The sequence below is a fragment of the Stutzerimonas stutzeri genome, from assembly GCF_024448715.1.
GTDB classification, from domain to species: domain Bacteria; phylum Pseudomonadota; class Gammaproteobacteria; order Pseudomonadales; family Pseudomonadaceae; genus Stutzerimonas; species Stutzerimonas stutzeri_AR.
In genome coordinates, this window is record NZ_JAMOHZ010000006.1 from 113359 (window position 1) to 169869 (window position 56511).

Annotated in this window: 56 protein-coding genes (2 of these 56 cut by a window edge); 34 read left to right on the forward strand and 22 right to left on the reverse strand. The window is 59.1% G+C overall.

The window, feature by feature from the left end; translation table 11 throughout:
- Window positions 1–1313, reverse strand: the 5' portion of a protein-coding gene (locus tag NAV33_RS14630; RefSeq protein ID WP_255981279.1) for a fumarate hydratase. It extends 211 nt beyond the left edge of the window; the window shows 1313 of its 1524 coding nt (coding positions 1–1313); it begins with the start codon at window positions 1311–1313; its stop codon lies beyond the left edge, outside the window.
- Window positions 1314–1677: 364 nt separating this feature from the next.
- Here NAV33_RS14630 and NAV33_RS14635 point away from each other — a divergent pair, with 364 nt between their 5' ends.
- Window positions 1678–2808 carry a GGDEF domain-containing protein gene (locus NAV33_RS14635; RefSeq protein ID WP_255981281.1) on the forward strand — a complete coding sequence of 377 codons (1131 nt, stop codon included), beginning with the start codon at window positions 1678–1680 and terminating at the stop codon, window positions 2806–2808.
- On the forward strand, window positions 2801–3736 hold the full coding sequence (locus tag NAV33_RS14640) for an iron-sulfur-binding ferredoxin reductase (RefSeq protein WP_255981283.1): 936 nt from the start codon (window positions 2801–2803) through the stop codon (window positions 3734–3736). Before NAV33_RS14635 ends, NAV33_RS14640 begins: the two co-directional genes overlap by 8 nt.
- Before the next feature lie 144 nt (window positions 3737–3880).
- Here NAV33_RS14640 and pyk read toward each other — a convergent pair whose 3' ends face one another.
- Complete coding sequence (gene pyk, locus NAV33_RS14645; RefSeq protein ID WP_255981285.1) at window positions 3881–5335, reverse strand: pyruvate kinase; 1455 nt, start codon at window positions 5333–5335, stop codon at window positions 3881–3883.
- 179 nt (window positions 5336–5514) lie between these two features.
- Here pyk and NAV33_RS14650 point away from each other — a divergent pair, with 179 nt between their 5' ends.
- From NAV33_RS14650 to NAV33_RS14660, 3 genes are read left to right on the forward strand one after another with little or no spacing between them, the layout of a single operon-like run.
- Window positions 5515–5892, forward strand: coding sequence for a tetratricopeptide repeat protein (locus NAV33_RS14650; protein WP_255981287.1), 378 nt, complete (start codon window positions 5515–5517; stop codon window positions 5890–5892).
- Between the two features lie 38 nt (window positions 5893–5930).
- A complete protein-coding gene (locus NAV33_RS14655) occupies window positions 5931–6359 on the forward strand; it encodes a DUF4124 domain-containing protein (protein ID WP_255981289.1) in 429 nt (142 codons plus the stop codon).
- 50 nt (window positions 6360–6409) lie between these two features.
- Entirely contained in the window at window positions 6410–6844 is a 435-nt protein-coding gene (locus NAV33_RS14660) for a PilZ domain-containing protein (RefSeq protein ID WP_255981291.1), read from the forward strand.
- Window positions 6845–6915: 71 nt separating this feature from the next.
- Here the strand turns inward: NAV33_RS14660 and NAV33_RS14665 are convergent, their stop codons facing one another.
- The 6 genes from NAV33_RS14665 to NAV33_RS14690 are packed head-to-tail and all read right to left on the reverse strand — an operon-like array spanning window position 6916 to window position 13685.
- Complete coding sequence (locus NAV33_RS14665) at window positions 6916–8244, reverse strand: DUF58 domain-containing protein (protein WP_255981294.1); 1329 nt, start codon at window positions 8242–8244, stop codon at window positions 6916–6918.
- Between the two features lie 25 nt (window positions 8245–8269).
- On the reverse strand, window positions 8270–9283 hold the full coding sequence (locus tag NAV33_RS14670) for an AAA family ATPase (protein WP_255981296.1): 1014 nt from the start codon (window positions 9281–9283) through the stop codon (window positions 8270–8272).
- Entirely contained in the window at window positions 9280–10452 is a 1173-nt protein-coding gene (locus tag NAV33_RS14675) for a DUF4350 domain-containing protein (protein WP_255981298.1), read from the reverse strand. The genes NAV33_RS14670 and NAV33_RS14675 overlap by 4 nt, the downstream gene beginning before the upstream one ends.
- Window positions 10449–12011: a DUF4129 domain-containing protein gene (locus NAV33_RS14680; protein WP_255981300.1), complete on the reverse strand. Its 1563-nt coding sequence runs from the start codon at window positions 12009–12011 to the stop codon at window positions 10449–10451. Before NAV33_RS14680 ends, NAV33_RS14675 begins: the two co-directional genes overlap by 4 nt.
- Entirely contained in the window at window positions 11998–12981 is a 984-nt protein-coding gene (locus tag NAV33_RS14685; protein ID WP_255981302.1) for a stage II sporulation protein M, read from the reverse strand. Before NAV33_RS14685 ends, NAV33_RS14680 begins: the two co-directional genes overlap by 14 nt.
- Entirely contained in the window at window positions 12978–13685 is a 708-nt protein-coding gene (locus NAV33_RS14690) for an RDD family protein (protein ID WP_255981304.1), read from the reverse strand. The genes NAV33_RS14685 and NAV33_RS14690 overlap by 4 nt, the downstream gene beginning before the upstream one ends.
- A gap of 281 nt (window positions 13686–13966) precedes the next feature.
- On the opposite strand from NAV33_RS14690, the gene sbcB reads away from it, so the two are divergent.
- Entirely contained in the window at window positions 13967–15394 is a 1428-nt protein-coding gene (gene sbcB / locus NAV33_RS14695; protein ID WP_255981306.1) for an exodeoxyribonuclease I, read from the forward strand.
- A gap of 91 nt (window positions 15395–15485) precedes the next feature.
- Here the strand turns inward: sbcB and mvaT are convergent, their stop codons facing one another.
- Window positions 15486–15863, reverse strand: a complete 378-nt coding sequence (gene mvaT, locus NAV33_RS14700) for a histone-like nucleoid-structuring protein MvaT (RefSeq protein WP_255981308.1) — start codon at window positions 15861–15863, stop codon at window positions 15486–15488.
- A 467-nt stretch (window positions 15864–16330) separates the two neighbouring features.
- Between mvaT and purU the strand changes: the two genes are divergently transcribed.
- From purU to NAV33_RS14715, 3 genes are all read left to right on the forward strand, one after another.
- Entirely contained in the window at window positions 16331–17182 is an 852-nt protein-coding gene (gene purU, locus NAV33_RS14705; RefSeq protein ID WP_255981310.1) for a formyltetrahydrofolate deformylase, read from the forward strand.
- Window positions 17183–17209: 27 nt separating this feature from the next.
- Entirely contained in the window at window positions 17210–17410 is a 201-nt protein-coding gene (locus NAV33_RS14710) for a hypothetical protein (protein ID WP_255981313.1), read from the forward strand.
- 71 nt (window positions 17411–17481) lie between these two features.
- Window positions 17482–18948, forward strand: coding sequence for a helicase HerA-like domain-containing protein (locus NAV33_RS14715; protein WP_255981315.1), 1467 nt, complete (start codon window positions 17482–17484; stop codon window positions 18946–18948).
- A gap of 64 nt (window positions 18949–19012) precedes the next feature.
- Here the strand turns inward: NAV33_RS14715 and NAV33_RS14720 are convergent, their stop codons facing one another.
- The 3 genes from NAV33_RS14720 to yaaA all read right to left on the reverse strand — a co-directional run bounded on the left by NAV33_RS14720 (window position 19013) and on the right by yaaA (window position 22588).
- Complete coding sequence (locus tag NAV33_RS14720) at window positions 19013–19234, reverse strand: hypothetical protein (RefSeq protein ID WP_255981317.1); 222 nt, start codon at window positions 19232–19234, stop codon at window positions 19013–19015.
- 423 nt (window positions 19235–19657) lie between these two features.
- Window positions 19658–21103 carry a mannose-1-phosphate guanylyltransferase/mannose-6-phosphate isomerase gene (locus tag NAV33_RS14725; RefSeq protein WP_255981319.1) on the reverse strand — a complete coding sequence of 482 codons (1446 nt, stop codon included), beginning with the start codon at window positions 21101–21103 and terminating at the stop codon, window positions 19658–19660.
- Window positions 21104–21817: 714 nt separating this feature from the next.
- Window positions 21818–22588 (reverse strand): peroxide stress protein YaaA, encoded by a 771-nt coding sequence (gene yaaA, locus NAV33_RS14730; RefSeq protein WP_255981321.1) that lies wholly within the window; start codon window positions 22586–22588, stop codon window positions 21818–21820.
- 133 nt (window positions 22589–22721) lie between these two features.
- Between yaaA and dmeF the strand changes: the two genes are divergently transcribed.
- From dmeF to moaE, 5 genes are all read left to right on the forward strand, one after another.
- On the forward strand, window positions 22722–23705 hold the full coding sequence (gene dmeF / locus NAV33_RS14735; RefSeq protein ID WP_255981323.1) for a CDF family Co(II)/Ni(II) efflux transporter DmeF: 984 nt from the start codon (window positions 22722–22724) through the stop codon (window positions 23703–23705).
- A 264-nt stretch (window positions 23706–23969) separates the two neighbouring features.
- The gene (locus NAV33_RS14740) at window positions 23970–25358 is read left to right on the forward strand and encodes a PhoH family protein (protein ID WP_255981325.1); all 1389 of its coding nucleotides are present in this window, start codon (window positions 23970–23972) and stop codon (window positions 25356–25358) included.
- Between the two features lie 96 nt (window positions 25359–25454).
- Window positions 25455–25925, forward strand: coding sequence for a cyclic pyranopterin monophosphate synthase MoaC (moaC, locus tag NAV33_RS14745; RefSeq protein ID WP_255981327.1), 471 nt, complete (start codon window positions 25455–25457; stop codon window positions 25923–25925).
- Window positions 25922–26170, forward strand: a complete 249-nt coding sequence (locus tag NAV33_RS14750; RefSeq protein WP_255981329.1) for a MoaD/ThiS family protein — start codon at window positions 25922–25924, stop codon at window positions 26168–26170. The genes moaC and NAV33_RS14750 overlap by 4 nt, the downstream gene beginning before the upstream one ends.
- A 2-nt stretch (window positions 26171–26172) precedes the next feature.
- Window positions 26173–26628 (forward strand): molybdopterin synthase catalytic subunit MoaE, encoded by a 456-nt coding sequence (gene moaE / locus NAV33_RS14755; protein ID WP_255981331.1) that lies wholly within the window; start codon window positions 26173–26175, stop codon window positions 26626–26628.
- A 221-nt stretch (window positions 26629–26849) separates the two neighbouring features.
- Here the strand turns inward: moaE and rhlB are convergent, their stop codons facing one another.
- The 3 genes from rhlB to NAV33_RS14770 all read right to left on the reverse strand — a co-directional run bounded on the left by rhlB (window position 26850) and on the right by NAV33_RS14770 (window position 30174).
- The gene (rhlB, locus tag NAV33_RS14760; RefSeq protein ID WP_255981333.1) at window positions 26850–28244 is read right to left on the reverse strand and encodes an ATP-dependent RNA helicase RhlB; all 1395 of its coding nucleotides are present in this window, start codon (window positions 28242–28244) and stop codon (window positions 26850–26852) included.
- A gap of 123 nt (window positions 28245–28367) precedes the next feature.
- Window positions 28368–29303 carry a GGDEF domain-containing protein gene (locus NAV33_RS14765; RefSeq protein ID WP_255981335.1) on the reverse strand — a complete coding sequence of 312 codons (936 nt, stop codon included), beginning with the start codon at window positions 29301–29303 and terminating at the stop codon, window positions 28368–28370.
- Window positions 29304–29517: 214 nt separating this feature from the next.
- The gene (locus tag NAV33_RS14770) at window positions 29518–30174 is read right to left on the reverse strand and encodes an alpha/beta hydrolase (protein ID WP_255981337.1); all 657 of its coding nucleotides are present in this window, start codon (window positions 30172–30174) and stop codon (window positions 29518–29520) included.
- A 347-nt stretch (window positions 30175–30521) separates the two neighbouring features.
- Here NAV33_RS14770 and NAV33_RS14775 point away from each other — a divergent pair, with 347 nt between their 5' ends.
- From NAV33_RS14775 to NAV33_RS14800, 6 genes are all read left to right on the forward strand, one after another.
- A complete protein-coding gene (locus tag NAV33_RS14775) occupies window positions 30522–31550 on the forward strand; it encodes an amino acid ABC transporter substrate-binding protein (RefSeq protein ID WP_255981339.1) in 1029 nt (342 codons plus the stop codon).
- Window positions 31551–31636: 86 nt separating this feature from the next.
- Window positions 31637–32821 (forward strand): amino acid ABC transporter permease, encoded by a 1185-nt coding sequence (locus NAV33_RS14780; protein ID WP_255981341.1) that lies wholly within the window; start codon window positions 31637–31639, stop codon window positions 32819–32821.
- Between the two features lie 10 nt (window positions 32822–32831).
- Entirely contained in the window at window positions 32832–33929 is a 1098-nt protein-coding gene (locus NAV33_RS14785) for an amino acid ABC transporter permease (protein ID WP_255981343.1), read from the forward strand.
- A gap of 9 nt (window positions 33930–33938) precedes the next feature.
- Window positions 33939–34715 carry an amino acid ABC transporter ATP-binding protein gene (locus NAV33_RS14790; RefSeq protein WP_255981345.1) on the forward strand — a complete coding sequence of 259 codons (777 nt, stop codon included), beginning with the start codon at window positions 33939–33941 and terminating at the stop codon, window positions 34713–34715.
- 317 nt (window positions 34716–35032) lie between these two features.
- Complete coding sequence (gene purL / locus NAV33_RS14795; RefSeq protein ID WP_255981347.1) at window positions 35033–38929, forward strand: phosphoribosylformylglycinamidine synthase; 3897 nt, start codon at window positions 35033–35035, stop codon at window positions 38927–38929.
- A gap of 210 nt (window positions 38930–39139) precedes the next feature.
- Complete coding sequence (locus tag NAV33_RS14800; RefSeq protein ID WP_255981349.1) at window positions 39140–39457, forward strand: YqfO family protein; 318 nt, start codon at window positions 39140–39142, stop codon at window positions 39455–39457.
- 70 nt (window positions 39458–39527) lie between these two features.
- On the opposite strand, the gene NAV33_RS14805 is transcribed toward NAV33_RS14800, so the two are convergent.
- The 4 genes from NAV33_RS14805 to NAV33_RS14820 form a co-directional block, all read right to left on the reverse strand.
- Window positions 39528–39956, reverse strand: coding sequence for an organic hydroperoxide resistance protein (locus NAV33_RS14805; protein ID WP_255981351.1), 429 nt, complete (start codon window positions 39954–39956; stop codon window positions 39528–39530).
- A 138-nt stretch (window positions 39957–40094) separates the two neighbouring features.
- A complete protein-coding gene (locus NAV33_RS14810) occupies window positions 40095–40544 on the reverse strand; it encodes a MarR family winged helix-turn-helix transcriptional regulator (protein ID WP_255981640.1) in 450 nt (149 codons plus the stop codon).
- A 117-nt stretch (window positions 40545–40661) separates the two neighbouring features.
- Entirely contained in the window at window positions 40662–41162 is a 501-nt protein-coding gene (locus NAV33_RS14815; protein ID WP_255981353.1) for a L,D-transpeptidase family protein, read from the reverse strand.
- A gap of 26 nt (window positions 41163–41188) precedes the next feature.
- Window positions 41189–41743, reverse strand: a complete 555-nt coding sequence (locus NAV33_RS14820) for an NUDIX hydrolase (protein ID WP_255981356.1) — start codon at window positions 41741–41743, stop codon at window positions 41189–41191.
- A gap of 227 nt (window positions 41744–41970) precedes the next feature.
- Between NAV33_RS14820 and NAV33_RS14825 the strand changes: the two genes are divergently transcribed.
- From NAV33_RS14825 to purT, 4 genes are read left to right on the forward strand one after another with little or no spacing between them, the layout of a single operon-like run.
- Window positions 41971–42585: a CoA pyrophosphatase gene (locus NAV33_RS14825; protein WP_255981358.1), complete on the forward strand. Its 615-nt coding sequence runs from the start codon at window positions 41971–41973 to the stop codon at window positions 42583–42585.
- 2 nt (window positions 42586–42587) lie between these two features.
- Window positions 42588–43112, forward strand: a complete 525-nt coding sequence (locus NAV33_RS14830) for a gamma carbonic anhydrase family protein (RefSeq protein ID WP_255981643.1) — start codon at window positions 42588–42590, stop codon at window positions 43110–43112.
- A complete protein-coding gene (locus tag NAV33_RS14835; protein ID WP_255981360.1) occupies window positions 43109–43300 on the forward strand; it encodes a DUF1289 domain-containing protein in 192 nt (63 codons plus the stop codon). The genes NAV33_RS14830 and NAV33_RS14835 overlap by 4 nt, the downstream gene beginning before the upstream one ends.
- A gap of 58 nt (window positions 43301–43358) precedes the next feature.
- Window positions 43359–44540, forward strand: a complete 1182-nt coding sequence (purT, locus tag NAV33_RS14840; protein ID WP_255981362.1) for a formate-dependent phosphoribosylglycinamide formyltransferase — start codon at window positions 43359–43361, stop codon at window positions 44538–44540.
- 25 nt (window positions 44541–44565) lie between these two features.
- Here purT and NAV33_RS14845 read toward each other — a convergent pair whose 3' ends face one another.
- The gene (locus NAV33_RS14845; protein WP_255981364.1) at window positions 44566–45852 is read right to left on the reverse strand and encodes an HlyC/CorC family transporter; all 1287 of its coding nucleotides are present in this window, start codon (window positions 45850–45852) and stop codon (window positions 44566–44568) included.
- Window positions 45853–45861: 9 nt separating this feature from the next.
- Window positions 45862–46662, reverse strand: a complete 801-nt coding sequence (locus NAV33_RS14850; RefSeq protein ID WP_255981366.1) for a cytochrome C assembly family protein — start codon at window positions 46660–46662, stop codon at window positions 45862–45864.
- A gap of 267 nt (window positions 46663–46929) precedes the next feature.
- Between NAV33_RS14850 and ffh the strand changes: the two genes are divergently transcribed.
- The 10 genes from ffh (at window position 46930) to thrC (ending at window position 56098) form a co-directional block, all read left to right on the forward strand.
- Window positions 46930–48309, forward strand: coding sequence for a signal recognition particle protein (gene ffh / locus NAV33_RS14855; RefSeq protein WP_255981368.1), 1380 nt, complete (start codon window positions 46930–46932; stop codon window positions 48307–48309).
- 186 nt (window positions 48310–48495) lie between these two features.
- Window positions 48496–48747, forward strand: a complete 252-nt coding sequence (gene rpsP, locus NAV33_RS14860; RefSeq protein ID WP_021208322.1) for a 30S ribosomal protein S16 — start codon at window positions 48496–48498, stop codon at window positions 48745–48747.
- A gap of 5 nt (window positions 48748–48752) precedes the next feature.
- Window positions 48753–49289, forward strand: a complete 537-nt coding sequence (gene rimM, locus NAV33_RS14865) for a ribosome maturation factor RimM (protein WP_255981371.1) — start codon at window positions 48753–48755, stop codon at window positions 49287–49289.
- Window positions 49290–49294: 5 nt separating this feature from the next.
- Window positions 49295–50047, forward strand: coding sequence for a tRNA (guanosine(37)-N1)-methyltransferase TrmD (gene trmD / locus NAV33_RS14870; protein WP_255981373.1), 753 nt, complete (start codon window positions 49295–49297; stop codon window positions 50045–50047).
- Between the two features lie 44 nt (window positions 50048–50091).
- Window positions 50092–50442, forward strand: coding sequence for a 50S ribosomal protein L19 (gene rplS, locus NAV33_RS14875; RefSeq protein ID WP_021208319.1), 351 nt, complete (start codon window positions 50092–50094; stop codon window positions 50440–50442).
- Between the two features lie 386 nt (window positions 50443–50828).
- The gene (gene xerD / locus NAV33_RS14880) at window positions 50829–51725 is read left to right on the forward strand and encodes a site-specific tyrosine recombinase XerD (protein ID WP_255981375.1); all 897 of its coding nucleotides are present in this window, start codon (window positions 50829–50831) and stop codon (window positions 51723–51725) included.
- A gap of 127 nt (window positions 51726–51852) precedes the next feature.
- Window positions 51853–52578, forward strand: a complete 726-nt coding sequence (locus NAV33_RS14885; protein ID WP_255981377.1) for a thioredoxin fold domain-containing protein — start codon at window positions 51853–51855, stop codon at window positions 52576–52578.
- 108 nt (window positions 52579–52686) lie between these two features.
- A complete protein-coding gene (locus NAV33_RS14890; protein WP_255981379.1) occupies window positions 52687–53184 on the forward strand; it encodes a GFA family protein in 498 nt (165 codons plus the stop codon).
- 114 nt (window positions 53185–53298) lie between these two features.
- Window positions 53299–54603 (forward strand): homoserine dehydrogenase, encoded by a 1305-nt coding sequence (locus tag NAV33_RS14895; RefSeq protein WP_255981381.1) that lies wholly within the window; start codon window positions 53299–53301, stop codon window positions 54601–54603.
- 85 nt (window positions 54604–54688) lie between these two features.
- A complete protein-coding gene (gene thrC / locus NAV33_RS14900; RefSeq protein WP_255981383.1) occupies window positions 54689–56098 on the forward strand; it encodes a threonine synthase in 1410 nt (469 codons plus the stop codon).
- Window positions 56099–56289: 191 nt separating this feature from the next.
- On the opposite strand, the gene NAV33_RS14905 is transcribed toward thrC, so the two are convergent.
- Window positions 56290–56511, reverse strand: partial view of a GntR family transcriptional regulator gene (locus NAV33_RS14905; protein ID WP_255981385.1) — the 3' portion only. The gene runs 438 nt beyond the window's last position; the window shows 222 of its 660 coding nt (coding positions 439–660); its start codon lies off the right edge, out of view; the stop codon is at window positions 56290–56292.

Consider the following 56511-nt stretch of genomic DNA (forward strand, 5'->3'; position numbering starts at 1 on the left):
ACGGCCATCAGATACACGGCCTTGTTGTCCTTGATCGCGTCAATGGCGATCGGGCCGCGCTCGGACTTGCCGATCATGCCCAGTAGGCCAGTGCTTTCGAGGATCTGGCGGGTGAACTTGTCCATGCGGGTGGCGGTGGTCGGACCGGCCGGGCCTACCACTTCGTCACCGACCGGATCGACCGGGCCGACGTAATAGATGAAGCGACCTTTCAGGTCCACCGGCAGCTCTTCGCCCTTGTTCAGCATGTCGACCATGCGCTTGTGCGCGGCGTCGCGGCCGGTGAGCATCTTGCCGTTGAGCAGCACGGTTTCACCCGGCTTCCAGCTCTGCACTTCTTCCGGAGTGATGGTGTCGAGATTGACGCGGCGTGCGCTCGGGCCGGCTTCCCAGACGATCTCCGGGTAGGCGTCCAGTGGCGGCGGAGTGAGTTCGGCAGGGCCGGAACCGTCCAACACGAAATGCGCGTGACGGGTGGCGGCGCAGTTGGGGATCATGCACACCGGCAGCGAAGCGGCGTGGGTCGGATAGTCCATGATCTTGACGTCGAGCACGGTGGTCAGACCGCCCAGGCCTTGAGCGCCGATGCCCAGCTGGTTGACCTTCTCGAACAACTCCAGACGCATCTCCTCGATGCGGCTCTGCGGGCCGCGGGCCTTGAGCTCATGAATGTCGATGGATTCCATCAACACTTCCTTGGCCATTACCGCGGCTTTTTCGGCGGTGCCGCCGATGCCGATGCCGAGCATGCCCGGCGGGCACCAGCCGGCGCCCATGGTCGGCACGGTCTTCAATACCCAATCGACGATGGAGTCGGACGGGTTAAGCATGGCCATCTTCGACTTGTTTTCCGAGCCGCCGCCCTTGGCTGCAACGTCTACTTCCACCTTGTCGCCGGGGACGATGGAATAGTGGATGACGGCTGGGGTGTTGTCTTTGGTGTTCTTCCGGGAACCAGCCGGGTCGGCGAGGATCGAAGCACGCAGAACGTTTTCCGGCAGGTTATAGGCGCGGCGAACGCCTTCGTTGATCATATCGTCCAGACCCATGGTGGCGCCGTCCCAGCGCACGTCCATACCCACGCGCACGAATACGGTGACGATGCCGGTATCTTGGCAGATTGGCCGATGGCCGGTGGCACACATCCGCGAGTTGATCAGAATCTGCGCCATGGAATCGCGCGCTGCAGGCGATTCTTCGCGCAGGTACGCCTCGTGCATCGCCTGGATGAAGTCGACGGGGTGGTAATAGGAAATGAACTGCAAAGCGTCGGCAACGCTTTGTATCAGGTCGTCTTGCTTGATCACGGTCATGCAGCGCGTCCTCTTGGCGGGCGGAGACGAGGCGCGTCGAGTAAGGCATTCGACGCGCTCAGGTTAGCTCAGGGTAAAAAAGGCGCGGCAGTATAACCCGCCGTGACGCAGGGTACACAGACGGACCAAAGGTGAAGGGATGCACATCAAAACAGGCATGGCGATGCTATCGGATGTCCGCCGCGCTACGGATCAAGCCGCCGGTGGCGTATTCGTGAACGGCGCACCATGAGCCGACTGAATGCGGCAGAACGGTCGCAATTGGGACTGTCGGCGTTTCGTCCTGGCCTTGTCAGTACAGCTTGTAGGCTTTTTCGAATGGCCGGCGTAGAGTGTGTCGAATTGCCACTATGGGATGGATTCCATGCGCGCGTTTCGTGACGAGAGCGAACAGCAGGCGCTTCAGCAACTGGTAACCAAGCGGTTTGGCATGGCCGCCGGGACTTACGGCCTTGCTCTGCTTTTAACCTGGGTTACCGTTGCGGGCGGCTTCTATCAGGCATCGATCGACACGGCGGTAGCCGGCTCGGTGATGATCCTGGCCAGCCAGCTAGTGTTCTCCTGGATTTTCTACCGAGGCCACAACCTGCGCTTTCGCGACCCTAGCCTGACGGAGCCTCAGGTACTGGTTGCGCTGGTCTGGCTGACGTTCTTCCTGTTCCATTTCGGTGATCATCGCGGCTCGTTGTTAGTGCTTTACGTGCTGGTGCTGATGTTTGCGGTATTCCTCCCGCCGAAAGTCTTCATCCGCTACGCCCTGCTGGCGCTTTTTAGCTTCGTCGGCATGTCACTGCTCGATGTACAGCTGAATCGGCTGGACGATCCGCAGGCTGCGCTGTTGCAGGGCAGCGTGCTGCTGGTAACGCTGATCTGGATGTGCCTGTTCGTCGGTTACGTCTACAGGCTGCGCCAGCGTATGCGGCAACGCCGTTTCGCCCTGCAGGCGCACCAGGAAACCCTGCGGGGGATGATGCGACAACTGGAAGATTTGGCATCCACCGACGAGCTGACCGGACTGTATAACCGTCGGCATTTCCTTCGTCGAGCCGAAGCGGAGTTAAGCCGCTTGCGTGCTGGGCATCAATCCGGTCTCGCACTGATCGACCTGGACCATTTCAAACGGGTCAATGACCTTCACGGGCACGCAACGGGTGATCGGGTGTTGCAGGCCTTCGCGTCAGTGGCGCGCTCATGCCTGCGCGATGGCGATATCCTCGCCCGTTATGGCGGCGAAGAATTCGTGCTGCTGATGCCGCACACCGATGCCGAGCAATTCAGTGCTTGTTGCGAACGTCTGCGCGAAGCCTTCGCCACTGCCCAGCCGTTGGACGTCCAGCTGCAGGCGGGGCATCTCAGTCTGTCGGTAGGGCTGACGCTGATCAATGCCGGCGATGAGCTCGACGATTCCTTGCAGCGGGCCGACGAGGCGCTGTATCGGGCCAAGGGCAATGGGCGCAACCGCTGCGAGGCAAGCTGGACGACCGCCAATGCCTGAACTTACCTGTGGCTCACGAACCTGGAACGTGACCGAGGGTAGCAATCTACTCGATGCGCTCAACGCTGCAGGTCTGAACGTGCCCTATAGCTGCCGCGCAGGCAGCTGCCATGCGTGCCTGGTGCGCTGCCTGCAGGGCGAACCGCTGGACGCCCGTCCCGACGCACTCGATGCCAGCCGGCGCCTGCAAGGTTGGAGGCTGGCTTGTCAGTGCAGCGTGGCCGAAGATCTTTGCGTGGCGGCATTCGATCCGGCGCGAGAGGGATTGGCGGCGCGGCTCGACGGGCTCGACTGGCTCGGTGACCAAGTCCTGCGGCTACGGCTGACGCCCGAGCGCCCGTTGCGCTATCGCGCCGGTCAACATGTGTTGCTGTGGAACGCCAGTGGCATTGCCCGACCTTATTCTCTGGCGAGCCTTCCGGGCGAGGATCCTTGGCTCGAGTTCCACCTCGATTGCCGTATGCCCGGTGCGTTCTGCGATGGGGCGCGTGAGTTGATTGTTGGCGACAGCTTGCGCCTCGGCCCACTGAACGAAGGCGCGTTGCACTACGAGCCCGATTGGCAGACACGTCCGCTATTGTTGCTGGCTGCGGGGACCGGGCTTGCGCCGCTCTGGGCCGTATTGCGCGAAGCCTTGCGCCAAGGACATACCGGGCCGATTCGACTGCTGCACTTCTGTCGGGACGAGTCCTACTTGCGAGGTCCGCTCGGTGAGCTCGCTGGGTTGCACGGCAATCTGAGTGTCGAGTTGATCGATGGGAAGCAGACACAGAGCCGCCTGCAGTCCCTTCGCGCGACGTCGCGTCAGGAGGTGGTGTTGATCTGCGGTGGGAGCGGCTTCGTCGAAGACTGTGCCAAGCGAATGTTCCTGGCAGGCATACCAAGAGGACAGGTATTGAGCGATGCCTTCGTCATGCGGAAGGTCTGACAGCTGATGCAGCAGTCGCTGAATGAGGGATGTTACTGAAGGGCAGGGTTCAACTCGTATTGAATGCGTGGCGGCTCCTGGAAGGCATCGGGCCAAAGCTGGCCGATGCCTTCCGGTTTTGCCGCAATCCGTTCAGCCGCGATATCAGCTCAGCGAGTCGCCGACACGCAGGATTTTCATGGTGTTGGTGCCGCCAGTCGAATCGTGATAGCTGTCGCCCTTGGTCAGGATGACCCAGTCTCCCGGCTGCACGATGTTGCGCTTGACCAGTTCGTCCACTGCTGCCTGGCTGACCTTGTCCGCCGGCAGCGCGGCTGGGTCGAACGGAACGGTTTGCACGCCGCGGAACAGCGCCACGCGGGCTTGGGCATCGCGGTGCGGGGTAAAGGCAAAGATCGGTACCGAGGAGCGGATGCGCGACATGATCAACGTGGTGTAGCCGCTCTCGGTCAGGCTGATGATTGCTTTCACACCAGGGAAATGGTTGGCGGTGTACATCGCCGCCAGCGCGGTACTCTCGTCGCTGCGCTCGAAACGCTGGCCGAGGCGGTGGCCGGACTTGATGCTGGTCGGATGTTTCTCGGCACCGACGCAGACGCGTGCCATGGCCTTGATCGCTTCCACCGGGTATTCGCCTGCGGCGCTTTCGGCCGACAGCATGACCGCATCGGTGTAGTCCAGAACGGCGTTGGCTACATCGGACACCTCGGCGCGGGTCGGCATCGGATTCTGGATCATCGACTCCATCATCTGGGTCGCGGTGATGACCACCTTATTGTTGCGGCGTGCATGGAGAATGATCTTTTTTTGAATACCGACCAGCTCGGCGTCGCCAATTTCAACACCCAGGTCACCGCGAGCGACCATTACGCCGTCGCTGGCACGAATCAGGCCGTCGAGCGCTTCATCATCGGCTACCGCTTCAGCGCGCTCGATTTTGGCGATCAGCCAGGCGCTGGAGCCGGCTTCGTCGCGTAGGCGGCGGGCCAGTTCCATGTCGGCGGCATCGCGCGGGAAGGAAACGGCGAGATAGTCCAGATCCATCTCGGCGGCCAGCTTGATATCGGCCTTGTCCTTGGCGGTCAATGCCGGTGCGGTCAAGCCGCCTCCTCGACGGTTGATGCCCTTGTTATCCGACAGCGGGCCGCCGATCAGCACGGTGCAGTGCAGCTCATCGGCAGTCGTGCTGTCGACGCGCATGACCACGCGGCCATCGTCGAGCAGCAATTCATCACCCACGCTGCAGTCTTTGACCAGATCCGGGTAATCGATACCCACCACATCCTGGGTGCCGGCATCGCGTGGATGGGTGACGGAGAAGCGAAAGCTGTCGCCTTCGGCCAGCTCGATGCGCTTGTTGGTGAACTTGGCGATGCGGATCTTCGGTCCTTGCAGATCGCCCAGCAGCGCGACGAAACGGCCATGTTTCGCGGCGATGTCCCGTACCAGCTGGGCTCGGGCGCGGTGTTCGTCCGGGGCGCCGTGGGAGAAGTTCAGGCGCGCAACATCGAGTCCGGCCACGATCATTTTTTCCAACACTTCCGGAGAGCTGCTGGCTGGGCCCAGGGTGGCGACGATTTTGGTACGGCGCGAGATCATTCAATGCTCCTTTTTCAGAATGGTCGGGAGGCTACTATGCCGTGTGGCTGTAGTCATCGTTGGGGTGCACTACTCTTTGGGCGGGGCTGCGCGCGGGTAGATGGGGTCCGGCTCGCCGTTGAACGGGGCTGCAGTTTTTTTCGCCGTGGTCGATAAGCAAGCATCGGAGGATTTTACCCATGCGCACCCTGTTCATTCTTTTCCTGGCCACCCTCAGCGTAGGCTGCAGCAGCAGAAACGCACTCGATCGGCATCTGGACGATGCCTACAAGCATTACGAAAGCGGCGATTGCGACAGGGTGATGCTGGAGCTCTCCCAGGCCGAACGCCGCAGCCGCCCGCGTGACAATGTTCAGCCGGAAATCTCGCTGCTGCGTGGTCAGTGCCTGGAGCGCCAGGGTCTTTTCGTTGATGCGGCAGAAACTTATCGCTTCATTCAGACGCGCTATCCGGCTAGCGAATACGCCTTTCGCGGTCGCGCCAGGCTGGAGACGTTGCGCCAGTTGGGGCACTATCAGCCGGAGGAGCGGGTGGTCACCCACGCCGCCAAACCCTAAAGCGAAGCTGGTATCGATGGCCGGCCGGGAAGGAACCCATGCGCGTTGTACCAATAATGTTTGTAGCCTTGTTGTCTTCGCCGTTGGTGACCGCCGAGATTTACCGTTGGGTCGATCCGCAGGGAAATGTACATTTCGACGCGCAATCGCGTCCCGGCGCCGAGCAGATTGAGGTCAGGCCGCAAATCGTCGAGCGAGACGAGGCGACCCGCGAGCGTGAGGCACGCACCGAACGGTTTTTTGAGGCCCGCCGGCAAGAGCAGCAGGAAGCCGATCAGGCTGCCAGCGAGCGGCATGCGCAGCGCGACCAGGAGTGCCGTCAGTTGCAAGAGGAGCTGTCGCGCCTTTCCCGGGGTGGGCGTTATTTTCGTGCCGATGCAAAGGGTGAGCGGGTCTACTACAGTGATGAAGAAATAGGGGCGGCGCGGCGGCAGTTGGCCAGTCGTATCAGTCAAAACTGCAGCTGAGTCGCCGGTAACGGTGGCAGCGACCAAACTTGGCGGCAGGCCCGGAACCGATGAACATGTTCAATCAACGCAGCATTGAACGGCACCAGTTGCCGTATTACCTCAATGTATTCAATCGTTTCACTGATAAACCCTTGGGCTTTATCGGCAATCTGTCAGAGTCGGGTCTGATGCTTATCAGCCCGTATCCGATGATGACGGATGCGCGCTTCGAGATGCGCTTGAAGATACCCGGCCAGCACGGCCAGCTGCGGCATATTGACTTCAGCGCGACCTGTCGCTGGTCCCGCGAAGATGTAACGCCTGGCAGCTTCGATTCGGGCTTCGTCCTGCTCTCGCCGCCCAGCGAGATCAGGGACATGATCGACGCGTTGCATCATTACTTCAGCTTTCGGCCCATGCTGCATATTCCACCGGCTCGCCTGCCACGCATGGATGTGCCAACCAGCAAGGCGGCCGATCAGGATCGTTGCCTCGGAACCTGAAAGGGGTGATGTCGAAATTTTCACTCGCGTCGCTCAAGCACACTTTCATGCCGCTCTGCGAAGCCTGCGTGCTATAGCACACCACCTTTTTTCCAGGCCAGATAGCGGCTGATTAACGCCGGCCCAAGTTCGTGCGGCCGCGCATCGAGTACCGGCACGCCATGAGCCAGCAGCCGTTCATGCAGACCGCTGCGCGCGTTCAGATAGTCCAGGGTGCCGCAATAGGCCAGCGCATCCTGGAAGCTGCTGACCGGTTGCTGCCGCAGCCCATCGAGGACCTGCTCGCGCAAGCTCACCACCAAAACTCGATGTCGGCGCGAAAGGCGGCTGACCGCGCCGAGCAGGTCTTCATCGTCCTCGTCGCGCAGGTTACTCAGGATGATTACCAGCGCCCGTCGTTTCTGCAGCGCCAGGACATTGCTCGCAGCCAGCGCAAAGTCCGCCGGCTGCCGGGTATTGGCCAGGTCATAGACGCCGTTGAGCAGGGCGTTCAACTGTAACTGGCCCTTGGCCGGTGCGAAGAAACGGCGTTGTTCGGTGGCAAATGTGTAGAGCCCCAGAGCATCGCCCTGGCGCAAGGCTACATAACCCAGCAGCAGGCTCGCGTTGAGCGCATGGTCGAAGTGCGAGAGCGTGCCATCCTGGCTGCGCATCCGCCGGCCGCAATCGAGCATCAGCAGGATCTGCTGATCGCGATCATCCTGGTATTCACGGGCGATGGGCATGCGCTTGCGCGCCGTGGCCTTCCAGTCGATCTGCCGTAGGGTGTCGCCTTCGCGGAACTCGCGTAACTGATGAAAATCCAGCCCCAATCCGCGGCGAGGTTGCTGTCGCACGCCCAGGCGGCTTAGCCAGCTGTCCACAGCCATTAGCGGCGCGCCGTGCAGTCGAGTGAAGTCGGGGTAAACGCGAGTCTGCGATTCCAGGCGCAGCAGGCGGCGCTCGCGCCATAGCCCAAACGGACTGTACAAGCGGATCTCACATTGACTGAAATGGAAATGTCCGCGGCGTTCCGGGCGCACTCGGTAGCTGAGGTCGCAGTGTTGCCCAGGCAAGAGAATCAAGAATAGGGGCAGGTTCTGGAGCTCCATTCCGGTGGGAGCGTGGTCGAATATTTCCAGGCGCAAAGGCTGAGTCAGTGAATGTCGAACCTGAAGCTGCACCTCATGCCAGCGGCCCAGTGCCAGGTTGCCGGTCAGGTTGCGTCGCAGACTGGGTGAGGGCAGACGGTGCAAGGACAGCGCGTCGAATGCCGACAGCAGGCCCAGGCACAGCAGCAATCCCCACCAAGCCAAGTTTGTTCCGGGCAGGTCGGCATCCAGGGACGACGATATCCCCAGCGGCAGAGCAAGGCCGAGCAATGCAGCCAGCGCGTAGATCAGCCGTCGTGATGGATTCATCGAAGGTTCAACGCGTTGGGCTGGATCACAGTCGCGGCGCCGCAACTTGGTCGAGCAGCTGTTGCAGCAGCTGATCCACCGAAACGCCTTCGATATTCAGTTCGGGCGAGAGCCTGACGCGGTGCCGTAAAACGGCAAGCGCAGACCCTTTTACGTCGTCCGGCGTGACGAACTCACCGCCGCGTAACAACGCTCGCGCCCTTGCGCAGCGAACCAGGGCGATAGAAGCACGTGGGCCTGCACCCAGTGCCAGGCCCGGCCAGTTGCGTGTCGAGCGAGCCAGGCGCACCGCGTAGTCGAGCACCTGCTCGTCGAGCGGCATGTCACTGGCGATTTTCTGCAACGCCTGGACGTCCTTCGCTTGCAGCAGAACGCGTAGCCCGCTGACATCAAGGATATCGGTGCGAGCCGAGCGCGTGACCTGACGGACCAATTCCAGCTCTTCGTCGACCTGTGGATAGTCCATGCGCAGCATCAGCATGAAGCGGTCCAACTCGGCTTCCGGTAGCGGATAGGTGCCTTCCTGTTCGATGGGGTTTTGCGTGGCCATTACGAGGAAAGGTTGCGGCGCCGCCAGCGCACGTCCTTCGAGCGTGACCTGACGCTCCTGCATGACTTCCAGCAGGGCCGCCTGAGTCTTGGCTGGCGCGCGGTTGATCTCGTCGGCGAGCAGCAGGTTGGTGAACACCGGGCCCTTGCGCAGCTTGAACTGTTCGCTGGCAAGGTCGTAGATGGCGTGGCCAGTGATATCGCTAGGCATCAGGTCGGGGGTGAACTGGATGCGTGAAAATTCGCCACCGAAGCAGCGTGCCAACGCACGCACCAGCAACGTCTTGCCCAAACCCGGAACACCCTCGACCAGCACATGGCCGCCGGCGATCAGCGCGGTGAGCACCCCGTCGACGATGTCCTGTTGACCAATGATGGCTTTGTGCAGCTCCTGGCGCAGCGCTTGTGCCAGTTGGGCGGCGCGCTGTCGTTGAGTGCTTGCGCTGGTAGCGGGGGTAGTGTTGTTCGATTCGCTTGTGGCGTCGCTCATAGGGCATTCCTGAGGCTTTGCAGGCGGGCAACCTGAGTGGTGAATTCGGCGGTGCTGGCAGGCTTTGCGGCGGGTGAGCGTAATGCCTGATCGATTGAGTCGATGGAAAGGCGGCTGAATTTCGCCAGTATCTCGCATTGTTCGGCATGCCCGAGCGTTTCGAAACCGGGATGGCGGCGGCACGCCTGACGCAGTATGTCGCGTTGCAGATTGCTCAGCAGGTAGCGCTGCCCCGCGTGCCGATAGAGAAAATCGGCGCTGCCACGAAGGTGTTCCTGCAACTGTCGGCGGCCGCGGTCGGGTGGAGCGAAGAGCGGTCCCTGGCGTTGAGCCAGATGCCAGGTGGTGAATATCAGCATCAGTAGCAGGGCGACTAGCGCTTCGGGAAAATAACGCAGCAGTTGTTGCAGCAGGCTGTTGTGCTCGGTGCGATAGGCCAGGGTCACGTCGCGGTCCTGGGTGAGATACCAGAGCAGCCACGCGTGGTCATACCTGGCGATGTTGTCGTTTTGCCAGATCCAACTATCGGTAAGCGCGGTGACCAGACCGTTGCCGTGCTGTAGCTGCAGCATATGCGTGGCGCCGGCGCTGTTGGCCCAGGCGTGTGCTTTTTCACCTGCGTCGTAGAGGTGATAGTCGGTATCGAAGGCGAGGTAGGCCGGCGCGTTTTCGTTTTCCAGATAGAGCCGGGTCAGCGGCGGATGCTTCTCGGCGCTGGCTATCCGGTCGGCAACGTCTTTGCCGTTGCGGCCCTCGGTAGTTTCGTACTGCTGCAAATTCAAGGTGTCCAATAGCAGGTCACCGCTGCTAGCCGTACGCTCATTCCAAAGGCGCTCGGCGACGAACACCAGGTGACCACCATCTGCGACCCACGCGAGCAAACGAGCCGACTGGCGTGGCGTCATCTCGCTGCGGTCACCCAGCAATAGCAGGACCTGCGTGTCCGGTTGCAGGTCGACCAACCCCGTAACACTTTCCGTGCGGGTGACCGCTCTGCCCTGGTCAGCAAGGAAATGCTCGGCAGCCAGGTAGGGATTGCTGCGCACCTGCGGCGACGGCCCATGCTCGATGACTTCTTCGTAGGGCGTCGCCTTGTTCATAGCGAACAGCAGCAAAGCGCCGAGCAGCACGGCTGCCAACGCCAGATAGATCGCGCGACGGTAGATCATGCGCGCGCCCCTGTCCCGAACAACTCACGCCACCGAGCGCATAGTTCGGTCTTGGCGGCACTCGGTGGCAAGCGATGCCCATAGGCAAGATTCAGCCAGTGACCGGTGAGCGTTTCGGCATAGCCGACGAGCTCCGGTTGCCCCTGACGCAGCAGTCCGAGCACCTCACCTTCGGTGTGGGCGCTCTTCAACGGCAGGTTGCGCTCATGCAACAGTCGACTGAGAAAAGCTCGATAGAGCAATCCGAGGGCTTCGCGTGGCTGTTTATCCCAAAGCCGCTCCACTTCGCCGGGAACGTCCTGTGGAAGGCTTTCGGGCAGCATATCGAGACCGAACAAGATGGCCGGCGCGGGCGGGCGAGGGCTATCGGATGGTCGGTGGAGTCGCCCGACGTAGAGCCTGATCCACTCTCGATAACGCCAGAATACAAATGTGATCAGGCCGAACAGAGCGGCCCAGAGCAGAATCTCTATGCCCGTTGCGACATGGTCGAAGCCGCGTTGCAGGCCGCTGCCGTTAAGCAGTTGTTCTAACAAACGCGCCAGCCAGCCAGCCTCTGAATCGTGCTGTTCCTCGCCAAAACGCCAGCGGGTAACCGTTTCGCGGTTTCTGAATGGTGGTTGATCCAGCAGCTCGGCGATCCGTTCGCTGGCGGCCTGGCTGGTCAATGGCTGGTTGAGTAATCGGCTGCTTTCCGGGCTCGGCTCGGCTGTCTTCTGTTCAGCTTGAGCAGTCGGAGGCGCTGCCTGGGCGTCGTCGATCGGTGGGATCAACAGCAGGCTCAGGCCGAGCAAAAGTGCCGGTAGCACGGCTTTCAGCCGTTCCTGCAATCGGCGGAAGCTCAACTCGATATCCCAGGCCTCGAGTACGGTTCGTCGATTGAGATAAAGGCTGAAACCGCTGGCGACATAGATCGGCTCCCAGACCACCAATGCCAGCACGTACAAAAGGTTGGAGAAGTGCTCGAACCAGAGCCAGTCGCCGTCCAGTTTCAGCAGGTCCTGCCACTTCCATTCAGCCAGTAGTTGCGACGGGATCAATACGTAAAGCAATGCCAGAGCGCCCAGCCACAAACCGCTCTCCAGATGGACGCCGGCGATGGTCAGCCAGCGTGCTGCGCTGGTGTCACGTTGTTTCAGGACGACCAGCCGTTGACGCCGCGCGGAGCCGGACAACTCTTCAAGCTGCAGAACCGGCAGGTCGAAACTGCGGGTCAGGCTGAAGCGGCGCCAAGTGATGCTGGAAAACCACTGCGAACGCAGCAGTCCGGGAAGCGCCTGGAAACTGCGGCGCATTGTCGGGATATCACCGAACAACGAGCGGGAGACGATGAAAAGCGGCAGGCGCTCATAGAGTGGCTTGAACCACCAGAACAGCAGCAACGACAGGCTAGGGTGCTGCCAGAACACCAGACTGAACAGGGCGAATAGCGGCAGGGTCAGCAGTGCCCAACTGAACATCAGCAGTCCGGCCTGTCGCCGAGCCAGTAGGATGCCGAGGTCCAGCGCTTCCCAGGCACTGCGCGGGCGAATCTCCATGCTCGCGTCAGTCAGGCGCATGGGTGTTCCTGCCGCTCAACAAGAAATACAGGCCGACCAGCAGCCACAGTAGCGCGCCCACAGCATATTTCACTGGCGCAGAAGGATAGGTCATCGACGACCAGTAGGCCTCGATGAACGCGGCGATCAGCAACAGCACAGTGGCGCCGATTATCAATCGCACCGTCTTGGCTGCTGCCAGCCGTAACGCTTCAGTTCGTGTCAGCCGACCTGGCGCAACGAGCGCGGCGCCCAGTTTCAACCCCGCTGCGCCAGCAAAGGTAATGGCTGTCAGCTCGAAGGCACCGTGACCTACGACGAACGACCAGAACGGCTGATGATAGCCAATCCCGGTCAGGTGGCCGGCAACCGCACCGATCATCAGTCCGTTGAAAAGCAGGTAGAACAGGCTGCCGACGCCGAATAGCAAGCCGCCAGCAAACGTCTGGAAGGCGATCCCGATGTTGTGCATGACGTAATAGCCGAACATCACCCAATCGTCACCGGACTCTCGTTCGCCGAAGCGACCAAGGCGGCTGGTGTCTGGGTCGTACATCGCTTCCATCTGAGCGACCTGTTCCGGGTCGATCAGGCTGTAGACCAGCTCCGGGTACGCCAGCACCAGCGCGCCCATGCCCAGCAGGCTGGCATAGAACAGCAGGCTTGCGACTGCCACGTATCGCCATTCATCGCGGACCAGCCTGCCGAAGCCACCCAGGAAAAAGCCGAGCAAACGACCCGTCAGCGGGCTGCGATGGCGGTACAGCTGTTGGTGCCCGCGCTGCACCAACAGCTGCAGGTTATCGATCGAATGAGTGCTGTAACCACGCGTCTGAGCCAACGCGAGCTGCTGGCAAAGTCGCCGATAGGCCGCCGGAAACTCAGCAATTAAGGTAGATGAGGGCTTTTTGCCGCGCTCGAACGCATCGAGCGTTTCGTCAAACACTTGCCATTCGGTTTGGTGCCGGCTTTCGAATTGGCTCTGTTTCATGCGGGGCCCACCAGGCCGCGGGCGATGCCATTGATATACGCTTGTGCCTGCTCCGGCGGGACCTGCAGCGGCCCCGAGAGGATCGCCGCCAGCTCCTGGCGACGCTCCGGCGACAGGCTCGATTGGCGCTCGGCGAAGCTAATCAGCGCACGTTGTTCGGTCAGTTCCAGCGGGAAGGGCGCGGCGATGGCGTCGACCGCCGGAAGCGTTGGCGCGGGAATGCTCCGCTCGCGATAAACCACCAGTGTGCCGGCGGCCAAATCCCCAAGCCTTTTGAAGGATGGGTGCCAGAGGCAGGAGAGGGCCCCGAGGAAATAGCCGAAAGGGAGCATGTCGATGAAACGCAGCAGGTTGCGCGTCAGCGATGACGTCCAGCCGATCGGTGTCCCGTCATCGTGGACCACCTTCAGCCCCAACCAGTACTTGCCAGGTGTCCTGCCTTGATTGAGGACTTCGAACAGCACCATGTACCACCATTGAACCAGGAACAGCAGCAGCGCGCCGACGCCCATCCCGAATTTGCCCAACAGCGCAAAACCCACTCCCAACAGGGCCAGTATGGCTCCGCGAATCAGCAGATCCAGGGCAAACGCCAGCGCTCGCGGGACCAACCCAGCCGGACGGAGCAGCAGATCGATACCTTCCGGCGTTTCGACCCGGTGTGTGTTGTCCAGTAGCGCTTCGGATGCTGAGGCGGGAGGCAATGAATTGGCTCGTTTAACGGTATCGGTGAGCCTGCTGCAGCTCATCATGGTTTGGTCAATTGATCGAACCTAGTGCTGGAGCAGCCGGTTTTGGCGGGCATGAAAGCATCGAACGGATAATTCGGCCAGAGCCTACGAAGAATTTTGAGGCGAAATGCTGGCGCCTGCACACGACTGCAGCGCCATTGTGCATAGCGCCTCGCGTCTGCGACGCAGGCGATGCGGCCAGCAGTTGCTCGGGCGCGCTAGACTGGCGCCAGACGACCGAGAAGGAATCTCCCGTGACATCCAGCATCTTCTGGTACGACTTTGAAACAACCGGTATTTCTCCACGTTGCGATCGGCCTCTTCAGGTCGCCGGGATCCGCACCAACGAGGCATTAGAAGAAATTGGCGAGCCGCTGAATATCTATTGCCGCCTCAGCGATGACATCCTGCCGCATCCGGCGGCATGCCTGGTAACCGGCATAATCCCGGCGACCTTGGCTGAGAAGGGGTTATGCGAAGCCGAATTCATTGGGCGGCTGCATCAGGAATTGGCGCTACCCGGCACCTGCGGCGCGGGTTACAACAGCTTGCGTTTCGATGACGAAGTGCTGCGCTACAGCCTGTACCGCAACTTCTTCGATCCTTATGCCCGCGAGTGGCAAGGCGGCAATAGCCGTTGGGACCTGATCGATCTCGTCCGCACGGCCTATGCGCTGCGTCCGGAAGGGCTGGTCTGGCCAGAGGAAGACGGCCGGGTGACGCTCAAGCTAGAACGTCTGAGTGTGGCCAATGGACTCGAACATTTGCAGGCGCACGATGCCTTGTCCGATGTGCGAGCGACCATCGCCCTGGCGCGGTTGATACGTGAGCGCCAACCGAGGCTCTACGACTATTTATACAAGCTGCGCCGGAAGAACGCGGTGATCGAGCAGATCGAACTGTTGAAACCGTTGGTGCATATTTCAGGGCGCTTCTCTGCTACCCGGCACTACTTGTCGGTGGTACTGCCGCTGGCCTGGCATCCGCGCAACCGTAATGCACTGATCGTTTGCGATCTAAATTCCGAGTGCGCGCCCTTATGGGAAGACAAAGCCGAGGATCTTCGTGTACGGCTTTATACGCGTCGTGAAGATCTCGGCGAGAAACTTCCGACTCCGCTGAAACTGGTGCATGTGAATCGCTGCCCGGTGCTTGCGCCAATGAAAGTGCTGCGTGATTCCGATATCGATCGCTTGGGGCTGGATCTGGAATGTTGCGAGTTCAGGGCACGCGATCTGCGCAGCCGACGGGCAGACTGGGAAGCGAAGCTCGCCGACATCTATCAGGAAGAGGTTTTCGCAGGTTCGGCTGATCCGGAACAGCAACTTTACGATGGCTTCCTAGGCGAACGAGACCGGCGGCTTTGTGATCAGGTCAGAACTCTTGCGTCGTCGCAAAGTTCGGGCGGCGTGTTCCCGTTTGACGACGCCCGTTTGCCTGAACTGCATTTTCGTTATCGCGCCCGTAATTTCCCAGAGTGCCTGTCGGCAGCGGAGAAACTGCAATGGGACGAATTTTGCCGGCAGCGCTTAACTGCCCCCGAGTTTGGTGCGCCCAATACCTTGACTCAGTTCGAAACATGCGTTCAGGCACTGCTGGCCTCGGCGAGCCCGGAACAAGCGCAGTTGCTACGCCAGTGGTCCATGCATGCTGACAGCTTGCGTGACCGTTACATTCGCTGACTGCTGCGCCTATCGGCAGATACAAAAAAGCCATCTGACGCAGCATGCCTTGGCATGAAGCGTCAGATGGCTTTTAGGCGTAGCGTGCCAATTAACCGAGCAGAGTGGCCCAGCCTTCAACCTCATCGGAGCCCCACTGCGCTTTCCATTCTTTCAAGGTCTTGTGATTGCCACCTTTTGTTTCAATCACTTCGCCGTTATGCGGGTTCTTATATTGCTTCACTCGGCGGGCACGTTTGGCCGTAGCCGGCGCTTTGGTTGCGCGCTGTGCCTTGTTGCTTCTGGCGTCCGGATCAAGCAGGGCGATGATATCGCGAAGAGATTTTTGGTATTCGCCCATCAATTCACGCAGTTTGCCTTCGAACTCAAGCTCCTTTTTCAGCTTGTCGTCTGCGGAAAGAGACTTCAGGCGTTCCTGAAGTTCCTTGATAGCTTCTTCAGTGGCGCGGTATTCGTTGATCAGCGACATGTCACATCCTTGGTATAGGTTTGAACGCAAGTGTTGGTAATCATAGACAGCTGCAATGCACAAGTAAATATTCTTTGAATAAAGTTTAACCGCGCTCCTGCCTTTGCTTGATTCTAACGTCGTTCAGTTAGTTCGTTCGGGTTGCGGATAGTACTCGTCAAAAAAACTAGCGCTTGAACGAGCGCATCGTTGTTATATCTACAGCGGATTTGTCCGCAGTAGAGGTTGTAGCGTCGCGATACCTCTACGGCGCCGTTCGCGTAGTTGACACCGCGCCATGCTCGGCTTTGTCGCAGTGCTAAAAACTCCCCATGTAAACCAGGCGAATGAGCCGTTTCCTGTCGTATATCCGGTGCAATGCCACCTAGCCACGAGGTAGCGGGGTGCTGGACCTGCTCGATAATGTGGCTGCAGTTTTTTTCGCTGCGCTAGAATGCGGGTCTTTTTGTAAGTCGGAGTTACTTTTAATGCGTACATTCAGGCTGGTTATTGCCTGTCCCGATGGCGTTGGCATCGTTGCCAAGGTCAGCAATTTCTTGGCTACTTACAATGGCTGGATCACCGAAGCCAATCACCACTCCGACCATCAGAGCGGCTGGTTCTTCATGCGCCATGAAATTCGCGCCGACTCGCTGCCTTTCGATCTTGAAGGTTTCCGTCAGGCATTTGCTCCTATAGCACGCGAGTTTTCCATGGAATGGCGCATCACCGACTCGGAGCAGCGCAAGCGCGTCGTGTTGATGGCCAGTCGGGAATCGCATTGTCTCGCCGATCTCTTGCACCGTTGGCATAGCGGTGAGTTGGATTGTGAAATTCCCTGCGTTATTTCCAACCACAACGACTTGCGTAGCATGGTCGAGTGGCATGGAATCCCATATTTTCACGTGCCCGTCGAACCGGGGCGCAAGGAGCAAGCGTTTGCCGAGGTGTCGCGTCTGGTGCGAGAACAGCAGGCCGATGTCATTGTGCTTGCGCGTTATATGCAGATTTTGCCGTCCGAGTTGTGCGAAGAGTTCGCTCAACGCGTGATCAACATTCACCACAGCTTCCTGCCTTCGTTCGTCGGGGCCAAACCGTACCACCAAGCCTCGCTGCGGGGCGTCAAGCTCATTGGTGCGACCTGTCATTACGTTACCGAAGAACTAGACGCCGGCCCGATAATCGAGCAGGACGTGGTGCGCATCAGCCACCGCGACAGTGTCGAAGACATGGTTCGTCTGGGTAAGGATGTGGAAAAGATGGTGCTATCGCGCGGTCTGCGCTATCACTTGCAGGAACGTGTGCTGGTCCATAGCAACAAGACCATGGTTTTCAACTGACCCGTCGTCATCGGCGCGGGAGCGTGTATGACCGATCTACTGAAAAAGGCAGGCGCAACAGCACCGCCGATCATTGGTAGCGGGTGTACGCAACGCTACGATCCCGAACACCTTGGGCCGGAACTCGGCACGGACTTTCCTGGTGCCGAAGCGCTGTGGAAGCGTCACCAACCCGATGCCGAAGTGGCTGTTGATGACGTTGCTTCCACTGTCCCGGCTAGCGATTGAGCAAAAGCATCGGCGCGGCAGCGCTAGCACTGCCGCGCTCATCCGCAGCTTCCCGTTCTGGAGATGGCCAGATGGAACACAACGATTGCTTGGTGTTGGGCGCTGATGCTGCAGGCGACCCCAATATGCATCCGCTACGCCTGGCCAACCGTCACGGTTTGATCGCTGGCGCGACGGGCACTGGCAAGACCGTTACCCTGCAACGGCTCGCAGAGCAGTTCAGCGATGCCGGTATAGCGGTGTTTGCGGCAGATATCAAAGGCGACTTGTGTGGGCTGGGCGCCGCCGGGGTTCCGCAAGGAAAGATCGCCGAGCGTATCTCTAGCATGCCCTGGCTCAAGCATCAGCCGCAGGCCTATCCCGTTACCTTATGGGACGTGCATGGCGTGAGCGGACATCCGTTGCGTACCACCTTGACCGAGATGGGGCCGCTCTTGCTAGGCAACTTGCTCGAACTGACGGATAGCCAGCAAGCGGCTCTCTATGCCGCGTTCAAGGTGGCCGATCGCGAGGCGCTACTGCTTCTGGACCTGAAGGATCTCAAAGCACTACTCGCCCACCTCAAGCAGAACCCCGAGGTGCTAGGTGATGACGCCGCCTTGCTGACCGGTGCCTCGTCCCAAGCCCTGTTACGGCGGCTGGCGACGCTGGAACAGCAGGGCGCCGAGGCGCTGTTCGGCGAACCGGCATTGGCGCTGGAAGATGTGCTGCAGCCGCATCACGACGGGCGTGGCCGGATTCATCTGCTCGATGCCAGTCAGCTCGTGCATCAGGCACCCAAGGTGTATGCGACGTTCCTGTTGTGGTTGCTGGCAGAGTTGTTCGAACAACTACCCGAGCGCGGCGATGCGGATCGTCCGTTGCTGGCGCTGTTCTTCGACGAGGCACACCTGCTGTTCAACGATGCCCCGAGAGCTTTGCAAGACCGGTTGGTGCAGGTCGTTCGGTTGATACGCTCGAAAGGCGTTGGCGTCTATTTCGTCACCCAGTCGCCGGCAGATTTGCCGGATGAAGTGTTAGCTCAGTTGGGCCTGCGCATTCAACACGGCCTACGGGCCTATACGATCAAGGAGCAGAAAGCCTTGCGTGCCGTGGCAGAAGGGTTTCGAGCCAATCCTGCATTCTCTGCGCTGGACTCGCTGGTCGATCTTGGAATCGGCGAAGCCCTGGTTGGCGGGCTCGAGGACAAGGGCACGCCTGCCATGGTGCAACGCGTGGCTATCGCGCCGCCTCAGTCGCGTGTGGGGCCGCTCGATGATCATGAAAGACGTGCGCTGATTGCCAGTTCACCGTTGCGTACTCGCTACGATAAAGCGATCGATCGCGAATCCGCCTACGAAATATTGCTCAGCCGGGCGAAACAGGCGACAAATGCCGAGCCGCAGGCGAAAGCGGCGACGCAGAAAGATGATGCAGGAGATGCTTTCGGCGATCTCGCCGGGCGAGTGTTCAAAAGCGCTGTGCGTCAGGCGGCCAACCAGCTAGGCCGGCAATTGGTACGAGGATTGATGGGCTCGCTATTTGGCGGAAAACGCTGATCGGGGCGGCAATGCTGCCTGGGCCACTCGTCCGCCCGTTGTGCCTGTCATGGCAGCACGGTACCTAGAGGTCGTTTTTATTTGACTGAGAAGGCTGTTGCGACAGCTCTTTTTCAATCTTTTGTAATTCTTCTTTGAAAACCTGATCGTGAATAGTTGGCTTTTTGCGCCAAGGCTTGCGTTCAGGATCGGGTTGAGCAGCGTAGGTGGTTATCTCGCCTCCGTATACGGCCTGGAAGCGGTTGGCCTGTCGTTCCAGTTCGGCGCGTAGTTCTTCTTTTGTCACTTCTTGATCTGTCCTTTTCGATAGTTCGAATATACCTGCAAGCACAGGTTGAGGCGCCCCAAGCAGCAGATCGGCACGTGCGATGCGACTCGGCGGTTGGTTTATTTAATGGACTGGCTGGCTCTATTGCAAGCGGATGGCGAAAAACAAGTGTAAGCGAAATTAGTATGTGCCGCATGCAGTAGGGCGTCTAGGTTGGTGCTGGCGGAGCATCGACTAATTGCGTGCTCGGTTACACCGAAGGATTGAATTAGTGATTTCGCGAGCCGCGTCTCCCTTGATTGCTGTCTTCCATTCCGACGCTGAGCAGCAACCGCTATTAACCCGATAGAGGCCTGCGCTGGTCAGCCGATTAATTCGGATCGTCCCAGATATAAAAAAACCGCGCCTGATCCTCGGCGCGGTTGTTTATATCTCAGCCAATTACCGTGCTGATTGGCTCGCCACGTTATCGTGGGCGCGTCCGTACACATCGTCTAATCGCTCGATGTCATCTTCACCGAGATAGCTGCCTGACTGTACTTCGATGATCTCTAGCGGAATCTTGCCGGGGTTGGCCAGCCGGTGAATGGACGTCACCGGAATGTAGGTCGATTGGTTCTCGGTCAGCAGGAAGGTCTTGTCATTGCAGGTAACCTGGGCGGTGCCGGATACGACGATCCAATGTTCAGCACGGTGATGGTGCATTTGCAGTGACAATTGCGCTCCCGGGTTGACGCATATCCGCTTGACCTGGAAGCGACCGCCCATATCGACCGAGTCATACCAGCCCCAAGGGCGATACACGGCGCAATGATTGACCGTTTCGGAGCGCTTCATGGCGTCGAGCTTGTTCACCAGCTTCTTGACATCTTGGACTTTGTCCTTGTGCGCGATCATCGTCGCGTCTTTGGTCTCGACCACAACGATATTGTCCAGACCGACCACGGTCACCAGCTTGCCGTTGCCGTGAACAAGGCAGTTGCGGCTGTCTTCGACAATCACGTCGCCTTTGGTCACGTTGCCATTTTCGTCCTTTTCCAGCACGTCGTATAGCGAAGACCAGGAGCCAACATCGCTCCAGCCTGCCGACATGGGCACTACGCACGCCAGTGCGGTTTTTTCCATTACTGCGTAATCGATCGAGTCGTCAGGGCAGCAGGCGAAGGTCTCTGGATCGATCAGTACTTCGTCACCATTTTTGGCGCTGCGCTCCAGCGCGGCTCCGCAGGTGTCGTAAATGTCCGGATCATGTTTCTTAAGTTCTTCTAGGAATACACTGGCGCGGAACAGAAACATGCCGCTATTCCAATAGTAATCACCCGACTCAACATACTGTTGAGCACGCGCTTCGTCAGGTTTCTCGACGAAATTGGTAACACGGTTAACGCCTTCCGGCAGGCCATTGCGCTCGTTGTGATCGCACTTGATATAGCCGTAACCGGTCTCAGGACTGGTTGCAGGAATGCCAAACAGTACCATCTCGCCGTTTTCCGCAGCGTTGGTGGCCAAGGCCAGCGAACGCTGGAACGCTTTATGGTCCTCGATCACATGGTCCGCTGGCAGGACCAGCAGCAGCTCGTCACGGCCATCCTCGAGCAGTTTCATCGCCGCAATGGCGATCGCAGGCGCGGTGTTGCGACCGAATGGCTCGAGCATAAGGCCTTGAATGCCCAGCTTGCGTGCCGCCAGCTGCTCTTTGACGATAAAGCGGTGTTCTTTGTTGCATACCAGCAGGGGCGGCTGCATGCCTTCGAAGGCGAGACGCTCGATAGTCTGCTGGAACAGCGTCTGTTCAGCCGTCAGTGCGAGGAACTGCTTGGGGAACGCTTTGCGTGAAAGAGGCCAGAGCCGAGAGCCGCTGCCGCCTGAGAGGATGACCGGAATCATGTTGTTTCTCCTGAATCGTTGAGAAGGGGAGTTCTTCTTGTCCATTTAGGTGGCGTAGAGGTTTGTGCTCGCCATGCGCTTCTTGGTCGGGCCTCCAGGATGCCGCGCGCCGTCAAGCTGTGTTTTCTCGCGAGAAAACTACCGTCGGAACGAACTGCGCGCTCCGAGCCTGAATATGGGATTGTTGCCTGGTTGTTGATCGCAGCCGGATTTGAAATAGCGGTGTCGAGCGCCGCTCCAGAGTGAGAGGCGACATGCCCTCTATCGGTCTGACGTAAACGGGCCTGCACTGTCTTCGGGCGGACGCTGCCTGATTGGCACCGGTGCGCTTGGCACAGTGCGGTCATTACCGGCACTGCTTTGGTTCGGCCGATCTGACCTCGGCTAGTCGCGCCTGGTGATCCTGAAAGATAGCCATGGCTGACGTTTTGAAAGCATTGTTCTGAATTCCGCTGCACGTTCATGTGCGACGTCCCTTTCCATCTGGAATTGTCGGTACGCGCTTATGATTGTCGGTGCCTTCGGATAGTTCCCTGGTGGACGGCCGCTGATCGGAGAGTTTTTTGAGGTCGTAGGACGGGAGCTGTCAGGCGGTGTGGTAGACGTAACTGTGACCCCAGTAGCGGCGACGAATGGCGCCTGCGTCGGTGCTGTGCGTAGCGAGAAAACGCCCGCCTCTGCTTGCCATTCGAGCGAGGCGGCAATTCTTTAAGGTTAAGTGTCACGCAGGAACACTAGGTGATCGGTCGATGAATCATCCGGGCTGTAGCGGTAGCCGTCGTAAGCGAAATTCTTCAGCTGTTCGGGCTGCTCGATGCGTTCCTTGATAACGTAGCGACTCATCAGGCCGCGCGCTTTCTTGGCGTAGAAGCTAATGATTTTGTACTGACCGTTTTTCAGGTCCTTGAAGTCGACGTCGATCACTCGCGCATTCAGGGCCTTGCGTTTGACCGCGCCGAAGTATTCATTCGAGGCAAGGTTGAGTAATACATCGTCACCCTGTGACGCCAGCGCTTCGTTAAGCCAGCCGCTGATGCGTTCGCCCCAGAATGCATAGAGATCCTTGCCGCGTGCATTGGCTAGTTTGGTTCCCATTTCCAGCCGGTAGGGCTGCATCAGGTCGAGCGGGCGCAGGATGCCGTAAAGCCCGGACAACATTCGCAGATGTTTCTGAGCGAAATCGAAGTCCTGCTCGGAAAAATCGCTGGCGTTCAATCCGGTATAGACGTCTCCCTTGAACGCGAGCAGTGCCTGCTTGGCATTGCCCGGGGTGAATTCCGCTGTCCAGCCGCCGAAACGAGCGACGTTCAGGGCGGCGAGCTTGTCCGAAAGGTGCATCAGTTCGCTGACCTGCTGGGGTGAAAGGTCGCGCAATTGATCGATCAGTTGCTGGGCGTGGTCGAGATGTTCGGGTTGGGTGAAGCGTTTGGTCGTCGGTGGGGTGTCGTAATCCAGGGTCTTGGCCGGCGAAATCACCATCAGCATATCGGTCTCCTTTGAAGGGCGCTGATTTTAGGCTTATAGCTGGGTGAGGCTCCACCTATGGCCCCGATTAACCGAGAGGTTGACCTTGCCCCGGTGTTAAGGAACAAGCTTGTCCCCTCGAAGAGGAGCGCTTATGACCGCTTGCAATCATTCAAACTGGGAACCTTCCCATGATTATCGTCCGCTCGAGCAGGGAGCCGAGCGGCAAACCTGGGCGGTGGTGGCGCTGACCGGGTTAACCATGGTGGCTGAAATATTCGCCGGCTACCTGTTCAACTCCATGGCGCTTCTGGCCGATGGATGGCATATGGCATCGCATATGGTGGCTATCGGTATGGCAGCGATTGCCTATCTTCTGGCGCGTCGCTACGCCCACGATCGGCGCTTCGCATTCGGAACCTGGAAAATCGAGGTATTGGCGGGCTTTGCCAGCGCGGTGTTGCTGGTAGTGGTGGCGGTGATGATGATCGGCGAGTCGCTGTCGCGCTTCTGGTCACCTGCGCAAATTGGCTTCGACGAAGCGTTATGGGTGGCGATTATCGGATTGTCGGTGAATCTACTATCGGCTTGGCTGCTGCGTGATCAGCACGGCCATCACCACCATCATGCTCACCACGACCACGACCACGACCACGACCACGACCACGACCACGAGAGCTCCGCAGGGCCAGGGCGAGATCTCAATCGCCATGCCGCCTTCATCCACGTGCTGACCGACGGGTTGACCTCGGTTGCGGCCATTTTCGCCTTGCTGGGAGGCAAATACTTCGGCTGGAACTGGCTGGACCCTCTGATGGGCATCATCGGTGCGATCGTCATTCTCGTATGGGCCAAGGGCCTGCTGCGCGATACCGCGAAGGCATTACTGGACCGGGAAATGGACGATCCGCTGGTGCAGCGCGTTCGAGAGCAGCTGGAAGCGGTGCCGGACACAGACGTGATCGATCTGCATCTATGGCGAGTCGGTCGAGCGCAATACAGCTGTATCGTCAGTATTGTCACCCACCAAGCGCATTCGGCGGATCGCTACAAGGCCGAGCTGAAAGGGTTTTCAGAGCTGGTGCACGTGACGGCGGAGGTAAATCAGTGCGGGGAAAACGCGCGGGTTGATTACTGAGCCTAGCTGCCCATCGGAAGCCAGCCAAGCGTTTTTCGTCGTTCCGATAAAAAAACGTCGTCTGGTAGAAAAAGACTTTTTACTGTCATCCATTTTGCGGTATTACCTTTCATCAAGACCGCCGAAACCTGCACTCACAGGTGGCGGCCTCTGGGTGGCCCCAGGCCCCTGCTACCCAAGTCCGCTCACCTTGCGCACGGTGGTTTTCTCTACGGCGGAGTGCATTCGGCTCTCCGTCGTCCGGCTCCGAAAAGGTGATCGCGTATGGATGACTACGGCAGACCCCGCGCAACTCAGCCCACCCTCTACGTTCTTGATACCAACGTTCTGATTCACGATCCCAATGCGTTGTTGAATTTTCAGGAGCATCAGGTCGCCATCCCAATGACCGTGCTCGAAGAGCTTGATCAACTCAAGACCGGCAAGCACAGCGTGGCGGCTGAGTGCCGTCAAGCCATTCGCTTGATCGACAAGGTGCTCGGCGATGCCACCCCCGAAGAAGTCGAGCTGGGCGTACCGATCCAGCGAGAGAAGAGCGGGCCCTGTGGCAGCCTGTCGATTCTGATGAGCAAAGGCGCCGACTCCAGCGCGCTTCCAGAAGATCTCAACGACAACAAGATCATCAATCAGGTCGTGGATCTGCAGCGGCGCAGCGCTGGCGTTCCGGTGGTGTTAGTTACCAACGACATCAATATGCGTTTGAAGGCGCGCGCCTGTGGCGTTGCCTCGGAGGATTACCACACCGACAAGCTAGTGGACGACGTTGGCCAGCTATCGCGCGGCTACCACAGCCTGAGCGGGTCGTTCTGGGATCGTGTCAGCAAGGTCGACACACACCAAGGTCACGGCCGGACCTGGCATCGGGTCCAACTGATCGACAATCTGCCTGCCGTGCACATCAATGAGTTCATCCTCGACGAGCAAGGCTTTGTCGGCTGGGTCAAGGGCATCAAGGCGGACGAGTTGCTCTTGCTCGATATGCACCAGGAACCATTGTTGCACCAGGAGGCATGGGGGCTGCGCCCTCGCGATATCCATCAGGCCTTGGCGCTGTTCGCCTTGCTTGATCCAGATATTCATCTGGTCAATCTGTCGGGTGCCGCAGGATCCGGCAAGACCATCCTGGCCTTGGCCGCGGCCATCGAGCAGACCGTGGTGAGCAAACGTTACCGGCGAATCATTGCGACACGCAGCGTGCAGGGGCTGGATGAGGACATCGGCTTTCTGCCTGGCACCGAAGCGGAGAAGATGGAACCCTGGCTCGGCGCAATTACCGACAACCTCGAAGCGCTGCATATGGATGACGAGAGCACCCATGGCAGTGTCGATTACATCCTGCAAAAGGTGCCGTTGCAGTTCAAATCCCTTAACTACATTCGCGGCCGCAGCTTTCAGCAGAGTCTGATCCTGATCGACGAATGCCAAAACCTCACGCCGCACCAGATGAAAACCATCATCACACGGGCAGGGAGCGGATCGAAGGTGGTTTGCCTGGGTAATCTTGCGCAGATCGACACGCCTTATCTATCCGCAACCAGTTCGGGATTGACCTATCTCACGGAGCGTTTCAAAGACTTCCCGCACGGCATGCACATCACCTTGCAAGGCGTGCCTCGTTCGGTACTTGCCGAATACGCCGAGGCTCACATGTAAGCCAGCGCGTGCCGCCCGACGGGGCCGGCAGCGGAGGGTGCGGTGCGGCATATTGTGTATACAATGTGCCGCATTGATATTCGGAGTCGCCTGCTTATGCTTACTCACCTCGATTCCCAAGGGCGCGCCAATATGGTCGACGTCACCGCCAAGGCCGTTACGGCACGTGAAGCGGTGGCGGAGGCGAAAGTGCGCATGCGTCCTGAAACTCTGCAAATGATCCAGCAGGGCGGCCACCCCAAGGGTGATGTATTCGCAGTTGCCCGCATCGCTGGAATCCAGGCGGCAAAGAAGACTCATGAGCTGATTCCCCTTTGTCATCCGCTGCTGCTGACCAGTATCAAGGTCGAACTGCAACCGGAAGGGGGCGACTGCGTGCGGATAGAGGCACGCTGCAAACTGGCCGGTCAGACCGGCGTGGAGATGGAAGCGCTGACTGCCGCGAGCATCGCCGCTTTGACCCTCTATGACATGTGCAAGGCCGTCGATAAGGGTATGGTCGTGGAGAGTGTCCGACTGCTGGAAAAGCTAGGCGGAAAAAGCGGACATTGGCAGGTGCAGGCATGATTCAGGTGCAGTACTTCGCGCGCTATCGTGAGGCGTTTGGCCTCGATACCGAGCAGCTGGAATGGGATTCGTCACTTCGGCAGGTCGACGATCTCAGGCGGCGACTGCTGGCGCGAGGTAACGAATGGACTGTACTGGGCGAACAGAACCTGATGTGCGCGCGCAATCAGGAGTTGTGCGGGCTCGACGAGCCGCTGGTCGATGGCGATGAAGTGGCATTCTTTCCCACCGTGACTGGAGGCTGAGCATGAATGTGCGTGTACAGCAGGCGCCGTTCGATCCAGGTGCAGAGCTCAACGCGTTGCACGCAGCCAACCTTGGCATCGGCGCGGTAACCGGCTTTGTCGGCTTCGTTCGCGATTTCAACGATGGGCATGACGTCGCCGGGATGTTTCTCGAGCACGCACCGGGAATGACGGAGAAGGCGCTGCAGAAAATCGTCGAGGAGGCCACCGCGCGTTGGCCCTTGCTGCACCTGGAAATCCTGCACCGAGTCGGTCGGCTCGAGCCCGGTGAGCCGATCGTCTTCGTCGGCGCCGCCAGCGCACACCGTGAGGCTGCATTCGATGGTTGCCGGTTCGTCATGGATTATTTGAAAACCCGCGCGCCGTTCTGGAAGAAGGAAGATACCCCGTCAGGACCGCGCTGGGTCGAAGGTCGCTGTAGCGACCAAGCCGCTGCGGAGCGGTGGCGTCAGGGATAGCAAGCCAGCCGAAGGTGATCTGCAGCTTTAGGAACAACGTGAAAGCATCGACAGAGCGCCCAGGTAGGGAGCTTCCTCTATTATGCTCTCTGTCATTGACGCCTGCGCCCATCAGCGAGAAGCGAGCTCGGGAGATCCGCAGTACCATCAGGTACGGGCGAAAAAAAGGCGAAGCCGCTGCCGGCTTCGCTTTTTTGTTTAAGTATTTGTTCCAAAGCTTGTCAGCGCTTGGCCGGGACCGCAGCCAGCAGTTCGGCGGGAGGCATCTCGCAACTGATCTTGCGCCCCAGAAGTGCTTCGATCGCCGGCAGGGCAAAGGCATCATCTTCCCCGGCAAAGCTGATCGAAGTGCCGCTGGCGCCGGCCCGACCTGTGCGGCCGATGCGATGCACGTAGTCGTCCGGCACTTCTGGCAGAGTGAAGTTGATCACGTGGCTGATGCCATCGACATGAATGCCGCGGCCTGCCACATCGGTCGCCACCATTACGCGAATCTTGCCTTCGCGGAAGCCTTCCAATGCACGAATGCGCTTGTGTTGCGGGACGTCACCGGACATCTGGACGGCGCTTATACCGTCGCGAGTGAGGCGCTCCTCAATGCGGCGCACCTCGTCCTTGCGATTGGCGAATACCATCACTCGGGTCCAGTCATTCTGGGTGATGAGGTTGTACAACAGCTTGTACTTATCGCTTCCCGCTACGGCGTAGACATGTTGCTCGACGGTGTCGCTCGCAACATTCACCGCTTCGATTTCGACGATTGCCGGGTCCGTTGTCCACTGCTTGGCCAGATTCATCACGTCTTCGGTGAACGTAGCGGAGAACAGCAGAGTTTGGCGTTCGCTCTTGGGTGGGGTCTGGCGGATGATTTGGCGGACCTGCGGAATGAACCCCATGTCGAGCATGCGATCCGCTTCGTCGAGGACCAGAACCTCAACCATATCCAAGTGCACTTCGCCGCGCTGATTGAAGTCCAGCAGGCGCCCCGGTGTAGCCACGAGAATGTCGCAATAGCGGGATTCCAGAGCTTTGAGCTGTTTGTCGAAATCCATGCCTCCGACGAAGCTCATCACACTCAGGCCGGTGTACTTGGTTAGATTCAGCGCATCGTTGGCGATCTGCACGACCAGTTCCCGCGTCGGCGCGATGATCAGCGCGCGCGGCTCGCCCATGTAGCGATCGCCGGGTGGTGGGGTCTGTAACAGCTGGGTGATGGTGGAAATCAAAAAGGCTGCAGTCTTGCCGGTGCCGGTCTGGGCGCGGCCGATCGCATCTCGACCCTTGAGGGTAAACCCCAACACCTGGGCCTGGATCGGTGTGCAGTAAGGGAATCCAAGATCATGGACGGCGTGCATTAGCTCCGGAGCGAGCTTGAAATCATGAAAACGTGTCTTGCCTTCGGCGGGCTCGACCTTGAAGTCTTCCAGTTTCCACGCAGGTGCAGGCGGTGCGGCGGGCTTGCGTGCACGTTCAGGGCGCGGCTTGGTTGCTACCGCTGAAGCATCGGAACGCGCAGGGCGAGGGTTATCGGTGCTTTTCGAGGTGTTGCTGATGGGCTGGGCGGCGGGTAGCTCGGCCTGGCCTTTGCCAAAAATTTTTTTGAGTGCTTCGAGCACGGGCTTCTCGTCTGTGTCTATAAAGGTTTGCCCGCCAGTGTAATGCAAGAAGCAGATACGGCGAAGATTTGCTCGGAACTGGCATCGAACTTGGGCTGGTCATGCTATCGGCGCGGTTGTAGGTCAGCCGCAAACGCGGTTTCGCCCCCGCTTCTTGGCCTGATAAAGCGCTTGGTCGGCGATGTGAATTAGCGTCCTCAGGTCGTCCTTCGGTTGCATCGGCGCGACACCGACGGAAATCGTCACGCCAGGCAGAACCCCTATAGGTGAGCGGAACGATTTTATATCTTCGAGGCTCTGGCGCAGGCGTTCGCCAATGTTGCGAGCATCTTCGAGTGACATGTCGGGAAGCAAAATCACGAACTCCTCGCCACCGTAGCGCACCAGGCTGTCTGCTGGACGCAGCAGCTTGCTGAGCGTGTCGACGACAAGGCACAACGCATGGTCGCCGGCCAGATGGCCATGTCTATCGTTGTAATCCTTGAAGCGATCGACATCGAGCATAAGGATCGATAGCGGTTGTCCGCTGAAGGCGCAGCGGGTGCTCTCGCGCGTGTAGATATGTTCGAGCCAACGGCGATTGAAGGAGCCGGTTAGGGTGTCGACGTTGGCGTTCTGCTCGCTGTTGATGATCAGCCGATCACTCAGGCGAACACGTTGGCAAAGCAGTTCGGCAAGGTTCTGCATCAGCTTGGGGGACCGGGTAAGCAGTGGCATCGAGCGACGATGCAGACGCAGCAGTACCGAAGGCACGAGCGAGACGACGTAGGCCGACGGCGGCAGATTGTCCATGAAGCTGATTTCGCCGGCACAATCGCCTGGGCCGATGGCGCGTACCTGATGGCTTTCGAGCGAATCCAGGTGAACGGCCAGCTCGCCGTCGAGGACCAGATAAAGATAGTGATTGTGTTCGAGTGGTGAAAGCAGGACCTCGCCAGCCCCGACCAGGCACGGTTCGAAGAACTCCTGCAGCAGCCGCAGGCACGGCTCGTCCACATGATCTAGCAGTCGTGCCTGTTTCAGGTGCTGCATTTCGGCCCGCCATTCGGCAAGCTTCATGACTGCAACATCCGGCTGGATGGCGTCTTTGTCATGGTTATCGCTAGCGCCCCGTAACTACTGGCTGGTCGGCTTCGTCTGACCGCAATGAGCGCTACAACTGCAGGCGCATCAAGTTTTTTCTGCCCATGCCAAGCGTAGCTTTATTTGGCCATCCGGACAGGCGCGCAGCGTCACAAATTTCTTAGCGGAATGAGCCGCTGTTCAAGCGCAGTTAACCCAGCCGGGCTTTTAGCCAATCGCCGATATCGCGAATCTCGTCCGGCACCACCTCATGGCCCATCGGATAACCCTTCCAGGCCGCTTGTACCTGGTTCTGTACCAGACATTCATAGGCGGCGCGCCCCATTGAGGGCAGTACGACGTCATCCCTCGAACCGTGCAGACAAAGCACCGGCAGACCGGTTTGCAGCGGCGACAACCCCAGAGCGGCGTTGAAAGTCGGCGCATAGGTAGATAACGCCAGAACTCCGCCCAGCGGGCCGGACCAGCGTAGGAACGCGGTGTGATAAACCACCGCGCCGCCTTGGGAAAAGCCGGCGAGGAAGATGCGCTTGGGATCGATGCCACCGTCGCGCTGCGCTTCGATCAGCTCGATCACACTCTGCGTCGATTGCTCGAGCTGCGCCTGATCAATCGCTCGAGCAGGACTCATGGCCAGGATGTCGTACCAGCTCGGCATCGCCCAGCCGCCATTGATGGTTACTGCCCGGGTGGGTGCCTGGGGGAGCACGAAGCGGGTCGCCAACAGACGCTGCTGCAGCATTTCGGCCACGGGCAGGAAGTCGTAGCGATCAGCGCCGAGGCCATGCAGCCAGATAACACAGGAATCGGCAGTTGTTGCGGGTTCGATGATTAGAGGGTCGCTCATGTCGGGCTCCATTCGGGCGGATCGCGCCATGTTTGGGCGAGCGCAGAAAAAAGTGCAGCAATATGCGGCGAGATTACCTGCTCATAGCCTTGCTATGAAGCGCGCCGCGGCTCCAGAAGGCGCTGTTGCGATCTGGTACGCCACTTGCTTTGCCGCTGGTACCTAATGCGCCGATGTCGTCGGCACTGTCGCAGATAAGCGCATCGGGAGAAGTTGCCGATAACCAATCGGCGGCTAGACTCAGGTCAGGCTCTTCTGTCATGTCGGTTGATGCGTGTCGATTGGCAACCTGTGATGCAGGTAGAAGACCCCGACCCCGTAAGAATAAAAGCAAACTGGAGGTTTCGATGATAAGGGCAAAATCCACACTGGCCGTGCTTAGTGCCGCGACACTTTTGGGCGCCAGCGGCTTGGCTCAGGCAGGGGCGACTCTGGATGCGGTCAAGAGCAAAGGTTTCGTGCAGTGCGGCGTCAGCGACGGGCTGCCGGGCTTCTCCTACACCGATGCCAAGGGCGAATACAAGGGAATCGATGTGGATGTATGCCGCGCGGTAGCGGCTGCGGTATTTGGTGATGCCAGTAAAGTCAAGTTCAGCCCGCTGACGGCCAAGGAGCGTTTCACCGCGCTGCAATCTGGTGAAATCGATGTGCTTTCGCGAAATACCACCTGGACCAGCTCTCGTGACTCGGCGATGGGACTTAACTTTACCGGCGTGACCTATTACGACGGCCAGGGATTTCTTGTAAATAAGGAACTCGGCGTATCCAGTGCCAAAGAACTCGACGGTGCGACCGTATGCATCCAGGCCGGTACCACTACCGAGCTGAACCTCTCCGACTACTTCCGCGCCAATAGTCTCAAGTACACCCCAATCACCTACGACACGTCCGATGAAAGCGCCAAGTCGCTGGAGTCCGGCCGTTGCGACGTGCTCACTTCCGATCAGTCCCAGCTGTACGCCCAGCGCATCAAGCTAGCCAAGCCGGACGCCTATATCGTGCTGCCGGAAGTCATCTCCAAGGAACCGCTCGGCCCTGCGGTGCGTCAGGGGGACGAAGAATGGTTCGATATCGTGCGCTGGTCGCTGCTGGCCATGATCAACGCCGAGGAGCTGGGGATAACCGCGGCTAATGTCGAAGGAAAAGCCAAAACTACTAAGAATCCCGACGTTGCGCGTTTGCTCGGCATCGAGGGTGAATATGGTAAGGATCTGAAGCTGCCGAAGGATTGGGCGGTGCAAATCGTCAAGCAGGTCGGCAATTATGGCGAAGTGTTCGAGCGCAACATTGGCTCCGGCAGCGACCTTAAGATCGAACGCGGTCTGAATGCGCTCTGGACCAATGGAGGCCTGCAGTACGCACCGCCGGTGCGCTGATCGAGCCGGGCCAGCGAGCGCTGGCCTTGTTTCAAGGATGAGCGCTGCCGGTGCCCTTGCACCGGCGCGTCGTATGAGGTTTCTTAATGCGAACCATCGCCAAAACGGGAGCAGCGCGCGGCTCGCTGCTCACGGATCCACAGGCGCGCGCCTGGTTGTTTCAGATTGTCGCGGTAATAACGGTAGTAGGGATCGGCTGGTTCCTGTTCTACAACACCCAAACCAACCTCGCCCACCGAGGCATCACCTCGGGCTTCGGCTTTCTCGACAATGCCGCCGGCTTCGGCATCTCCCAACATCTGATCGACTACAGCGAAAGCGATTCCTATGGACGGGTGTTCTGGGTCGGCTTGCTTAACACGCTGTTAGTTAGTGTCATCGGCATCGTTCTGGCGACCATCATCGGATTCGTACTCGGTGTGGCGCGACTATCGCCTAACTGGCTGATCCGTCAAATCGCTACGGTCTATATCGAGACCTTCCGCAACATCCCGCCGCTGCTGCAGATCTTCTTCGTGTACTTCGCCGTGATTGGCCCTTTGCCCGGCCCAAGGGACAGTCTGAGCTTGTGGGGCGTTATCTTCGTCAACAACCGCGGGGTGCAGATGCCTTCACCCAGCGCGGGGGAAGGCTTCTGGCCGTTCTGGGGCGCGATGTTCGTGGCGCTGGTAGCCATCGTCATGCTAAATCGCTGGGCCCGCGCGCGACGCCACGCTACCGGGCAGACCTTTCCAGTGTTCTGGGCCAGTCTGGCGCTGTTTGTCGGGATTCCGGGGCTCTGCTCGCTGCTGCTTGGCGCGCCGTTTCTGTGGGAAATTCCGGAGCTGCAACGCTTCAACATCCGTGGCGGTTGGGTGGTAATACCGGAGCTGGTGTCGATTGTGCTGGCGCTGTCCATCTATACCGCGGCCTTTATCGGAGAAACCGTACGCGCCGGGATTCAGTCGGTCAGCCACGGGCAGACCGAAGCCGCCGCCTCGTTGGGTCTTCGTCCGGGACGTGTATTGCGACTGGTCATCATCCCCCAGGCAATGCGCGTGATCATCCCGCCGCTGACCAGCCAATACCTCAATCTTGCGAAAAATTCTTCGCTGGCGGCTGCCATCGGCTATCCGGATATGGTGTCGCTATTTGCCGGTACGGTGCTCAATCAGACCGGTCAGGCCATTGAAACCATGGCCATCACCATGAGCGTGTATCTGGCGATCAGCATTAGCATTTCGCTGCTGATGAATGGGTACAACAAGCGCATTGCGCTGATCGAGCGGTAAGGACGAGCGCATGACGACCCATACTTTTAAACCGGACCTGCCGGCACCTTCCACCAACATTGGTGTGATCGGCTGGATGCGGGCCAATCTGTTCTCCAGTTGGATCAATACGCTACTCACCTTGGTGGGGCTTTATCTGATCTGGTTGATCGTGCCGCCGATCCTCGACTGGGCCATCATCAAGGCCGACTGGACCGGAGAGACACGAGCCGACTGTACGCGTGAAGGCGCATGCTGGGTGTTCGTCCAGACGCGCTTCAGCCAGTTCATGTACGGTTTCTATCCATCAGAGTTGCGCTGGCGCGTGGATGCGACAGCCTGGCTCGCCGTCATCGGCGCCGCGCCGCTATTCCTCCGACAAATGCGGAACAAGGCGCGTTACGGCATAGGCTTTCTGCTGCTCTATCCGTTGCTCGCCTACTGGCTGCTGCATGGTGGCTTCCTGGGCCTGGAAATGGTCCCGACCAGCCGCTGGGGCGGGTTGATGTTGACCATCGTCATCGCTGCTGTCGGCATCGCCGGAGCCTTGCCGATGGGCATTCTGCTGGCGCTCGGCCGTCGCTCGGACATGCCTGCGATTCGCGTGCTGTGCGTGACTTTCATCGAGTTTTGGCGCGGCGTGCCACTCATCACCGTGCTGTTCATGTCATCGGTCATGTTGCCGCTATTTCTGCCCGAAGAAATGAACCTCGACAAGCTCATGCGGGCCATGGTGATGGTGATTTTCTTCGAGGCCGCATATATCGCCGAAGTCGTGCGCGGCGGGCTACAAGCGATACCCAAGGGCCAGTATGAGGCGGCCGCCGCGATGGGGTTGGGCTATTGGCGCAGCATGATCCTGGTGATCCTGCCGCAAGCACTGAAGATGGTCATTCCCGGCATCGTCAATACGTTTATCGCCCTGTTCAAAGACACCAGTCTGGTGATCATCATCGGTCTGTTCGACTTTCTCAACAGCATCAAGCGCGCCACCGCCGACCCTGCCTGGCTGGGCATGTCGACCGAGGGCTATGTATTCGCCGCGCTGGTCTACTGGATTTTCTGTTTTGGCATGTCGCGCTATTCCATGCATTTGGAACGCAAGCTCGACACCGGTCACCGGAATTAGGAGAGGCACATGAACGATACATCTCTGCAACCCAAACAGCCTGAACGCGCCGGCGAGCCGGTCATCCAGATGCACGGCGTACACAAATGGTTCGGGCAGTTTCACGTGCTCAAGGACATCAACCTGAATGTCACCCAGGGCGAGCGCATCGTGCTATGCGGGCCATCCGGCTCAGGCAAGTCCACCACCATTCGCTGCCTCAATCGGCTTGAAGAGCATCAGCAAGGTCGCATCGTAATCAACGGTGTCGAGTTGACCAACGACCTCAAGCAGATCGAGGCGATCCGCAGCGAAGTCGGCATGGTCTTCCAGCATTTCAACTTATTCCCGCATCTCACCGTACTACAAAACTGCACCCTGGCACCGATGTGGGTGCGCAAGCTGCCGCGGCGTCAGGCTGAGGAAATTGCCATGCACTATTTGGAGCGTGTGCGCATACCGGAACAAGCCGATAAGTATCCGGGGCAGCTCTCGGGTGGTCAGCAGCAGCGTGTCGCGATTGCTCGTGCGCTGTGCATGAAGCCGAAAATCATGCTGTTCGACGAGCCCACCTCCGCGCTAGATCCGGAGATGGTCAAGGAAGTGCTGGACACCATGGTCGGCCTCGCCGAAAGCGGCATGACCATGCTTTGCGTGACCCACGAAATGGGCTTCGCCCGTACCGTCGCCGATCGAGTGATCTTCATGGACAAGGGCGAGATCGTAGAGGAAGCCGACCCAGAGACCTTCTTCACCAATCCGAACAACGAGCGGACCAAGCTGTTTTTGAGTCAGATATTGCATTAGGGCGGCAGGCCACAGGCTTCAGGGCATAGGGTGGGCCGGGCGGCGCTCCGCTTCAGCCCACCAGAAACACCGGTAATCATCCCAATGTGGTGGGCTAAAGCCCACCCTACAGTGCTGTTTTTGAGTCAGATATTGCACTGAAGCTCGACGTGAAAGGCAGGCGTAGGTGGGCTTCAGCCCACCGGCAGGGCTACGATGCGGGGCGGACGTTTCGCGCCAGCTGTTACCTAATCGCTTCAGCTTCCAGCTGCCCCTTGCCCTCCGTCATGAGCTAGAATACGCGCCCCCGACTGCTCCCCTCCGAGGCTGTTCCGACGATGTTGATCCTGCGCGGCGCTCCCGCTCTTTCCGCCTTCCGTCACGGTAAGCTCCTGGCACAATTGACCGAGAAGGTCCCCGCTGTCAGCGGGCTGTACGCCGAGTTTGCTCATTTCGCCGAAGTATCCGGCGCGCTTGGCGCGGATGAGCAGCAAGTATTGGCTCGACTGCTGAAGTACGGTCCAAGCGTCCCGGTTGAGGAGCCAGCCGGTCGCCTATTCCTGGTCGTGCCGCGCTTCGGCACCATTTCTCCATGGTCGAGCAAGGCCAGCGATATTGCCCGTAACTGCGGCCTGGACAAGATCCAGCGACTCGAGCGGGGCATCGCCTATCACGTCGCGGGAAGCTTTTCCGAGGCTGAAGCAGCGCAAATCTCCGCGGTTCTGCATGATCGCATGACTCAACTGGTGATCGAGCAGTTCGAGGACGCGGCGAACCTGTTCAGCCATGCCCAGCCCAAGCCGCTCAGCGCCGTCGATGTGCTGGCTGGCGGTCGCGCTGCGCTGGAGAAAGCCAACGTTGAGCTAGGCCTGGCACTGGCGGACGATGAAATCGAGTATCTGGTGGACAGCTTCACCACTTTGGGACGTAACCCGCACGACATCGAATTGATGATGTTCGCTCAGGCCAATTCCGAGCATTGCCGTCACAAGATTTTCAACGCCAGCTGGGATATCGATGGCGAAAGCCAGGAGAAATCCCTGTTCGGTATGATCAAGAATACCTTCCAGCTGTACGGTGAGGGCGTGTTGTCCGCCTACAAGGACAACGCTGCGGTGATCGTCGGTAATGTCGCGGGGCGCTTCTACCCGAACGCCGAAACCGGTGAATACGCGGCGAATCAGGAACCCGTGCACATCCTGATGAAGGTCGAAACCCACAACCACCCGACGGCGATTGCACCGTTCCCCGGCGCAGCCACCGGCTCTGGCGGCGAGATCCGCGATGAGGGCGCCACAGGCCGTGGCGCCAAGCCAAAGGCCGGCCTGACCGGGTTCACCGTTTCCAACCTGAACATTCCAGGCTTCGAGCAGCCTTGGGAAGTACCTTACGGCAAGCCCGAACGCATCGTTACGCCGCTCGACATCATGATCGAAGGCCCTCTGGGCGGCGCGGCGTTCAATAACGAATTCGGTCGGCCGGCGCTGAGCGGTTACTTCCGTACGTTCGAGCAATCCATCGATACGCCGCGCGGCTCGGAAGTGCGTGGCTACCACAAGCCGATCATGCTGGCGGGTGGCATGGGCAACATTCGTGAAGATCATGTGCAGAAGGCTGAAATATCGGTTGGCGGCAAGCTGATCGTATTGGGCGGCCCGGCGATGCTGATCGGTCTTGGTGGCGGCGCGGCGTCGTCCATGGCCACCGGCAGCAGCTCGGCGGACCTGGATTTTGCCTCGGTACAGCGCGACAACCCCGAGATGGAGCGCCGCTGCCAGGAAGTCATCGACCGCTGCTGGCAGCTGGGCGAAAACAATCCGATCAAGTTCATCCACGACGTCGGTGCGGGTGGCCTATCCAATGCTTTCCCGGAGCTGGTCAATGATGGCGGTCGCGGTGGCCGCTTCGAGCTGCGCAACGTCCCTAACGACGAGCCGGGCATGGCACCGCTGGAGATCTGGTGTAACGAGTCCCAGGAGCGCTACGTGCTCTCGGTGGATGCCGCCGATCTCGAACGTTTCGAGGCGATCTGCAAGCGCGAGCGCTGCCCCTTCGCCGTCGTGGGTGAAGCCACTGCCGAGCCGCATCTGACCGTTTCCGACAACCATTTTGGTAACAATCCGGTCGACATGCCGCTCAACGTGCTGCTCGGCAAGGCGCCGCGCATGCACCGCAGTGCCGTCCGCGAAGCCGAGCTGGGTGATGATTTCGCCGCGGATCAGGTCGATCTGGGCGAGGCGGTCACTCGTGTTCTGCATCACCCGGCGGTAGCCAGCAAAAGCTTTTTGATCACCATCGGTGATCGCAGCATCACCGGTATGGTTGCCCGCGATCAGATGGTCGGTCCGTGGCAGGTTCCGGTGGCCGATTGCGCGGTGACCGCTACAAGTTATGACGTCTACACTGGCGAAGCGATGGCCATGGGCGAGCGCACGCCGCTGGCGTTGCTCGATGCCCCCGCCTCGGGACGCATGGCGATCGGCGAGACGCTGACCAACCTTGCTGCCGCACGTATCGAGAAGATTTCCGACATCAAACTGTCTGCCAACTGGATGGCTGCTGCTGGCCACCCAGGCGAAGACGCGCGCCTGTACGACACGGTCAAGGCCGTCGGTATGGAGCTGTGCCCGGAGTTGGGCATCACCATTCCGGTGGGCAAGGACTCGATGTCGATGAAGACCCGCTGGACCGACGAGGACGTCGAGAAGAGCGTGACGTCGCCGTTGTCGCTGGTCGTGTCCGGCTTTGCCCCAGTGGCCGATATTCGCGAGACCCTGACGCCGCAGCTGCGGCTGGACAAGGGCGAGACCGACCTGATTCTTGTGGATCTCGGTCGCGGCCAGAACCGTATGGGTGGTTCGATCCTGGCTCAGGTTTACGGACAGATCGGTCGCCAGGCGCCGGATGTGGACGACGCCGAAGACCTGCAGGCGTTCTTTGCGGTCATTCAAGGTCTGAATGCCGATGGTTTGCTGCTGGCCTATCACGACCGTTCCGATGGCGGTCTGCTGACCACCGCGCTGGAGATGGCGTTTGCTGGTCACTGTGGCCTCAACCTCAGCCTTGATGCTCTGGTAGAGAGCACCACGGAAATTTCCGCTGTGCTGTTCAACGAGGAATTGGGCGCACTGATTCAGGTCCGCCAGGGCGACACCGAAGTGGTTCTGGCGCAGTTCAGCGCCGCCGGTCTGGCTGACTGCGTCGCCGTGGTCGGTCAGCCGATCAACAACGGCCACGTGGCGATCAAGTTCGACGGCGCCGACGTGTTTAGCGGCGACCGTCGTTTGCTACAGCGTCAGTGGTCCGAAACCAGCTACCAGATCCAGCGCCTGCGTGACAATGTCGATTGTGCCGATCAGGAATTCGATGCGCTGCTCGAGGAAGACAACCCAGGGCTCAGCGTCAATCTAGGGTTTGACGTCAACGAGAATATCGCGGCGCCGTATATCAAGCGTGGCGTAAGGCCCGAGGTGGCGATCCTGCGCGAGCAGGGCGTCAACGGTCAGACCGAAATGGCTGCTGCGTTCGACCGCGCTGGTTTCGCTGCCGTCGACGTGCACATGAGCGACATCCTGTCGGGGCGCATCAGTCTCGATCGGTTCAAGGGGCTGGTTGCCTGTGGTGGCTTCTCCTATGGCGACGTGCTCGGCGCAGGTGAAGGTTGGGCCAAGTCGATTCTGTTCAATGGCCGCGCCCGTGAAGACTTCAGCGCCTTCTTCGAGCGCAAGGACAGCTTCGCGCTGGGCGTTTGCAACGGCTGTCAGATGCTTTCGAACTTGCATGAACTGGTACCTGGCAGCGAGTCCTGGCCGCACTTCGTGCGTAACCGTTCCGAGCAGTTCGAGGCGCGCGTGGCCATGGTTCAGGTGCAGGATTCGCCATCGATTTTCCTGCAGGGCATGGCCGGCTCGCGTCTGCCCATCGCCATTGCGCATGGGGAAGGGCACGCGGAATTCGAAAGCGAAGAAGCACTGCTAGAAGCCGATCTGTCCGGCACCGTGGCGCTGCGTTACATCGATAATTACGGCAAGGTTACTGAGCGTTATCCGGCCAACCCGGGCGGTTCGCCGCGTGGCATTACAGGTCTCACCACCCGCGACGGTCGTGTAACCATCATGATGCCGCACCCGGAGCGCGTCTTCCGCGCGGTGACCAACTCCTGGCACCCGGATGAATGGCAAGAAGATGGTGGCTGGATGCGCATGTTCCGCAATGCGCGGGTCTGGGTCGACTGACCCGGTATCTGGAAGAAGGAAAGCTCGGAAGCGTGCAGGCGCTCCGGGCTTTTTTCTTAACTGTGATCTGGGTCGAACGTAGTGGCTGAACCAAGCACTTAGGGCTGCGTCTGATGCAACCGGCCGGCAGAAGAAGCCGGTCCGGCCATTGAAAGCCGTTTGCTATCCTGCGGGGAGTTGCTCCGCTGATAGTTCTTTTCGGAGATGTTGATGTACAAGCTGTGTTTCTATGTTCCGGAAAGTCATCTGGACGCAGTTAAAAAGGCGGTTTTTACAGCCGGCGCCGGACGTATCGGTGCATATGACAGCTGTTGCTGGCAGGTTCTTGGACACGGACAGTATCGGCCGCTCGAGGGCAGTCAGCCGTTTCTCGGCCAGCACGGCCAGGTACAGTCGGTATCGGAATGGAAGGTCGAATTGGTGGTGGCTGACGAGCTGATTCACGACAGCGTCAAGGCGCTCAAGCGAGCGCATCCGTACGAGACGCCTGCTTTCGAGGTGTGGCGGCTCTCTGACATGCAATTCTGATTGATGTTGAGCGAAAACCCCGGGCCGCCGCCGCGACTCGGGGTTTTTCATTGTGCCGACGAGTGCAAGATCAAACGCTGACGTTCAGGCGCACTTCGATATTCCCGCGAGTCGCATTGGAATAAGGACATACCTTGTGTGCGGCTTCGGTGAGTTGCTCGGCGGTTGCCTGGTCCAGGCCAGGCAGACTGACATTCAGCTCAACTTCGAGCCCAAACCCACCCGGAATCTGGCCGATGCCAACCTTGCCGTTGACCGCAGTATCGGCGGGCAACTGTTGCTTCAGCTGGCTGGCGGTGAACTTGAGCGCGCCGATAAAGCATGCCGAATATCCCGCGGCAAACAGTTGCTCAGGATTGGTGCCATCGCCGCCCTGGCCGCCCAGTTCACGAGGGGTTGAAAGCTTTACGTCTAGCAGCCCGTCGGAAGATACAGCACGTCCGTCACGGCCTCCGGTAGCAGTTGCAGTAGCGGTATAGAGAGCCTCGATGGTTTGCATGGTTCACTTCCTTCATTGAGTATTGAGCAATTAAATTATCGCGATAATATTTATCGCGCAAGTTAAATCCAAGGCCGCATGACAAATGCCGTTTGCCTTTTGAGAGACGCGCAGGCTGCGGACGCTGTCCGCTTGCGATCAGGTTGTTTTTAGCAAGGCGCTGCGAAGGGAGACGAGCTGGTTGCGCAGGGCCAGAAGCGCTTCGGGCGATTGGCCGGTGCACTCAACCATGCAGGAAGGAAAATCTTTGGCGCGCTGCTTGAGGGCACGCCCGGCATCGGTAAGGTGAAGTTCGACCACGCGTTCATCAGTATTGCTGCGGGTCCGGCTGATCAGTCCTTCAGCTTCCAGGCGCTTAAGCAGCGGCGTCAGCGAGCCGGGCTCGGTCAGCAAGCGGGCGCTGATTTCACTGACGGTCAGGCCATCGCGCTCCCACAACACGAGCATCGCCAGATACTGCGGGTACGTCAGGCCGATGCTCTGCAGCAACGGTTTGTAGGTCTTGGTCATCTGCAGCGAGGCGGAATAGAGCGCAAAGCACAGCTGATTATCCAGCTGCAATTGCTCATCGGAGAAAGGCGTCGTCATGGCTGACCGAGTGGTAGAAAGTGGGTTCACGTTAACGCGTGTCTTTGCTTCCTGCCAAGCTCGGTTTACTGGCTAGTGGCCTGTGCGGTTAGTTGGTAGTCGATTGACTCGCTGGCACTAGGGTCGAATCTCAATCAAGGTACCGTCCTGTACCAGATTCCAGATCTCGCGCATGTCGTCGTTCTTCAGTGCGATGCAGCCTTCGGTCCAGTCGAGGGTATGGAAGAACCATTCCGGATACTCTTCATCGAGGGGGGTGCCGTGGAGCATGATCATGCTGCCTGGTCGTAAGCCTTCACTGCTGGCTCGGGTGAGATCTTTAGCGTTCGGGTAGGAGATGTGCATCGCCAGGTTGTATTTGTCCGAGCTCTTGCGCCAATCGATCCAATAGAGCCCCTCTGGCGTGCGTTGATCGCCTTCGCGCTGCTTGGGCCCCGGCTGCTTACCCAGCGAGACGCGATAGCTCTTCATCGTGACGCCTCGGCTGATCAAGTGCAGCTTGCGCTCGGATTTGACTACCAGAACCTTGTCGATGAAGGACTCATCGAACGTTGGCGCTGAGGTGGCATGGGATAGGGCGGCAAATGTGAAGCAGAAAATCGCTAACAGCCAGCGCATTGGAGCTTTCCTGAATCCTTACAGCATCAAACCTGTTTACGCGCCACCCGCATTGCTTCGATGGCTTCGTTGCGCACCGGGAAGGTCTGCTGCACCCGGTCGGCGAAGAAGTATTCTAGGGTACGGCCTACGGTCGGAAAAGCGAGTGCCGACCAAGGGATTTCGGTCTGCCGAAAAAGCTTGACCTCAAGGCTCTCGATGCCGGCGCAGAATTGCTCATCGACCAGCTCGGCGCGAAAGAACATGTAGACCTGGTTGATATACGGCAGATCGAACACGGTATAGAGCTGCAGGTCCGTGACCTTGGCGCAGGCTTCTTCCAGCGTCTCTCGCTCCGCTGCTTGTTGTACGGTCTCGCCGTTTTCCATGAAGCCAGCCGGCAATGTCCAGTATCCGCGTCGTGGCTCGATTGCGCGTCGGCAGAGCAGCACATGGTCTTCCCAGACGGGCAAGCAACCGGCGACGATCCGCGGATTTTGGTAGTGGATCGTATTGCATGATTCACAGACAAAACGGGCTCTGTTGTCGCCTTCGGGGATCAATTCCAGTATCGAGCCACCGCATTGGCTGCAGAATTTCATCGCGATTCCTTCGTATGATGGGCCGATCGCTCTACCTGCATTTAACCCGATGACAGGTTAGTGCTGAGAGCGACGTCGGGACAAAAAGTTTTCCATGGCGGGCGATGGCTGATACAGGCGTGGGCCGTCTCCGTTGAAGATGCATGCGCCGGGTTTTAGCTTTGCCCGTCTTGGGCGCCTCGGTGATTCATGCCATGATGCCAGTCAAAGACAGAAAGAGAAGTTTCATGCTGGACAAGATTCTCCAACGGGTGCGCGACTACTCCCCGCATCTTCTGGAGCCGGAAGCCCGGATGCCCGAGGCGGCGGTATTGATGCCGATTACCCGTGGTGACTCGCCGGAGCTGGTGTTGACTCTTCGTGCCAGTGGTTTATCCACACACGGCGGGGAGGTGGCGTTTCCGGGCGGTCGCCGTGATCCGGAAGACCGCGACCTGATCGACACAGCCCTGCGCGAGGCCGAGGAGGAGGTTGGTCTGGCACCGGGGATCGTGGAAATCATCGGGCCTCTCAGTAGCCTTGTGTCCCGCCATGGCATTCATGTCACCCCTTACGTCGGGATCGTGCCGGACTACGTCGAGTATCGTGCGAATGATGCCGAAATAGCCTCGGTCTTTTCCGTACCCTTGGATTTCTTCTGTCAGGGGCAGCGCGAGGTCACCCACCGAATTGATTATCAGGGCGGCGCCTGGTACGTCCCGTCTTACCGTTATGGCGAATACAAAATCTGGGGGCTGACGGCCATCATGATCGTTGAGCTGGTAAACCTGGTGTACGACGCCGGAATCGAGCTGCGCCAACCTCCCGCTTCCTTTGTCGATCTTAGCCAGAAGAGGTCATGACCGTGAAATATCGTCTGGGTGATTCCCGCGTTGAAGCCCATTCACAAAGCTGGGTGGCCCCGAACGCCACATTGGTCGGCAAGATTCGCCTGGATGCCGGTGCCAGCGTCTGGTTTGGCGCCGTGCTGCGTGGCGACAATGAGCTGATCCATATCGGTGAGAACAGCAATGTGCAGGACGGGAGCGTCATGCATACCGATATGGGTCACCCGCTAACGCTCGGCACTGGCGTTACTGTTGGTCATAACGCGATGCTGCACGGTTGCACCGTAGGCGACTACAGCCTTGTCGGTATCAATGCGGTGATTCTCAACGGGGCGAAGATCGGCAAGTACTGCATCATCGGCGCAAACACGCTGATCGCCGAAGGCAAGGAAATCCCTGATGGCTCGCTGGTTGTAGGTTCGCCGGGCAAGGTGGTTCGCGAGCTGACCGAGCAGCAGAAGAAGATGCTCGAAGCCAGCGCTGCGCATTACGTGCACAACGCCCAGCGTTACGCCCGTGATCTGTCGGAACAAGACGATTGAGCGCTCAGGAAAAGCCTGTTGCCTCTCCTTGCGTAAGTATCTGCGCATTGGATGAAGATGATATCTGCACCGGCTGCCAGCGCAGTGTCGACGAGATCCTTCGCTGGAGTCGCATGGACAATGCCGAGCGGCGCGACGTGCTGCAGCGCTGCCACGAGCGAGCGCGGGCGAGTGGTCTGCTGCTCTAACGCCGATGCGCAACGTATCGTCTGCGGCTTTGAATACGGTCAAATAACGAGGAATACCATGCCCCGAATAGGCACTCCGCTGTCTGCCAGCGCTACTCGCGTGCTGCTCTGTGGTTCCGGTGAGCTTGGCAAAGAGCTGGTCATCGAGCTTCAACGTCTAGGCGTCGAAGTCATTGCGGTGGACCGTTACGCCAATGCACCAGCCATGCAGGTCGCCCACCGTCATCATGTGATCGACATGCTCGATGGCGCGGCGCTGCGGACGATCATCGAGCAGGAACGGCCGCATTTCATCGTGCCGGAAATCGAAGCGATCGCTACCGCGACGCTGGTCGAATTGGAGGGCGAAGGTTATACGGTAATCCCGACCGCAAGGGCCGCACAGCTGACCATGAATCGTGAAGGTATACGCCGGCTGGCTGCCGAAGAGCTTGGGCTTCCCACATCGCCTTATCGCTTCGCGGACTCGCTGGACGAATGTCTTGCGGCCGTTTCAGTTCTCGGCTTTCCGTGCCTGATCAAGCCCGTCATGAGTTCATCCGGCAAGGGCCAGTCGGTTCTTCGCAGCGAAGCCGATATTGCACGCGCCTGGGAGTACGCCCAGGCTGGAGGCCGCGCTGGGAAGGGGCGAGTGATCGTCGAGGGGTTCATCGATTTCGATTATGAAATCACTCTGCTGACCGTCCGCCATGCGAGCGGAACCACGTTCTGCCAGCCCGTCGGGCATCGTCAGGAGAAAGGTGATTATCAGGAGTCCTGGCAGCCGCAGCCGATGAGTTCCGGGGCGATGGCCGAGGCCGAGCGAATTGCTCTGGCCGTAACCGATGCTCTGGACGGACGCGGCATTTTCGGTGTCGAACTGTTCGTTAAGGGTGATCAGGTGTGGTTCTGCGAGGTTTCGCCTCGGCCGCACGATACCGGTCTAGTGACGCTGATCTCTCAGGATCTGTCCGAGTTCGCCTTGCATGCGCGGGCGATTCTCGGTTTGCCAATCCCGGCAATTCGGCAGTTCGGCCCGTCCGCTTCGGCCGTGGTACTGGTGGAAGGCGAATCCGCACAAGTGAGCTTCGGTAATCTGGCAGCGGCCATGGCCGAGCCGGATACCTCGCTGCGGCTGTTCGGCAAGCCTGGTGTCAGTGGGCAGCGGCGAATGGGTGTCGCCTTGGCCCGTGATGAGTCGATTGAGGCGGCGCGCGCAAAGGCGCTGCGAGCCGCGTCGGCGATCGATACGCAATTTTAGATATAAGCGGGTCTGAGTGGCGCGGCTATTGCGCGTCGTTCGATGGTGCTGGGGTGCTCTCGATGACCCACGCACGCACGCTTTTAACGCGGTTGTCGGCCGCCTGCAGAATCTCCAGGCGGTACTGGTCGATCTGCAGGCAAATGCCGCTGTCTGGAATGTGCTCCAGTGCCTCGGTTATCAATCCGTTGAGGGTCTTGGGGCCGTCGCAGGGCAGCTGCCAGCCGAGTGCGCGGTTCACTTCACGCAGGTAGGCGGCGCCATCGATCACCTGGGTGCCGTCCTCCTGCGGGTGTATGTCTGGACTGCGCAAGGCGTCCTGATTGCTGAACTCGCCGACGATCTCTTCAAGTATGTCTTCCAGTGTGACGATACCGAGCACATCGCCGTATTCGTCGACGACGATGCCGATGCGGCGTTTCTGCTTCTGGAAATTCAGCAGTTGTGTCGACAAAGGCGTGCTTTCGGGTACGAAGTAAGGCTCGTTGCAGGCTTCCAGCAGGTTTTCCCGTGTCAATTGATCGTGGCTGAGCAGGCGCGCTATTTGGCGCATGTGCACGATGCCTTCGATCTGGTTGATATCCTTGCGAAACACCGGAAGGCGGGTATGCGGCGTAGTGCGCAACTGGGTCACTATGGTTTCCAGGTCGTCCTCGAGATCGATGCCGGTGACCTCATTGCGCGGGATCATGATGTCGTCGACGGTCACCCGCTCCAGATCGAGAATGCCGAGCAGCATGCTCTGTCGATTCAGCGGCAGATCGCTGCCGGATTCGCGAACCACGCTGCGCAGCTCTTCGGTGGACAGGCTGTCGGTGCCTTTCTTTGACGGATCCACGCCGAGCAGCTTGAGCAGCCCGTTACTAATCCAGCCGAGCAGTGCGACCAGCGGGTACATCACCTTCTGCAGCACCAGTAACGGCAGGCTGACCGGATAGGCGATCGCCTCGGGGCGCAGTGCCGCCAGCGTCTTGGGTGTTATCTCACCGAAGATTAGCAAGATGATCGTCAGGCCAATCGTAGCAATGGCGATCCCTGCCTCGCCCCAAAGCTGCATCGCCAGGACCGTCGCGATCGACGAGGCGAGAATATTGACGAAATTGTTACCTACCAGAATGGTGCCGAGCAGGCGATCAGGCCTGGAAAGCAGGTCGATGGCTCGTTTGGCTCCGCGGTGACCTTCTTTGGCCTGGTGGCGAAGACGGTAACGGTTGAGGCTGAGCATTCCGGTTTCGGAGCTAGAGAAGAACGCCGAGCACAGAAGCAGGAAGACCAGCAAACCGACCAAAAAGCCGGGGTGTAGATTTTCCACTTGGTTGCCTTAGATATGCAGGATGAATTCGCGGACCAGCTTGCTGCCGAAGTAGGCCAACATCAGCAGGCAGAAGCCCGCAAGCGTCCAGCGGATGGCCTTGTAGCCACGCCAGCCAAGCTGGTGGCGCCCCCACAGCAGTAGGCCGAAGACTACCCAGGCAATGACCGATAGCAACGTCTTGTGCACCAGATGCTGGGCGAACAGGTTGTCGAGAAACAGCCAGCCGGAGATCAGCGAGGCCGAAAGCAGCAGCCAGCCGGCCAGCAGGAAGCCGAACAGCAGGCTTTCCATGGTCTGCAAAGGCGGGAAATTCTTGATCAGGCCGGACGGGTGCTTGTGCCTGAGATGGTGGTCCTGCAGTAGAAGCAACAGCGATTGAAATACCGCAATCGTGAGCATCCCATAGGCAAGGATGGAAAACAGGATGTGAGCCAGAATTCCCGGCTGCTCGCTGATGGCGGGCACAGTGCCGGACGGGGCGAACTGGGCGAAAAGTACTGTCAGGCAGCCCAGTGGGAAAAGCAATAGCAGCAGATTTTCGACCGGCATTCGATACAGCGCGAGCAGGATCAAAAGGATCACTGCCGCGGCTATCAGGCTCGATGCAGTAAAGAAATCCAGATGCAGGCCGCTCGGCGAGAGCAGTTGAATAAACAGGCTCACTCCGTGCGCAATCAGCGCCAGTGCGCCTAATGCGAGAAGCAGACGTTTATCCGGCACGGTACGTTGTGCCAGGCGCAGGCCTTGATATCCGGTGACGCCAGCGTAAAGACAGGCAGCAGCCAGGCTCGGTAGCAAAGGGTGCATAGGTCCGTTAACAGGCTTGAAAGGCGCTGAGTGTGGCACAAACACCTGGCGTGCAAAAGCGTGCGAATGCAGGGGTTGGCTGCCGTTGTTTATTGATTGTTGTGTTGCCGGATCGGTAGGGCTCCTTGCGTGTCGCCGACGCCTTGCGGTGCATTTAACCGGAGTTGGTTCGGCAGTCACGATCAAAAGCATTGATGCGGGGTACCGGCATAGGGGTCGCAGCTTCTATAATCGGTGCCTTAACCACATCCAGCGTGGAAACGGCACATGTTTGAAAACCTAACTGATCGCCTCTCGCAAACGCTTCGCCACGTCACAGGCAAGGCCAAGCTGACCGAAGACAACGTCAAAGACACGCTGCGTGAAGTGCGAATGGCGCTGCTCGAAGCGGACGTCGCGCTGCCAGTGGTCAAGGATTTCGTCGCCAAGGTCAAGGATCGGGCCGTCGGTACGGAGGTTTCCAAGAGCCTGACACCTGGTCAGGCTTTCGTGAAAATTGTTCGCGCCGAGCTGGAAGAGCTAATGGGCGCGGCAAACGAAGACCTTGCCTTGAGCGTGGTGCCGCCGGCCGTGGTATTGATGGCCGGCCTGCAGGGTGCGGGCAAGACCACAACGGTTGGAAAGTTGGCGCGCTTCCTTAGGGAGCGCAAGAAGAAATCGGTGTTGGTGGTTTCTGCGGACGTTTATCGCCCGGCGGCAATCAAGCAGCTGGAAACGCTGGCTGCGGAAGTAGGAGTGACCTTCTTCCCCTCGGATATCAGCCAGAAGCCGGTCGAAATCGCTCAGGCGGCAATTCGCGAAGCCAAACTCAAATATATAGATGTGGTACTGGTCGATACCGCCGGGCGCCTGGCCATTGATGCCGAGATGATGGCGGAGATCCAGGCCGTTCACGCGGCGATCAATCCGGCCGAGACACTATTCGTGGTTGATGCCATGACTGGTCAGGACGCCGCCAACACCGCGAAAGCTTTCGGGGAGGCGCTGCCGCTGACTGGCGTGGTGCTTACCAAGGTTGACGGTGATGCGCGCGGTGGTGCGGCCTTGTCAGTGCGGCATATCACCGGCAAGCCGATCAAGTTCCTCGGCATGGGCGAAAAGAGCGACGCGCTCGAACCCTTCCACCCGGATCGGATTGCCTCGCGCATTCTTGGCATGGGCGACGTCCTCAGCTTGATCGAGCAGGCCGAGCAAACCCTGGACCGGGAAAAAGCTGAGAAGCTCACCAAGAAACTAAAAAAGGGTAAAGGCTTCGATCTCGAGGATTTCCGCGATCAGCTTCAGCAAATGAAGAACATGGGCGGTCTTGGTGGGTTGATGGACAAGCTGCCTGCGATCGGAGGCATGAATCTGTCGCAGATGGGCAGCGCGCAAGGAGCAGCTGAGAAACAGTTCAAACAGATGGAAGCGATCATCAACTCGATGACGCCCGTCGAGCGGCGCAATCCGGACATCATCAGCGGTTCCCGCAAGCGTCGCATAGCCATGGGGTCCGGCACACAGGTGCAGGATATCGGCCGGCTTATCAAGCAACATAAACAGATGCAGAAGATGATGAAAAAGGTCAGCGGCAAAGGCGGCATGGCGAAGATGATGCGCGGCATGGGCGGCATGCTCCCGGGCGGCGGCGGGATGCCCAAATTCTGATTCCTCGCGTTGCGGGCGGCTCTTCGCCAAGCGCCCGCCGAAGTGGAATAGGCCTGCTGCCAAGGCCTGTGGTTGTTTTTGAAAAAGCCATTTGCAAAAGTCCGGATAATCCTTAGAATATGCGGCCTTTCGGGCCTTGGGCCCTGCATTCAGATTTGCTGTACCGACTACAGGAACGATGTTCACATGGTAACTATTCGTCTCGCCCGTGGCGGCTCCAAGAAGCGCCCTTTCTACCACCTGACCGTGACCAACAGCCGCAACCCGCGCGATGGTCGCTTCGTTGAGCGTATCGGTTTCTTCAATCCGGTCGCCTCGGGTGCGGAAGTGAAGCTCTCTGTAAATCAGGAGCGTGCCACTTATTGGCTGAGCCAGGGCGCACAGCCGTCTGAGCGCGTTGCTCAGCTGCTGAAGGAAGCTGCCAAGGCTGCTGCCTGAAACACATGAACGCAACGTCAGACCCGGCCGAAGACCTGATCGTCATCGGCAAGATCGTTTCGGTGCATGGCGTGCGTGGTGACGTAAAGGTCTATTCCTTTACTGATCCGATCGACAATCTGCTGGACTATCGTCGCTGGACGCTGAGGCGAGGCGAGGAGGTCAAGCAGGTTGAGCTGGTCAAGGGCCGCCTGCAGGGCAAGATCCTGGTGGCTACGCTGAAAGGGTTGAGTGATCGCGAAGAGGCACGTACTTACGCCGATTTCGACATCTGCATACCCCGAAGCGAACTCCCTGCCTTGACCGGTGACGAGTATTACTGGTTCCAACTTCAGGGCCTGACGGTCATCAACCAGCTCGGGCAAGTGCTCGGTCGGGTAGACCATCTGCTGGAGACAGGGGCCAACGATGTCCTGGTGGTCAAACCGTTCGACGGTAGCCTGGATGATCGTGAACGTCTGTTGCCTTATACCGACCCCTGTGTCTTGAAGGTCGATCTGGGGGCAGGCGAGATGCATGTTGAATGGGACGCGGATTTCTGACCGACATGCCCAGTCTTCGTGTCGAAGTGATCAGCCTGTTTCCGGACATGTTCGCTGCTATCCGTGACTACGGTATTACCAGTCGCGCGGTGAAGCAGGGGTTGCTCCGGCTACAGTGTTGGAATCCGCGAGCCTATACCGAAGATCGCCACCAGACGGTGGATGATCGACCTTTCGGTGGAGGTCCCGGCATGGTGATGAAGATCAAGCCGCTGGAAGCTGCTCTTGCGGATGCCAGAGAAGCTGCAGGCGACAAGGCGAAAGTTATCTATCTCTCGCCACAGGGGCGCCAGCTTAAACAGGCTGATGTTCGCGACCTGGCGAAAGACGAGGCACTCATCCTCATCGCGGGTCGTTACGAAGGTATCGACGAGCGTTTTATCGAAGCGCATGTCGACGAGGAATGGTCGATCGGCGACTACGTATTATCCGGTGGTGAGTTGCCGGCGATGGTGCTGATCGATGCAGTGACCCGATTGCTCCCTGGGGCCTTGGGTCATGCTGATTCTGCTGAGGAGGATTCGTTTACCGACGGCCTGCTCGACTGTCCGCATTACACGCGACCGGAAGTGTATGCGGATAAACGTGTTCCTGAGGTGCTGCTTAGCGGCAACCACGAACACATCCGGCGCTGGCGTTTGCAACAGTCCCTCGGAAGGACTTGGGAGCGCCGTGTCGATCTTCTGGATAGCCGCTCGCTTTCTGGGGAAGAACAAAAGCTGCTGAAGGAATACATCCATCAGCGGGACGATAGTTAACGTATCGATGGCACGCCAGACGGCTTGTCTCAGGAGCACACAGCATGACCAACAAGATTATCCAGGCGCTCGAAGCCGAGCAGATGACCAAAGAATTGCCTCCGTTCGCCCCCGGTGACACCGTTGTCGTCCAGGTGAAGGTAAAGGAAGGTGAGCGTGAGCGTCTGCAGGCCTTCGAAGGCGTCGTTATCGGTAAGCGTAACCGCGGCCTGAACAGCGCATTCACCGTTCGTAAGATTTCTAACGGCGTTGGCGTTGAGCGTACCTTCCAGTACTACAGCCCGATGGTCGACAGCCTCAGCGTCAAGCGCCGTGGTGATGTTCGCAAAGCCAAGCTGTACTACCTCCGCGCGCTTTCCGGCAAGGCAGCCCGCATCAAGGAAAAGCTTTCCTGAGGAAGGCTTTCTTGTGGAAAAAGCAGCCTACGGGCTGCTTTTTTTTTGCGCTCAGTTTCGGCTGCATTCAATGCATCGCAACTTAATGATTGCTGCCGGTGTGGCGGCGTGAAAACAAACAGGCTCATAGCACGGTAGTGATCGATTCCTGCGGGTTCAATCGTCGAACTGGCCGTCGCGTGGTTCGCGTCGGTAATACCAGTCTCAAGGCGGATGTCAAAGCCTGTGTGGCGGCCGCGCGCTTGCTATCAGGCCCGCTTCAGCTTCGTTGCAGGGGTGACGGTAATCGACCCGTGCACTGTTGCCGCACGTTGATGATTGATTCTGGCGGAACTGACGCGGCCTATGGAACACTAGCGCGCTTTCACCTCTGCCGACATTCCATCATGCCCGCACTTGACGACCCGGTAATCGACCGCTTTCTCGATGCCCTTTGGCTCGAGAAGGGATTATCGGATAACACGCGCGAGGCCTATCGCAGCGACCTGGCATTGTTTAACGGCTGGCTCGACGCGCGCGGCGTACGCTTGGTCGATGCAGGGCGCGAGATGATCCTGGATCATCTCGCCTGGCGTCTGGCTAGCAACTACAAGGCCCGCTCTACTGCGCGGTTGCTTTCTGGGTTGCGTGGCTTCTACCGGTTCCTCCTGCGCGAAGGTTCGATCTCGGTTGACCCTACGCTACGGGTCGATCTGCCGCAGCTCGGGCGTCCGCTGCCCAAAACGTTGTCCGAGGCTGATGTCGAGGCCCTGTTGGCCGCTCCTGATATCGGCGAGTCGCTGGGAATGCGCGATCGCGCGATGCTGGAAGTTCTTTATGCGTCTGGCCTGCGTGTGACTGAGCTGGTCAGTCTCAGCCTGGAGCAGATCAATCCTCGCCAGGGTGTGCTGCGTACCTTCGGCAAGGGCAATAAAGAGCGTTTGGTGCCGCTGGGCGAGGAGGCTATGCACTGGCTGACGCGCTATCTGCGCGATGCTCGCGGGAACCTCCTGGCCGGTAAGGTCAGCGATGTGGTCTTTCCCAGCCAGCGTGGCGACCAGATGACGCGCCAGACGTTCTGGCATCGAATCAAACTGCACGCCAAGGTCGCTGGGATAGCGGTATCGATCTCACCGCATACGCTGCGTCATGCGTTCGCCACGCATCTGCTCAACCACGGCGCGGATCTTCGCACCGTGCAGATGCTGCTCGGCCACAGTGATTTATCCACCACCCAGATATACACGCACATCGCTCGCGCGCGCCTGCAGGACCTGCATGCGCAGCACCACCCGCGTGGCTGAGCGATGACGTTGGTAAGGTGCCTCGTAGGCCGCAAGCCAGCGAGCGAAGCCCTGGCGTCGTGCGCCGGATGGCAGTGCCTATGTTAATCTGCGCCTCTTTCCTCGATCGAAGTCGCCAGGAGATTCCATGCGCGTGATTCGTTTTTTTGCTGCCGCGACCATCGGTCTGGCCAGCTCCGTTGTCCTGGCTGCGGACGCCGACAAGGCGATCCGTGACTCGCTGCATTCCATTCAGCCTGACATGCCGATCGAAGCGATTGCCGAAAGCCCCATGGATGGCGTTTACCAGGTGCAGCTCAAGGGCGGGCGTCAACTCTACGCCAGCGCTGACGGGCAGTTTCTGATCCAGGGTTACATGTTCCAATTCAAGGACGGCCAAGCGATCAACCTGACCGAGCAGGCCCAGAGTCGTTCGGTTGCCAAGACGATCGAGGCCATTCCTACCAGCGAGATGGTGGTATTCGCCCCCGAGAAACCGAAGACACATATCACGGTGTTTACCGATACCGATTGCGGCTATTGCCAGAAGCTGCACAGCGAAGTGCCTGAGCTGAATCGTTTGGGTGTCGAGGTTCGCTATATGGCTTTTCCAAGGCAGGGTATGGGCAGCCACGGCGCCAATACGCTGGCTAGCGTTTGGTGCGCCAAGGATCGTCAGGCTGCGATGAACAAGGCCAAGGCGCGCGAGGAAGTCTCTACCGCCAGCTGCGACAATCCCGTGGCCGAGCAGTACGAGTTGGGTCAGTTGCTCGGTGTTCAAGGCACCCCGGCAATCATTCTCGCTGACGGCCAGATCATCCCCGGTTACCAGCCTGCACCACAGCTTGCTGCGCTCGCGCTGAAGGCGAAGTGATCCTGGGGAGGGCGCCTTCAGTCTGAAAGACGCCCTCCTGTTTGACGCTGCCTGAACTGTTCTGCGCCTCGCGTTCAAAGCCTGAAGGCATACCAAGGAGGCGCGAAGATGAAGCTCGAAGGTTCCTGTCACTGCAAGGCCGTGCGTTTTTCGCTCGAGTCGGCCGAACCTTATCCATTCATGCGGTGCTATTGCACCATCTGCCGCAAGACGGCTGGGGCGGGCGGCTATGCGATCAATTTGGGTGGTGATCATCGAACGTTGACCGTCGAAGGGCGCGAGCATCTGAGCATCTATCAGGCGAAGATGGTTGATGCGCAAACGGGCGCAACCACCACCAGCGATGGCCAGCGTCATTTCTGCAAGCATTGTGGCAGTGCGCTCTGGTTGTGGGATCCGAATTGGCCGGATCTGGTTCACCCTCACGCATCCGCTATCGATACAGATTTGCCGAGTCCTCCTGAGTCGACCCACCTGATGCTGGCTTCGAAAGCCTCATGGGTCGAACCGCAGATTGGCCCTGACGATCGCTGTTTCGATGAGTACCCGGACGAGTCGCTCGCACAATGGCATCAGCGCCTGGGACTGCGAGACCATTCCGGGTAGCGGCGAGGCGCGTCCGCATCCCGCCGATTTGACTAAATCCCGCGCGCTTCGTAATGTGCGACTCTTTTGTTCGGCCGCTGTACTCGGCCGTTCGCTGGCAATGGAGAGTGCAGCTTGAAACCGGTCAAAGTTGGCATCTGTGGGCTGGGAACCGTCGGTAGCGGTACCTTCAATGTGCTTGAGCGCAACGCTGCCGAGATTGCTCGCCGGGCCGGACGTGGAATCGAGGTTGCGCAGATTGCTGCACGCCGCCCGAACCCCAAATGCGACACCGGTGACACCCCGATTACCGCTGATATCTTCGGCGTGGCAAACAACCCCGAAATCGACATCGTCGTCGAGCTGATCGGCGGTTACACCCTGGCCCGTGAGTTGGTCCTCAAGGCCATCGAAAACGGCAAACATGTAGTTACCGCGAACAAGGCTTTGATCGCGGTGCACGGTAACGAAATCTTCGCCAGGGCTCGTGAGAAAGGTGTCATCGTCGCGTTCGAAGCCTCGGTTGCCGGCGGCATCCCGGTGATCAAGGCGATTCGTGAAGGCTTGGCGGGTAATCAGATCAACTGGCTGGCCGGCATCATCAACGGGACCGGTAACTTCATCCTCACCGAAATGCGCGAGAAGGGCCGCACCTTCGAAGACGTGCTCGCAGAAGCGCAGGAGCTGGGTTACGCCGAGGCCGATCCGACCTTCGACGTCGAGGGCATCGACGCCGCCCATAAGCTGACCATCCTCGCTTCTATCGCCTTTGGCGTGCCCCTGCAATTCGAAAAGGCTTACACCGAAGGCATTTCGCGCTTGACCACCGCCGACGTCAATTACGCCGAGGCCCTGGGTTATCGCATCAAGCATTTAGGAGTTGCGCGCAGCACAGCCTGTGGAATCGAATTGCGCGTGCACCCGACGCTCATTCCGGCCGATCGCTTGATTGCTAACGTCAACGGCGTCATGAATGCTGTAATGGTCAATGGCGACGCCGTCGGCTCCACGTTGTACTACGGCGCCGGCGCCGGTATGGAGCCGACCGCGTCGGCCGTAGTGGCTGACTTGGTCGACGTGGCTCGCGCGCTCACCACCGACCCGAACAATCGCGTCCCGCATCTGGCGTTCCAGCCCGACTCGCTCTCGGCACACCCGATCCTTCCGATCAGCGCCTGCGAAAGTGCCTATTATTTGCGCATTCAGGCCAAGGATCATCCTGGCGTTCTGGCTCAAGTCGCGACCATTCTTTCCGAGCGCGGGATCAACATCGAGTCGATCATGCAGAAGGAAGCCGAAGAGCACGATGGCTTGGTGCCGATGATTCTGGTTACCCACCGGGTTCTGGAAAAGCGCATCGACGACGCTATTGCGGCCCTCGAGCAGCTCGAAGGAGTCAGTGGCGACGTCGTGCGGATTCGCGTGGAACAGCTGAATTAATTGGAGCTGGAAGCCGGAAGCTGAAAGCCAAAGTGGATCTCAGGCTTCAGCTTCGGGCTTCAGGCTCAAACCTAAGGTTAAAAAAATGCGCTACATCAGTACCCGTGGCCAGGCGCCCGCCCTGAATTTTGAAGACGTGCTGCTCGCCGGGCTGGCCAGCGACGGCGGTCTCTACGTACCGGAAAACCTGCCACGCTTCACTGTCGAGGAAATCGCATCGTGGTCGGGTCTGCCGTATCACGAACTGGCATTCAAGGTGATGCGGCCGTTCGTGACCGGCAGTATCCCGGACGCCGATTTCAAGCAGATTCTCGAAGAGACCTACGGTGTTTTCGCGCATAACGCAGTCGCGCCCCTGCGTCAGCTGAACGGCAACGAGTGGGTCCTGGAGCTGTTTCATGGCCCGACCCTGGCGTTCAAGGATTTCGCCCTGCAGCTGCTCGGACGCTTGCTCGATTACGTACTGGCGAAGCGCGGGGAGCGCGTGGTCATCATCGGTGCGACCTCAGGCGATACCGGCTCGGCGGCGATCGAAGGCTGCCGCCGCTGCGACAACGTCGATATCTTCATTCTTCACCCGCACAACCGTGTTTCTGAAGTGCAGCGTCGTCAGATGACGACTATTTTCGGCGACAACATCCATAACATCGCAATCGAAGGCAACTTCGATGATTGCCAAGAGATGGTCAAGGATAGCTTCGCCGACCAGGGCTTCCTCAAAGGCACTCGTCTGGTAGCGGTGAACTCGATCAACTGGGCACGGATCATGGCCCAGATCGTTTACTACTTCCATGCGGCGCTGCAGCTAGGTGGTCCGGCACGCTCCGTGGCGTTCTCTGTTCCGACAGGTAATTTCGGCGACATCTTTGCCGGTTATCTGGCGCGCAATATGGGGCTGCCGATCAGTCAACTGGTGGTCGCGACCAACCGCAACGACATCCTGCATCGTTTCATGAGTGGCAACCGCTACGACAAGGACACCCTGCATCCTTCGCTGTCGCCCTCCATGGATATCATGGTGTCGTCCAACTTCGAGCGCCTGCTGTTCGATCTGCACGGTCGCAACGGCGCGGCGGTGGGCGAGCTGATGAGTTCCTTCAAGGCTACCGGCAAGCTGTCGGTCGAAGAGGAACGCTGGACCGAGGCCCGCAAGCTGTTCGATTCGCTGGCCGTGGACGACGAACAGACTTGCAAGACCATCGCCCAGGTATTCGATACGACCGGCGAGCTGCTCGATCCACATACCGCCATCGGTGTCTACGCCGCGCGCGAATGCCGCCGCAGCCTGTCAACGCCGATGGTGACACTGGGCACCGCACATCCGGTGAAATTCCCTGAGGCGGTCGAGAAGGCTGGCGTTGGCAAGGCGCTTGAGCTTCCGAGCCATCTTGCCGATTTGTTCGAGCGGCCGGAGCGCTGCACGGTGCTGGCCAACGACCTCAAGGCCATGCAAGCCTTTGTCGGCGAGCACGGCAATCGCGGCAAGCCGCTGTAACTTGTAGCTAACCAGTCCGATGGAATGCGCTTGGTGTCGGTGATGAGCTAAGCGCAAGCCGGTCGGCTCTTGTCGAAAACGCTGTGCTTCACCGGAGTGTCGTCGCTTGCCTTGCTCGGCTGCCCCTCTTCCAACGGCGAAGCGATGGTCTGACGTTACAACGCCTGAGCTCAGAAACTCCACAGCGACCATCAGTCCGCGACGATTACTCCCGCTAGATTGACCGCTTCCAGCTTGTGGCTGAGGTGTCCTCTGAGGATGCTGCCCAAGCGCATCCCGTCACGATCCCGTAGTGCATCGATCATTTCCTCGTGGTCGTTCACCGCTTTGCGCCAAAAGTCTTCGTTCATTTCCATCGTGTAGCGGATCCTCTTCACCCGCTGGCTGAGGTTGTTGTACATCTCCAGCAGGAT

Bases quoted from the DNA above. Each gene is read 5' to 3' on its own strand.
- rplS (WP_021208319.1), top strand. From the start codon at position 50,092: ATGACCAACAAGATTATCCAGGCGCTCGAAGCCGAGCAGATGACCAAA.
- NAV33_RS14770 (WP_255981337.1), bottom strand. From the start codon at position 30,174: ATGAGCGACCCTCTAATCATCGAACCCGCAACAACTGCCGATTCCTGT.
- NAV33_RS14775 (WP_255981339.1), top strand. From the start codon at position 30,522: ATGATAAGGGCAAAATCCACACTGGCCGTGCTTAGTGCCGCGACACTT.
- NAV33_RS14890 (WP_255981379.1), top strand. From the start codon at position 52,687: ATGAAGCTCGAAGGTTCCTGTCACTGCAAGGCCGTGCGTTTTTCGCTC.
- NAV33_RS14765 (WP_255981335.1), bottom strand. From the start codon at position 29,303: ATGAAGCTTGCCGAATGGCGGGCCGAAATGCAGCACCTGAAACAGGCA.
- rpsP (WP_021208322.1), top strand. From the start codon at position 48,496: ATGGTAACTATTCGTCTCGCCCGTGGCGGCTCCAAGAAGCGCCCTTTC.
- thrC (WP_255981383.1), top strand. From the start codon at position 54,689: ATGCGCTACATCAGTACCCGTGGCCAGGCGCCCGCCCTGAATTTTGAA.
- pyk (WP_255981285.1), bottom strand. From the start codon at position 5,335: ATGATCTCGCGCCGTACCAAAATCGTCGCCACCCTGGGCCCAGCCAGC.
- NAV33_RS14740 (WP_255981325.1), top strand. From the start codon at position 23,970: ATGGATGACTACGGCAGACCCCGCGCAACTCAGCCCACCCTCTACGTT.
- trmD (WP_255981373.1), top strand. From the start codon at position 49,295: ATGCCCAGTCTTCGTGTCGAAGTGATCAGCCTGTTTCCGGACATGTTC.
- yaaA (WP_255981321.1), bottom strand. From the start codon at position 22,588: ATGCTGATGGTGATTTCGCCGGCCAAGACCCTGGATTACGACACCCCA.
- NAV33_RS14680 (WP_255981300.1), bottom strand. From the start codon at position 12,011: ATGCGCCTGACTGACGCGAGCATGGAGATTCGCCCGCGCAGTGCCTGG.
- purU (WP_255981310.1), top strand. From the start codon at position 16,331: ATGCGTACATTCAGGCTGGTTATTGCCTGTCCCGATGGCGTTGGCATC.
- NAV33_RS14800 (WP_255981349.1), top strand. From the start codon at position 39,140: ATGTACAAGCTGTGTTTCTATGTTCCGGAAAGTCATCTGGACGCAGTT.
- NAV33_RS14805 (WP_255981351.1), bottom strand. From the start codon at position 39,956: ATGCAAACCATCGAGGCTCTCTATACCGCTACTGCAACTGCTACCGGA.
- NAV33_RS14665 (WP_255981294.1), bottom strand. From the start codon at position 8,244: ATGAATCCATCACGACGGCTGATCTACGCGCTGGCTGCATTGCTCGGC.
- NAV33_RS14850 (WP_255981366.1), bottom strand. From the start codon at position 46,662: ATGCACCCTTTGCTACCGAGCCTGGCTGCTGCCTGTCTTTACGCTGGC.
- moaC (WP_255981327.1), top strand. From the start codon at position 25,455: ATGCTTACTCACCTCGATTCCCAAGGGCGCGCCAATATGGTCGACGTC.
- NAV33_RS14820 (WP_255981356.1), bottom strand. From the start codon at position 41,743: ATGAAATTCTGCAGCCAATGCGGTGGCTCGATACTGGAATTGATCCCC.
- NAV33_RS14650 (WP_255981287.1), top strand. From the start codon at position 5,515: ATGCGCACCCTGTTCATTCTTTTCCTGGCCACCCTCAGCGTAGGCTGC.
- NAV33_RS14715 (WP_255981315.1), top strand. From the start codon at position 17,482: ATGGAACACAACGATTGCTTGGTGTTGGGCGCTGATGCTGCAGGCGAC.
- rimM (WP_255981371.1), top strand. From the start codon at position 48,753: ATGAACGCAACGTCAGACCCGGCCGAAGACCTGATCGTCATCGGCAAG.
- NAV33_RS14825 (WP_255981358.1), top strand. From the start codon at position 41,971: ATGCTGGACAAGATTCTCCAACGGGTGCGCGACTACTCCCCGCATCTT.
- NAV33_RS14710 (WP_255981313.1), top strand. From the start codon at position 17,210: ATGACCGATCTACTGAAAAAGGCAGGCGCAACAGCACCGCCGATCATT.
- NAV33_RS14885 (WP_255981377.1), top strand. From the start codon at position 51,853: ATGCGCGTGATTCGTTTTTTTGCTGCCGCGACCATCGGTCTGGCCAGC.
- NAV33_RS14725 (WP_255981319.1), bottom strand. From the start codon at position 21,103: ATGATTCCGGTCATCCTCTCAGGCGGCAGCGGCTCTCGGCTCTGGCCT.
- NAV33_RS14675 (WP_255981298.1), bottom strand. From the start codon at position 10,452: ATGATCTACCGTCGCGCGATCTATCTGGCGTTGGCAGCCGTGCTGCTC.
- purL (WP_255981347.1), top strand. From the start codon at position 35,033: ATGTTGATCCTGCGCGGCGCTCCCGCTCTTTCCGCCTTCCGTCACGGT.
- NAV33_RS14790 (WP_255981345.1), top strand. From the start codon at position 33,939: ATGAACGATACATCTCTGCAACCCAAACAGCCTGAACGCGCCGGCGAG.
- NAV33_RS14810 (WP_255981640.1), bottom strand. From the start codon at position 40,544: ATGACGACGCCTTTCTCCGATGAGCAATTGCAGCTGGATAATCAGCTG.
- NAV33_RS14635 (WP_255981281.1), top strand. From the start codon at position 1,678: ATGCGCGCGTTTCGTGACGAGAGCGAACAGCAGGCGCTTCAGCAACTG.
- purT (WP_255981362.1), top strand. From the start codon at position 43,359: ATGCCCCGAATAGGCACTCCGCTGTCTGCCAGCGCTACTCGCGTGCTG.
- NAV33_RS14655 (WP_255981289.1), top strand. From the start codon at position 5,931: ATGCGCGTTGTACCAATAATGTTTGTAGCCTTGTTGTCTTCGCCGTTG.
- NAV33_RS14815 (WP_255981353.1), bottom strand. From the start codon at position 41,162: ATGCGCTGGCTGTTAGCGATTTTCTGCTTCACATTTGCCGCCCTATCC.
- moaE (WP_255981331.1), top strand. From the start codon at position 26,173: ATGAATGTGCGTGTACAGCAGGCGCCGTTCGATCCAGGTGCAGAGCTC.
- mvaT (WP_255981308.1), bottom strand. From the start codon at position 15,863: ATGTCGCTGATCAACGAATACCGCGCCACTGAAGAAGCTATCAAGGAA.
- NAV33_RS14780 (WP_255981341.1), top strand. From the start codon at position 31,637: ATGCGAACCATCGCCAAAACGGGAGCAGCGCGCGGCTCGCTGCTCACG.
- NAV33_RS14685 (WP_255981302.1), bottom strand. From the start codon at position 12,981: ATGAAACAGAGCCAATTCGAAAGCCGGCACCAAACCGAATGGCAAGTG.
- NAV33_RS14660 (WP_255981291.1), top strand. From the start codon at position 6,410: ATGAACATGTTCAATCAACGCAGCATTGAACGGCACCAGTTGCCGTAT.
- NAV33_RS14640 (WP_255981283.1), top strand. From the start codon at position 2,801: ATGCCTGAACTTACCTGTGGCTCACGAACCTGGAACGTGACCGAGGGT.
- NAV33_RS14785 (WP_255981343.1), top strand. From the start codon at position 32,832: ATGACGACCCATACTTTTAAACCGGACCTGCCGGCACCTTCCACCAAC.
- xerD (WP_255981375.1), top strand. From the start codon at position 50,829: ATGCCCGCACTTGACGACCCGGTAATCGACCGCTTTCTCGATGCCCTT.
- NAV33_RS14670 (WP_255981296.1), bottom strand. From the start codon at position 9,283: ATGAGCGACGCCACAAGCGAATCGAACAACACTACCCCCGCTACCAGC.
- ffh (WP_255981368.1), top strand. From the start codon at position 46,930: ATGTTTGAAAACCTAACTGATCGCCTCTCGCAAACGCTTCGCCACGTC.
- NAV33_RS14750 (WP_255981329.1), top strand. From the start codon at position 25,922: ATGATTCAGGTGCAGTACTTCGCGCGCTATCGTGAGGCGTTTGGCCTC.
- dmeF (WP_255981323.1), top strand. From the start codon at position 22,722: ATGACCGCTTGCAATCATTCAAACTGGGAACCTTCCCATGATTATCGT.